Origin of the sequence: Bradyrhizobium sp. NAS80.1 (assembly GCF_001908205.1) — a bacterium.
In the GTDB taxonomy this organism is placed as follows: Bacteria; Pseudomonadota; Alphaproteobacteria; order Rhizobiales; family Xanthobacteraceae; genus Bradyrhizobium.
The window spans coordinates 1-56,003 of sequence record NZ_LGHL01000085.1; the positions used below are offsets into that span (position 1 = coordinate 1).

A 56,003-nucleotide genomic window follows, 5' to 3' on the forward strand; every position below is an offset into this window, starting at 1 on the left:
CCAACAGACCGGTGAGCGGATGGGGGTCAAGGCCGTCAGCCGCCGAAGGCGGGGGCGCGCCAGCGCCAGCCTTGAGCCCGGCCGGTCAGCGGTCTACTTCCGGCACAGTTGCTCTTGATTGAGAGGGGGAGCGACGGAGCAGAGCTCGGGCGAAATACGCCGCGGGGATGCGAAGGTGTGTCTGCAAAGCCGTAGGATGGGTAGAGCACTTGCGAAACCCTGCATCCGCGTCGAGGAAAGCGTTGATGGGTTTCGCTTCGCTCTACCCATCCTACGAGTGCTGCGCATTGGAGGATCGCGATATGCTGCCTCATACTCCGTCATTGCGAGCGCAGCGAGGCAACTCCAGATTCTCTCCGCGGAAAGACTCTGGATTGCTTCGCTTGGCTCGCAATGACGACGCGGTGACTGTGCGCGACAAACTCCCGCTCGTGCCCCGGACGCAGCGCAGCGCCATCCTGGCGATGCGAAGCATCGTCCAGCGGGCGGTGCGCTGCAGAGCCCGGGGCCCATGTCGCCGCACCTTCGCCGTGTCGTCATCTGGGTCCCGGCTCTGCGCAGCGTCACCATAGCGCGTCGAGACGCGCGTAAACGCGCTTTCGGTGCCGCAGCGCGTCCGGGACACGAGAGTTGATGGTGTTGCTATCTATCTGGCGAGCCTTAAGATCGGCTACGGCGTGGGGCTGCTGCTGATCGTGCCGCTCGGCGATCTCGTCGAGAACCGCAGCGGCCACTGAATAGCGGCACGATTGTGCGCCGCGGCCGTTTACCAAGCCTTTGATGCCAAGTCCTGGAAGCCAAGCCCCGGGCCGTGCAATTTCCGCCTCGCGATTTCCCGGCCCCTGTAGTACTTTGGTCGCAACCGGACCTGGCTAACAGGCGGCAGGGGAGGCCCTATGAGGCGTGCGGGACTGGATTGCGTACCGCGAGTACGGCCATGGTCGTGGCAGGCATTTCTGCTCGGATTTGTCGTCGTCGCAGCGTCGGCTGCGCTTCAAGGCGTCTGCGTCGCTCTCGGCGCAAAGCTCTATTTCGCGACGTTTGTGCCCAACATCTTCATCGTCGGCGTTCTCGCAGGCGCACCGGCGGCGGCGTTCGCTGCGCTGCTCACGATTCCGCTGGTGTGGTGGGCCTTCATGCCGCCCTTCTTCGAGGTGAGCCCGTTGACCAGCGCCGATGCGGATTCCATCAACCTGTTCTTCCTGCTCGCCGTGCTGCTGATCGGCCTTGCCGATCTCTGCCGCGAGACGATGACGATCAACCGCCGCGGCGGATTCGAGCCGTCGGGCGAGAGCGCGGCAACGAATTCGCAATAAACGAGCCTCGAGCGGGAGGGACGCGTTGCGCTCGCGCAACAGTCCGGCAACCATCCGCGCGTTTGCCGCGCGCCGCTAACTTTTCGAAAAAGATTTGGCCGCAGTTTCTCTCCCGGGAATGACGAGGGAGTTTTTGGACATGAACGGCCAGGCCATCTTGGAGAACGTGCGCCGCTACCGCGGAATCGCATCGCTCTATCGCCAGACCGCTGCATTCCGCCCGGGCCAGAGCTGGTCGCTCTTGGAGCAGGCGAGGGATTGGGAAGCGCGGGCTTTGTCGGAGCTGGAAACCTATTTTGCCGCGCGCGCGGCGGCGTAGACCCCGGCATCGAGCGCACGTGGCAACCACGGGGTTACCCCGGCGGCTGTCTATGCTAGCAACCCGACCGATCTAGATCCTTCACGTCGGCCGGGGCGAGCGATGACCACCTTGAACCGCATCTTCACGACGGAGCGTCTGCTCCAGATCATCGTCGTTCTGGCGGCGACCATCGCCATGAAGCTGATGAGCTGAGCGTCAGCCAGCTATCGCCCGCCGAGTTCCGGCACATCGGGCAGATAATTCGAGCCCTCCGAGCCGAGAAAATCGAACATCGCCTGCGCCGGCGGTAGCAGCACCTTGTCGCTGCGGCGGATCACGTACCATTGCCGGACGATCGGCAGGCCGGCGACATCGAGCACGACGAGGCGGCCTTCGGCGAGCTCGTGCGCGACCGTGTGGGCCGAGATGAAGGCGACGCCGAGCCCGGCGATGACAGCCTGCTTGATGGTCTCGTTGCTGCTCATCTCCATGCCGATGATCGGCTCGAGATCGGACCTCTGGAACATGCCTTCCATCAGCGTGCGCGTGCCTGATCCCGGCTCGCGGGTGAGGAAGGTCTCATGCACGAGGTCGGTCAGGCTGAGGCCGGAATCCTTCTCCAGCCAGTGTCCCTTGCGGGCAACGATGATGTGCGGATTGCGCCCGAGCTGACGCACGTCGACACTGACGTCGGCCGGTGGCCGACCCATCACCGCGAAATCGAGGTCGTAACCGTGCATGGCCTCGCGGATGTCCTCGCGGTTGCCGATGGTGAGCTTGATCTCGATCTTCGGATACCGCTTCGAGAACGCCGCGATCGCGTGCGGCACGAAGTATTTCGCGGTCGAGACCGCGCCGAGATGCACTGTGCCGCCGGTGCGCCCCGCAAGCAGGTCGATCGCGCCCTGGCAATCCATGATCGCGGCCTCGACGCGTTCGGCGAGTGTCAGCACTTCCTTGCCCGCCTCGGTCAGCAGCATGCCGTCACCGGTCCGCTGCACCAGCGGCAAGCCGGCGAGATCCTGAAGCTGCCGCAGCTGCTGCGTGACGGCCGGCTGGGTCAGGCCGAGATGGCCTGAGGCGGCCGTGACGCTGCCCTTGGCGGAAAGCGCCGCGAGTGAGCGGAGCTGCCGGATCGTCAGATGCCGGAGCTGGGTCGCCGCATGGCCGGAGCCATTATAAGGAAATTCTTTGGCACTCATTATGATTAGAAATTTTCCTTATTAAGCCGGCCCTGTCAATCTCATCGTGCTGGGACTGACCGCACCGACCTCCAACGGGGAGCGAACTGGATGCGGCTTCAGCAAAGGGATGGACGCAGATGACCGGGCAACTCAGACTGGAAGATCACCTTCAAAGGTATTCCGAGACCGCGCCCCATGCGCTGGCCGTGGCGGCCGCAGTGGATGCCATTGCCACGGCGGCGATCGAGATCGCCGACCTCATCGGCAGTGGAGATCTCGCGGACGCGTCGGGGCTGACCACCGGCCGCAACAGCGACGGCGATCTTCAGCGCGATCTCGACGTACAGGCGGATGCGATCCTGCGCCGCTGTCTCACCAGATCGCCGATCGCGGCGTTGGCATCGGAGGAGATGCGCGAGCCGCAGATCGGCGACCGCGAGGCGAAGATCTGCGTTGCGTTCGATCCGCTCGACGGCTCCTCCAATATCGACATCAACATGACTGTCGGCACGATCTTCTCGATCCTGCCCGCGCCGGACGATCTCGCTCTCGCCTTCTATCAGCGTGGCTCGGCGCAGCTTGCCGCGGGGTTCGTCACCTACGGTCCCCAGACCTCCCTGGTGCTGACGCTTGGCGATGGCGTCGACATCTTCACGCTTGACCGCAAGGCGGGTTGCTTCCGCCTCGCGCGCAGCACTGTGCAGATATCCGAGACGGGCGAGGAGTTCGCGATCAACGCCTCCAACCGCCGTCACTGGGATCCGCCGGTGCGCGCCTTCATCGACGAATGCCTCGCCGGCGTCGAAGGGCCCGCCAACCACAATTTCAACATGCGCTGGATCGGCTCGCTGGTTGCAGAAGCCTATCGCATCCTTACCCACGGCGGCGTGTTTCTCTATCCATCCGACGCACGCCCCGGCTATGGCGAGGGCCGCCTGCGCCTCACCTACGAAGCGCATCCGATGGCGATGCTCATCGAGCAGGCCGGCGGTTCGGCCTCGACCGGGCGCGAGCGAATCCTCGACCTCGCAGCCCAGAGCCTGCATCAGCGCGTGCCTCTGATCATGGGCTCGAGCAACGAAGTTCGCCGCGTCGATGAATTGCATTGCGATCCGCTGCTGGTGGCGAGCGTTTCCGCGCCGCTGTTCGCGCGACGCGGCTTCTTCCGGCTGTGAATGAGGTGTCCCATGTCCAGGAAGCATCCGATCATCTCCATCACCGGCTCCTCCGGCGCCGGCACCACCTCGGTCAAGAAGACCTTTGAGCAGATCTTCTTCCGTGAGCGCGTCAACGCCGTCTACATCGAGGGCGATGCGTTCCATCGCTATGACCGTGCCGAAATGCGCACGCAGATGGCGAAGGAGGCCGAGCGCGGCAACAAGCATTTCAGCCATTTCAGCCCCGAGACCAATCTGTTCGAGGAGCTGGAGCGGGCCTTCCGCGACTATGGCGAGACCGGCACGGCAGTGACGCGGCATTATGTCCATGATGCCGAAGAATCGACGCTGCACGGCGTGGCTCCAGGCACCTTCACCGAATGGGAGCGACTGCCGGAGAATTCCGACCTGTTGTTCTACGAAGGCTTGCACGGCGCGGTGGTCACCGACAAGGTCAACGTCGCGCGCTATGCCGACCTCAAGATCGGTGTCGTGCCCGTAATCAATCTTGAATGGATCCAGAAGCTGCACCGCGACCGCAGCGCGCGCGGCTATTCGACCGAGGCCGTCACCGATACCATTCTGCGGCGGATGCCGGACTACATCCACTACATCTGCCCGCAGTTCACCGAGACCGACATCAACTTCCAGCGCGTGCCGACGGTGGACACCTCCAATCCGTTCATCGCGCGCTGGATCCCGACGCCAGACGAATCGATGGTCGTGATCCGCTTCAAGAATCCGCGCGGCATCGACTTCCCCTATTTGCTCTCGATGCTGCCGCACAGCTTCATGTCGCGCGCAAATTCGATCGTTTGTCCGGGCTCGAAGCTCGATCTCGCGATGCAACTCATTCTGACGCCGCTGATCATGCAGCTCATCGAGCGCAAGCGGAGCCTGAAATGATCCGCAACTTCAACAACGGGAGGGTCTGATGAACATCTCAGTTCACGCTGAAGCCGACCTCACGGCGGTCACGCACAATGATCTCGCCAACGCCGTCCGCTTCCTTGCGGTCGATGCCATCGAGACCTCGCAGTCCGGCCATCCCGGACTGCCCATGGGCATGGCCGATGTTGCGACCGTGCTGTTCTCGCGTTTCCTGAAATTCGACTCGGCTCATCCCAATTGGCCGGACCGCGACCGCTTCGTGCTGTCGGCAGGCCATGGCTCGATGCTGCTCTATGCGCTGCTGCATCTGACCGGCGGCGATGTCAGCCTCGATGACATCAAGGCGTTCCGGCAATGGGGCTCGAAGACACCGGGCCATCCCGAATATGGCCACACGCCGGGCGTGGAGACGACGACGGGACCGCTGGGGCAGGGGATTGCGACCGCAGTCGGCATGGCGCTCGCCGAGCGTATGGCCAATGCCCGGCATGGCGATGGCCTTGTTGACCACTTCACCTATGTGATCGCCGGCGACGGCTGCTTGATGGAAGGCATCAGCCAGGAGGCGATCTCCCTCGCGGGCCATCTTCAGCTCGGCCGCCTGATCGTACTGTTCGACGACAATGGCATCTCTATCGATGGGCCGACGTCGCTGGCGACTTCCGATGACCAGCTCGCACGTTTCGCGGCTTCCGGCTGGTCGGTGCGTCGGGTCGACGGGCATGATCCCGAAGCAGTCGCGCAGGCGATTGCGGAGGAACGGGAGACCGCAAAGCCGTCGTTGATCGCTTGCCGCACCATCATCGGCTATGGCGCGCCCGACCGCCAGGGCACCGAGAAGGCGCATGGCGCGCCGCTCGGCACCGAGCAGACGGCAGCGGCTCGCCGAACGCTCGGCTGGGATTACCAGCCCTTCGTGGTGCCGATCCCGATCCTCAAGGCGTGGCGGATGATTGGGCAACGCGGACAGGTCGAGCGTCTCGCCTGGCTTGATCGTTACGAATGCGCGACGCCCGGGCAGCGCGACCTGTTCATCGAGGGCAAGGCCGTTGCCCTGCCGGACGCCTATGCCCAGGCCTCGGCGAAATTGCGCGAGCGCTTTGCCACCGAGCGTCCGAAACTCGCGACGCGGCAGGCTTCGCAGCAGGTGCTCGACGGCATTGCCGGAACGATCCCCGGATTTGTCGGCGGCTCCGCCGACCTCACGCATTCGAACCTGACGCAAGCCAAGGCACAGAGACCCGTCAGGCGCGACGCTTTCGCCGGCGACTACATTCATTACGGTATCCGCGAGCACGGCATGGCCGCAGCAATGAATGGCCTCGCGCTGCACGGCGGCTTCATTCCCTATGGCGGCACCTTCCTCGCCTTCTCCGACTACAGCCGGCCGGCGATCCGCCTCGCGGCCCTGATGCGGCTGCGGGTCATTCATTTGATGACCCACGACTCCATCGGCCTCGGCGAGGACGGTCCGACGCATCAGCCGGTTGAGCATCTCGCCGCGCTGCGCGTCATTCCGAACCTCCTCGTGTTCCGCCCCGCCGACGCGGTCGAGACATTGGAGGCCTGGGACTGTGCGCTCGAAGCCAAGGATCGTCCCTCCGTTCTGTGCTTGTCGCGCCAGGCCCTGCCGACCTTTCGCAGCGATGCGCGCGGCAAGAACCGCGTCGCGCGTGGAGCCTATCTCGTCGTCTCGCCGGACGGCGGCCGCGACGTGTCATTGATGGCAACCGGCTCGGAAGTATCGATTGCGCTGGAGGCCGCGCGCCTGCTCGCGACCGAACACGTTCGTGCGGCCGTGGTCTCCGCGCCCTGCTTCGCGCTGTTCGAGGAGCAGCCGGAAGACTACCGCGCCAGCGTACTCGGCACCGCGCCGCGCGTCGGCATCGAGGCGGCCGTGCTTGGCGATTGGCCGCGCTGGATCGGTGCCGACGGCGAATTCGTCGGCATGCGCGGCTTCGGCGCCTCGGCGCCTGCGCCCGTGCTCTACCGCGAATTCGGCATCACGCCACAAAGCACTGCGGAAGCCGCCCGGCGGGCGATCGCTCGCGCAGCCAAGCAATAACAGGAGGAATCTTCGTGGCCCGTATCACCCTTCGCCAACTGCTCGATCACGCAGCTCAACACGGCTACGCGGTGCCGGCGTTCAACATCAACAACATGGAGCAGGGGATCGCGATCATGCAGGCGGCGGCCGAGGTCGACGCGCCTGTAATCATCCAGGCCTCACGCGGCGCGCGCAGCTATGCCGGAGATCTCATGCTCTCGCATATGATCGACGCGCTGGAGCGGACCTATCCCGACATCCCGCTCTGCATGCACCAGGACCACGGAAATGACGAAGCGACCTGCGCCTCCGCCATTGCCCATGGCTTCACTTCGGTGATGATGGACGGCTCGCTCAAGGCCGACGCCAAGACGGCCGCCGATTACGACTACAACGTCGCGATCACCCGCCGCGTCGTCGACCTCGCCCATTGGGTCGGCGCCTCCGTCGAAGGCGAACTCGGCGTGCTCGGCTCGCTCGAGCACGGTGGCGGCGAACAGGAGGACGGCCACGGCGTCGAGGGCACGGTCAGCCACGACCAGTTGCTGACCAATCCCGACCAGGCGGTCGACTTCGTCCGCGCTACAAAGGTCGATGCGCTCGCGATCGCGATGGGCACCTCGCACGGCGCCTACAAGTTCAGCCGCAAGCCGGATGGTGACATCCTGGCGATGCGGGTGGTCGAGGAGATCCACCGCCGGCTGCCGAATACGCATCTTGTCATGCACGGCTCCTCCTCGGTGCCGCAGCCGCTCCAGGACATGTTCAACCAGTTCGGCGGCGAGATGCCGCAAACCTGGGGCGTGCCGGTCGAGGAGATTGTCCGTGGCATCCGAAGCGGCGTGCGCAAGGTCAACATCGATACCGACTGCCGCCTCGCGATGACCGCGGTGTTCCGCAAGGTCGCTGCCCAAAGTCGCAACGAGTTCGACCCGCGCAAATTCCTCAAACCCGCGATGGATGCGATGCGCGAACTCTGCCGCGACCGTTTCGAACAGTTCGCAACCGCGGGCCACGCCAGCAAGATCAAGGTCGTTCCATTGAGCGAGATGGCGCGGCGCTATCGCGCCGGCGAGCTCGACCCGCGCATCGGCGCCTGCGAGCCAGTCGCCGCCTAGTCATTCAGAGAGAGAAGAGCAGGAGAGAGCCATGAATGCACATGCAGGAACCGTCCGCGGCAAAGAGCGCTATCGATCCGGCGTGATGGAATACAAGCGCATGGGCTATTGGGAGCCCGACTATGTGCCGAAGGATACCGATGTCATAGCGCTGTTCCGCGTGACGCCGCAGGAGGGTGTCGACCCGATCGAAGCGTCGGCCGCAGTCGCCGGCGAATCCTCGACCGCGACCTGGACGGTGGTGTGGACCGATCGCCTGACCGCCGCGGAGAAATATCGCGCGAAATGCTATCGCGTCGATCCGGTGCCGGGCACGCCGGGCTCGTATTTCGCCTACATCGCCTATGATCTCGACCTGTTCGAGCCCGGCTCGATCGCGAACCTTTCGGCCTCGATCATCGGTAACGTGTTCGGCTTCAAGCCGCTGAAGGCGCTGCGCCTGGAAGACATGCGCTTCCCGGTCGCCTATGTGAAGACGTTTCAGGGACCTGCGACCGGCATCGTGGTCGAGCGCGAGCGGCTCGACAAGTTCGGCCGGCCGCTGCTGGGCGCAACCGTGAAGCCGAAGCTCGGGCTTTCGGGGCGGAACTACGGCCGCGTCGTTTACGAGGCGCTCAAGGGCGGGCTCGACTTCACCAAGGACGACGAGAACATCAACTCGCAGCCGTTCATGCATTGGCGCGATCGCTTTCTCTACTGCATGGAAGCCGTGAACCGCGCGCAGGCGGCTTCCGGCGAGGTGAAGGGCACCTACCTGAACATCACCGCCGCCACTATGGAGGACATGTACGAGCGCGCGGAGTTCGCCAAGGAGCTCGGCTCGGTCATCGTCATGATCGACCTCGTGATCGGGTACACCGCGATCCAGTCGATGGCCAAATGGGCGCGCCGCAACGACATGATCCTGCATCTGCATCGCGCCGGTCACTCAACCTACACGCGGCAGAAGAGCCACGGCGTCTCGTTCCGCGTCATCGCGAAGTGGATGCGGCTCGCCGGCGTCGATCATATCCATGCCGGGACCGTGGTCGGCAAGCTCGAAGGCGATCCCAATACCACGCGCGGCTATTACGATGTCTGCCGCGAGGACTTCAACCCGACCAAGCTCGAGCATGGCCTGTTCTTCGACCAGTCCTGGGCGAGCTTGAACAAGATGATGCCGGTCGCCTCCGGCGGCATCCATGCCGGCCAGATGCACCAGTTGCTCGATCTCCTGGGCGAAGACGTCGTGCTGCAATTCGGCGGCGGCACGATCGGTCATCCCATGGGCATCGCCGCCGGCGCGACCGCCAATCGCGTGGCGCTGGAAGCGATGATCCTCGCTCGCAACGAGGGCCGCGACTACGTGCACGAAGGGCCGGAGATCCTGGCCAGAGCGGCTCAGACCTGCACGCCGCTGAAGGCCGCGCTGGATGTCTGGAAGGACGTCACCTTCAACTATCAATCCACCGACACGCCGGACTTCGTGCCGACCGCGCTCGAAACCGTCTGAGGAGTTTCAACATGAAGATGACTCAAGGCTGCTTCTCATACCTGCCTGACCTTACCGACGACCAGATCAGCAAGCAGGTGCAATATTGCCTGACCAAGGGCTGGGCGGTGAACATTGAGTTCACCGATGATCCGCATCCCCGCAACACCTATTGGGAGATGTGGGGCCTGCCGATGTTCGATCTCCAGGATGCCGCCGGCGTGATGATGGAGCTCGCCGAATGCCGCAGGGTCTATGGTAACAGCTACATCCGCATCAGCGGCTTCGATTCCAGCCATGGCTGGGAATCGGTGCGGATCTCCTTCCTCGTCAACCGGCCACCGCAGGAGGCGGAATTCGAGCTGGTGCGACAGGAGGTCGGGGGACGCGCGATCCGCTACACCACCGTGCGCCGGCCGGCCGCGCACGCGTCAACCTAGGTCGTCCTCCTCCGCGCGGAGCGCTCCCTGCTCCGCATCCTTGGCGGACCACTGCTTCGCCGCTCCCCCCCGGCGGCGAAGCCTTTTTCTTCGAGGTGCCCATGCTGGATGTCCCCCACGCAACGACCACTGAGCCCGGCGAGACCGTTTTCGATCTCCGCAAGGAAGCCGAAGCGGCGGGGATCACGGATACGCTGCAACAGCTCGAACTGGAGCTGATCGGCCTCCGGCCAGTCAAGAACCGCGTGCGCCAGATCGCGTCGCTGCTGCTGATCGAACGCATCCGCCAGCGTGCGGGGCTGGCCTCCGCGCCACCAACGCTGCACATGTCGTTCACCGGCAATCCCGGCACCGGCAAGACCACGGTGGCGCTGCGCATGGCCAAAATCCTGCACGGGCTAGGCTTCGTCCGGCGCGGCCAGGTGATCTCGGTGACGCGCGACGATCTCGTCGGGCAATATATCGGCCACACCGCGCCAAAGACCAAAGAGATATTGAAGAAGGCGATGGGCGGTGTTCTCTTCATCGACGAGGCCTATTACCTGCACCGCCCCGACAACGAGCGCGACTACGGCCAGGAGGCGATCGAGATCCTGCTCCAGGTGATGGAGAACCAGCGCGAAGACCTCGTCGTGATCCTCGCCGGCTATGGCGAGCGAATGACGAGCTTCTTTGCCTCGAACCCCGGCTTCCGCTCGCGCATCGCCCACCACATCGAATTCCCCGACTATGCGGAAACCGAGCTGCTTGTCATCGCCGAACTGATGCTCAGGGAGCGTGGCTACCGTTTCTCGGCCGCGGCGCGCGAGGCGTTCGAAAGATACATCGCGCTGCGCCGGACCCAGCCGTTCTTCTCCAATGCGCGCTCGGTCCGCAACGCGGTCGATCGCATTCGCCTGCGGCAGGCCGATCGCCTGGTGTCCGATCTCGACCGCATGCTTGACGTCGCCGATCTCGAGACGATCGACCCGGCAGATGTCCTCGCAAGCCGCGTCTTCAGCGGCGGGGCCGACGTGCGGAGTGCAAAACCATGACCAGAGAAATCATTATCGCCCCCTCGATCCTGGCGGCGGATTTCGCGCGGCTCGGCGAGGAGATCGCGGCCATCGACGCAGCCGGAGCCGACTGGATTCATTGCGATGTCATGGATGGTCACTTCGTGCCGAACATCAGCTTTGGCGCTGATGTCATCAAGGCGGTCCGGCCGCTGACGGCGAAGATTTTTGACGTGCATCTCATGATCGCTCCGACCGATCCTTATCTCGAAGCTTTCGCAAAGGCTGGGGCCGACGGTCCACGCTGAAGCGGGCCCGCATCTCGACCGCTCGCTTCAGGCGATCCGTGCGCTCGGCAAGAAGGCCGGGGTGAGCTTGTGTCCGGCAACGCCTGAAAGCGCGATTGAATACGTGCGAGATCGTCTCGATCTCGTGCTGGTGATGACCGTCAATCCCGGCTTTGGCGGCCAGTCCTTCCTCGAATCCCAGGTCGAGAAGATCCGGCGCATTCGAAGTATGATCGGCGACCGGCCGATCCGGCTCGAGGTCGATGGCGGCATCACGCGCGACAATGCCACGGCCGTTGCCGCAGCGGGCGCAGACGCGCTGGTAGCGGGGTCGGCGGTATTCCGCGGCAAGAGCAGCGCCGATCATGCCGCCAATATCGCGGCCATTCGTGCTGCTGCGGAAGCCGGCCGTCGCCCAAAGCTGCAAGATAGTTCCGAGCAGCGGGTGCGGGCTGAACAGGGCGCGCTCATCCGGTAGACTACGGATGACATGCGGCGACGACGCTGTGGTGCCGGTGGCCGGCCCGAGCCGACCGAACGGTATCTCGATCTGATTGGCATCAACGTCGAGCGCCGCTACGCTTGGCAAGCTTTGCGAGTTCCGTGCTCGGGTTCATTGATAGGAACCAAATTCCGCCGCGCGTTTCCTGAAAATTAACCTGGGCAAGCGGGCCGGGCTCGCAGCAAATGTTTTGCATAACCGCCATCGGCTTGACGCAAATTCGGGCAATAGATCCTGCAGATGCGAGGGAGGGTCTCATGGAGAACGTACGTCGCTACCGCGCGCTGGCGTCCCTCTGTCGTCAGCAGGCGGCCTACCGGCCTCTCCAGACCTGGCAACTTCTCGGCCAGGCTGAACATTTCGAATATCTCGCCGAGATCGCGCTGAAGGCGCATTTCGAGGTCTGCAATGCGCAGCGCGACGAGGACGCCGTCGCGGCCGCGGCATGGGAAACCCCCGTCGCGGCGTGAGGACATCCGTTTCGCTAACGATCAGAGCAGGCCGCGGCTCTCGGCACGCTCAAGCTCGTCCATGAGCGCCTTGTTTTCATAGCGCGCGAGCGAGAGAACGTTTGCGAAGGAAGGCGAGGGCGAGCCGACCACGGCCCGCGCGCAAAGATCCCCAGCAGCGCATGCCGACATCGTTCCATACCCCGACAAGGCGGCTGTCAGGAACACGCCCGGCGTCCTGGCCGCGCCGATCAGCGGCCAGTTCTCCTTCGTCATCGGATAGAAGCCGCCGTAATGCACCCGGTCGCGCGGCAGGGCACCGAGATATTGCCTGAGCGCGGGCTGGAGCCGGCTGGCGGCGCGAAGCACGATTTCCGGGAAATAGGGATTGAGCGCGGGGTCGCGGGTCGGTTCGGACGGGTCCGAGTTGAAGGCCCAGCCGAGCTTGATCCATTGACCCTGATCGCCGCCGTCGGGGCGGCAGTGAATGCTGCCCGGCATTGGTTCCAGCAACCGGGCCAGTTCGGGGGCGGCCGCCAGCGCCTCGCGTTCCTCCGCCGACCAGGCGAGCGTCTGGCCGTCGAGATCGATCGTGAACGGCATCTTGCGGTCTACCGCGCGATTGCGATCGACGAAGGCGATCTTCTGCTGAAGGACATTCTGGATCGGCAGTTTTTCGCCATGCATCGCCGAAACATGCGAGGCAAAGGGGCCCGCTGCATTGACGATGATGTCGGCCTTGATGGTCTGGCGCTCGCCGTCGGCGATGACGTCAACCAGGAACCGGTCAGCCTTGGCGATGCCGACCACACGCGCCTGCTGAAATTGCGTACCCAGCGGGCGCATCGTCTCAAGCATGTACTGGCCGAGCTGCTGACCGCTGATGTCGCCGGCCCTGCGGATGTGAAGCGCGGTCGCGACCTCCTTGTCGAACGCAGGATAGTAGCGTTGGATGAGATCTCGGCCGAGCAGTACGTCGACGCCGTCGGGCGCAGTCTGCCAGTCTGCCGACAGCGGCGGCGTATAGTTCTGGTTCGGTCCCTCGTGGAGACGGATCAGCTTCGAGGCGGAGGCACCGTAGCCGGCATGCAGCTGCCGCAGCAGCTCTTCAGGTTTCTCCTCGCGTGTCACGAGAAGATATCCGCGCCGCGTCATGTGGATGCGATTGTCCGTGCGGCGCGCGATATCCTCCATCAGGTCGGTGCTGTGGTCGGTAAACGCAGCCATGGTCGGATGGGGCCACCAGTTGCGGTAGTTCTCGCCGGATTGCGCCGACGTCAGCGCCATCGGCTGGCCTTCATCGACGATCAGCAGGCGCGAGCGCTTGTGCTCGACGGCGAGGTAGTAGGCCGTGGCAAGGCCCGCCATACCTGCGCCAATGACCAGGATTTCGACGTCGTTCGTCTTCAAGCGTACTCTCCTCAACTCGGTAGGACGATCGGTCCTCGGATCAGTCGGTCTCGGCCCGTGTTGCATGACGCTGTGCCGATCGCAGCGTCTTTTGCGTCTGCACAATGTGCTCGCGCAGCAGGCGCACGGCCTTCTCGACTTCGCCGTCGCGGCAATATTCGAGCAGCTCGTAATGCTCGCGCTGCGGCCGATCCTTGCCGGTGGCGCGGGATACGAGGGCGCGCGTGAAGCGGCTCACGTGGCCGTAATTGGCCTCGATCATCGCAAGTAGGCGAGGGCGATTGCAGGGGGCGTAGAGCGCCTTGTGGAAGCGCCAGTTGAAGGCGCCCCATTTCTCTGGATCGGGCTCCTCGTCGTAGGAGCGGAGAATAGTCCTGGCATCATCGAGATCGATGTCGCCCATGGCCGGGATGGCCAAGCGCAGTGCGTGGCATTCGAGCGCAATGCGAATTTCGAGCAGCTCAACGACCTCGTCGATGGAGAGATCCGAGACGACCGCTCCCCGGTTGGGCAGGAACGTCACGAAACCCTCGGCCTCGAGCTGCCGCAGCGCTTCTCTGACGGGGATGCGGCTGGTCCCGAATTTCTCGGCGAGTTCGTCCTGACGGAGCTGAATGCCGGGCGCGAGCTCACCCGCGCTGATCGCGCGCCGCAGCGCCTCGCGAACGGCGTCAGGCGTGGAGCCGTGACCGGACCCACTCCGTTGCTTCGCCACTTCACCCGATTTCATGCGGCATCTCGTCGTGGTTGCCCAGCCAGATTGTATAAAATCGATTTGTGGATTATGCAATCGTGTGTATAAAATACTGAGAAATTGTATCCACCGCAGGAGCAAGGTCATGAAGGGGCTGTTGTATTCGCTGATGTTTCTGACCGCGGTTGCGGCCCCGGCTCAGGCCCAATCTCCCAGCGGGACGCTGGCCAAGATCCGGGATGCCGGCGAAATCCGCCTCGGCCACCGGGATGTCTCGGTCCCCTTTTCCTATCTCGACAGCAATCAAAAGCCGGTCGGCTTCGCGATGGATCTTTGCGCGTTGATCGTCGATTCGGTGAAGGTCGAGTTGAAGCTCCCTGCGCTTCAGACCAAGCTGCAGCCGATCCAGCTCAGCACGCAGATTCCGCTGATCGAGAACGGGACCATCGACATCGTCTGCGGTCCGGCCACCAACACCTTGGAGCGTCAGAAGGTGGTCGCCTTCAGCGACACCATTTTCGTTTCGAGCATTCGCGCCGTGGTCCGAAAGGATGCTCCGGTCAGGACGTTCGAGGATCTGAAGGACAGACCGGTCGCGCTGACCACTGGCTCGACGTCGATCATCCTGCTTCTGGCACGCGGCCAGGAGAAGAATTTTGCTGTCAAGCAGGTCCTGTCCCCGGACCACGCCGCATCCTTTCTCGCGCTCACCACCGGCCGCAGCGACGCCTTCGTCATGGACGACATCCTGCTCGCAGGCCTCATTGCCAACAGCCAGACGCCCGACAATTGGCGGATCATCGACGACAGCCTACGTACCGAGCCTTACGGGCTGATCATCCGCAAGGGCGATCCGGAGTTCAAAGCGCTGGTCGACAAGACGCTGGTTGCGATGATGAAGAACGGCCAGTTCGCGGAACTCTACGCGAAATGGTTCACGAAACCCATTCCGCCCAGAAATGTGAACCTGAACTTCCCGATGCCGGCACCCCTTAAGGAGGCGGTTGCAAATCCGAACGACAAGGGAGTCTGATCGGTACGCTGCGGATCATCCTTCGATCAGTGCGACATCATCGTCGGAACCGTCATGGCTTCCAGCATGGCCCGGGTGACGCCGCCGAGAAGGCGTTCTTGCAATCGGGAATGGCCGTAGCCGCCCATCACCAGCAGGTCGAGGTTCTCGTCGGCGGCCAGCGACAGGATGGTCGGCTGAATATCGGCGCGCGCGGCCGACAGGCTGACCGTGCGGGTGGAGAGTCCGCGCCTGCCGAGATGTCTTGCAAGATTGCTCGCTGAGATTTCGTCGGGAACGGCGTCGGCTTCGTTGATCGTGATGATCACGATCTCCTCGGCGCGGGCCAGGAACGGTGCGGCGTCGCGCATCGCGCGGGCGGCGAGGCGGCTGCCGTCCCAGCAGATGCCGATCCGCTTCGCCTTGAATACACCACGGAAGGTATAGGGGAGGAAAAGCACTGGGCCGCCCGCCTGGAACAGGATCTCGCCGGGCACGTCGTTGTCGAATGAACCTTGCGCCGGATCGGGCTGCAGCACGATGCTGAGATCGTGTAGCCGCGCCATCGCGCCGAGCGAGCCGGCTGCATCGACCGGGATCGCGCCAAGCGGGTGGCACGTGTAGGTAATGCCGGCCTTCGTGGCTTCGCTCTTGAACACCGCCAGCGCTGCCTCGGCCTTTTCCACTGCGCGCTCGCGTTCCATCTCGAATACGGCTGCCGCGGCGGCGCCCGCCTCCACCACGTAAGCTGCGCTGGTTGCGACATAGCCGACGGCGACCGCATCGACATGGGCGTTGAAGTGCGCTGCCAGCGAGATCGAGCCGTCAATCACGGGTCGCATCGGTCGCTCGGTCGGAATGTGAACGAGAATGTCTTTGTACATGGCGGCGCCTCCGATGGACATCATCCGATAGCTGCAGTTTTTCACCGCCCGTGGGACCTGTGTTGAGCTGCATCAAATGTGCTGCAGCGACTTTCACCCGCCGCCTCTGGCAGTGCCTTTACTTGCCAAGATTTAATCAGCCGGACGGGACGCCGTAAGGTGGCAGTGGCCATGTTGGGTGCAGGGCGACTTACCAACATGGACATTTCGACATGAACGATCACGTCAATTCCGACATCACTACCAGGATTCTGAAGCCGCGCCGGCTGGCGCTGCTCGGCACTGTGGCCGCGCTGGGCGTGGCCGTGCTGGCTGGCGCTCCCGGCTCTTCGCAGCTCGGGGTTACCTCGTTCATCGCGCCGGCCCAGGCTGCTGAAGCGGCTGGAACGCCGACCGGCTTTGGCGATCTCGTCGCGAAGGTCAAACCCGCCGTCATCTCGGTGCGGGTCAAGATCGACCAGGACAACGACAAGAACGCGATGATGCAGCAGAACCGGATGGATTCGGACGAGGACACGCCGTTCGACCAGTTCTCGCGGCAGTTCGGCTTCCGCCTTCCCAATGGCATGAATGGCATGCCGCGCCAACGTCACCAGATGGTCACGGGTGAGGGCTCCGGCTTCTTCATCTCCGCCGACGGCTATGCGGTGACCAACAACCACGTCGTCGATCACGCCCAATCCGTGCAGGTGACCATGGATGACGGCACGATCTACACCGCGAAGGTGGTCGGCACCGATCCGAAGACCGATCTCGCGCTGATCAAGGTCGATGGCAAGAAGGACTTCCCGTTCGTCAAATTCTCCGACCAGAAGCCCCGGATCGGCGACTGGGTCGTCGCGGTCGGCAATCCCTTCGGCCTCGGCGGCACCGTCACGGCCGGCATCGTCTCGGCCAGCGGCCGCGACATCGGCAATGGTCCCTATGACGACTACATCCAGATCGACGCGCCCATCAACAAGGGTAATTCCGGCGGTCCGGCCTTCGACATGAACGGCAACGTGATCGGCGTGAACACTGCGATCTTCTCGCCCTCGGGTGGTTCCGTCGGCATCGGCTTCGACATTCCGGCCTCGACCGCGAAGCTCGTCGTCGCGCAGCTGAAGGACAAGGGCGCGGTTACCCGCGGCTGGCTCGGCGTACAGGTGCAGCCGGTGACCGCCGAGATCGCCGACAGCCTCGGCCTCAAAGAGGCGCGCGGCGCAATCGTCGACAATCCGCAGGACGGTAGCCCGGCGGCGAAGGCCGGCATCGAGGCGGGCGACGTGATCACCGCCGTCAACGGCACCGCGATCAAGGACTCCCGCGATCTCGCCCGCACCATCGCCACCCTGGCACCGGGCACCTCGGTGAAGCTCGACGTCGTCCACAAGGGCGACAGCAAGACGGTGACGGTCGCGCTGGGCGAGTTGCCGAACGAGCGGCAGGCCAAGGCCGACCAGGGCAAGGCTCAGTCGAACACCGGCACGCCGCGCCTCGGCCTCAGCCTGGCGCCGGCCGGTGAGGTCCAGGGCGCGGGCCAGAAGGGTGTCGTCGTCACCGAAGTCGACCCGCAGGGGCCGGCCGCGCAGCGCGGCATCCAGACCGGCGACGTCATCCTCAACGTCGGCGGCAAGGCCGTCGCCAATGTCGGCGACGTCCGCTCCGAGCTGGCGCAGGCCAAGTCGTCCGGCAAGAACAGCGTGCTGTTGCGGGTGAAGAGCGCAGATGCGACACGGTTCGTCGCGGTGCCGCTCGCGTAAGTCGGGCTGATCTATGCAATCCAGAAGGCGGCCCGCGGGCCGCCTTTTTCATGCGCGTCTGAGGGATACCCACAGGCCGCCGATAACATTCTCGTTAACGGCAGCGATGATGACGCGGTTCGTCCGAAAAAGCCGCGTTCACCCGGCAAACTACGGAGTTGAGTGTTGCGCCTTGACGGCAGTGAAGACGCCGTGGCGAAATTGCAGGAGTGAAACTTCGGGCGTCCGGCCGCCTTGTGGAACCGGCCGGGGGTTCGCATTTGATCGGTGCCGACATGGATCGATTGAAGCTCTCGCTGAGATGTGCGCTGCTCGTGGCGCCATTGGTGCTGACGACCGGAAGCGCCCTGGGGCGCGACGATGGCCGCTACGCCGACTCCCCGCTTAAGCCGTGGTTCGACAGCCTGCGCAGCCATCTCGGACCGTGCTGCTCGGATGCAGATGGATTTGCCGTCTCGGATCCCGACTGGGAGTCGCACGACGGGCACTATCGCGTGCGTCTCGATGGGCAGTGGGTCGAGGTGCCGGATGAAGCCGTCATTACCGAGCCGAACCGGGCTGGCCGCACCATGGTTTGGCCGGTGAAGACCGCCTTCGGGATCTCCATCCGCTGCTTCATGCCGGGCAGCATGATCTGACGTCGGTCAGCGTCACCGTTGGCTGGATTTACGCTTCGACGATTTCTTGGTTGTCGTCTTCTTGGACGTCTTTTTCTTGGACGTCTTTCGCTTCGACGCCTTCTTCGGGACTTTCCTGCCCTTCTGGCGCGCCTCCGACAGGCCGATCGCGATCGCCTGCTTGCGGCTCTTCACGCGTCCGCCACGACCGCCGGGTCCGCTCTTCGCGGTACCCTTCTTGTAACGGCGCATCTCGCGCTCGACATCCTCACTGGCGCTGCGCGAGTAGCGGCGCTTCTTGGCCTTGCGTGCCATGCATATTCTCCCTTGGCCGAGGGAGAACCAACCGGCACAAGCATTGGTTCCGAAAGCGCGAACGCAACGTCGACGCGAAACCGCCTAGAAGGAATTTGCCAGCTCGATCTCGGCCTCCAGCACCTGGATGCGCCGCGAAGCCTCGGCGAAGGACAGGTCCCGCGCATATTGTGCGGGCTGATACGCCTCTTCGCTCAGCCGTTTCAGCCTGAGCCCCTGCGCCCGGGTCATCTGCTCGGCGAGGAAAACCCTGGCGTCGTATTTACCCTGAACCTGCATGTTGCTGCTCCATCCTGAAATCGTGACTTGACTATATGTTCTTATTTTGTTCTAACAAGCCATGGACAACAGAATTAATGAAATTCGACGTAAAATCAGCGCCTTGAGGCTGGAAATGGCCGATATCGAGGCGTTTGTCCGCGACCTCATCGACCGCGATCGCGACTGCACAGAAAAGGCCCTGGCGCAGATGGATCTGCGCCGGAAAATCAACATGCTGATCGGCGAATGGAAGGCTGCCGGTGGTGGCGATGTCCTGCCGGACGTCCGCGATCGGGTGCGCCTTCGCCCCGTAAAGACAGCCGGCAATCCCCTGCGCGCGATCGCGCGCCGCTGAGACCTTTGGGAGCGCGCGGTGGAGGAAGACCCGGACACGTACCGGATCTTGAGACTGCGCGCCGAGATTCTCGAACTCGGCTCCGCGATCCGGCAATTGCAGCGCGAGGGCCTCGACGATGCCGCGGCCCAGCTCCTGATCGGGCGCAAGCGTGCGCAGCTCGAGCATCTCGTCAAGGCGAATGTCGCGGGACGACCGCTTTAACATCACTGACATCCGGCGCAGATCAAGCGTGCGCGCAGGCGGCCTCTCGAGCGGTTCTCGAGGAAATCTGTGCCGACGTTCCTGCATCCGAAGCGGCGACGCGTGAGCGCGTTGCAGCGAATCTGCACGAAGTCGCGCAGATGGAGCATGCTCAGTCGAGGATCTGAAACGCACAGCCCATAATGAGCTGACGCGTGCGTCGACGATGGCGATAGAAGGATTTTCGATCGGGGCGCCAAAGCCAAAAGGCCCCGCGACCGCGGGGCCTTCCATCAGCTTAGGCGAACACTCACTTGGTGTTGCTCATGCCGCCCTTGTTCGTCATGGTGCCGCCCTGGTCGGACGGCTCGGCGCCCTTCGAGGATTTGGTGTTGGCGCCCGTGGTCTGGGACGATGACATCGAGGATCCATGCTTGGTCTTGTGCGACTTGGCCTGAGCAGCAAACGGGGCGGCGGCAAGACCGGTTGCCAACATTACGGCGAGAGTGAGCTTGATCATCTTCATGCGGGGGAACTCCCTGGGTTCAATTGACGCAGGCAGGCAACCGCCGTTCGAAGCAGGAGTTCCGAACAAGGCATCTCCCGCGCCTCACGCCCGCTTCAAGATTGCTTGTCCTCTGCGAGGATGAACACGACGCCCGTAAGCGTCGCGCCGATTGCGAACGTCGTCACCAGCGTGAGCGCGAAGACGACAACGGACTGGCTGCCGCCATCGTTCAGCAACTTGGCGACGGCCGGATTGGACAGAATGAGCGCGAGGCTGAATGCGAGGCCGAGGGCCGCGCCCATCATCGCATGCGTCATAAGCTTGATGACGCCCGTGGGAGAGATCAGGCCTGGCGACTTCTTTACGCGCATGGAACTGCGTCTCGATCTGGTATGCAAACGCTCGCGACGATCGCTGGTTCCATCGGGCACGAAGGAATTGTCATCTGCCGCTTCATCCGGCGTTCATGCCGGTCTTGCGAGGATGAGCGCCATCAACACGGGAACATTCGATATGGGTAAGGTTGTCTTTCTCTATCGCTCGCTAGCCTATCGCAACGCGGCCGCGGACATGCTGCGCAGAGCGCGGAAACTGCCGCGCGGCGAGGAACGCAGCGCGGCCCGGCGCTATGCTACGGCACTGCGCGATCTCTCGCAGACGGAAGCCTGGCTCGAAGGGCGCGTCGCCGATGAACCCCGGTCGGTGCAGCGAAGGAGGACCGCAGCGTCCGGCTAGCCGGATGCGCGTTGCAACTCGGCGGAGCTGGCGGCCTCAAATTTGCCGGCAGCGGCCGTCGCCGCAGTCTGGGGTGCCAAGGGCACTTCCAGGCGGCACAACAGGCCCTCGGCGCGCCAGTTGAATTTCGCCTGTCCACCAAGCTGGGACTCGACGCTCGCAAGCAGGCTCCTCGTGCCGAAGCCACGAGATTTCGGCTTCGTGACGCGCGGGCCGCCGGTTTCCTCCCAGGTCAAAATGAGGAGGTCATCCTCGACCTGCCAGCCGATCATGAGCCGTCCCGACCGCGTCGACAGCGCGCCATACTTTGCCGAGTTGGTGAAGAGCTCGTGCAACGCCAGTGCCAACGTCTGGGCGGTCTCCGGCTGCAACTGCACCTCGGGACCTGCCAACTTGATCTGGCCGTCATGCGAATGGGGCGCAACCTCCTCGTCTATCAGCTTCGATAGCTCGGCGCCCTGCCAGCTCGACAGCGACAGGATCGTGTGCACGCGCGCCAGTGCATTGATGCGTCCTTCGACGGCGTCGACGTAAGCCTTGACCTCGTCGGCACGGGTGAGGCGAACGATCGATTGCGCCAACGCCAGCGCATTCTTGGCGCGATGATCGACTTCCCGCGCGAGGAGATTCTGCCGCTCCTCAGCGCGCTTGCGCTCGGTAATGTCCACGGTGACGCCGCTCACGCGCACCACGCGACCGGCGTGGTCCACCGTCGCGGCCGCCGTGCCGACGCACCAGCGCACCTCGCCGTCGGGCCGGCAGACACGAAATTCCCCTTCATAGGCACGCGCCCCGGTATTGAACGCGGCAATGGCCTGGCTGAATTGGTCGGCGTCGCCGGGGTGCAGCAGGGCCTGGATGTTGGCCGTCGTGACGTTGAAGGTCTCCGGAGTCACCCCGAAGATGCGGTACTGGCCCTCGTCCCACATCCAGTCGCCATTGATCCAGTCCCAATCCCAGGATCCCATCTTGCCGGCGGCGATGGCCATGCCGCGCCGCTCTTCGCTCTCGCGCAGCTTCGCGGTGGAGTTTTCCAATTCCGCCGTGCGCGCGCGAACGCGGTCCTCGAGCTCCCGATTCAGCCGCTCGAGCTCTCGCGTCTTGCGATAAAGCTCGGCAAACACCTTGATCTTGGCGCGCAGTACCTCCGGAACCACCGGCACCGGCACGTAGTCGACCGCGCCCATCTCGTAGCCGCGCAACCGGTCGATGTCGCTGACCTGAATGGCCGAGATGAAGATCATCGCGGTCTTCTGGAAGCGCGGATGTTCGCGGATCATCGCGGCGAGCTCGAAACCGTCGAGCTCGGGCATGCAGACGTCGACCAGGATCACCGCGATTTCGGTCTTGAGCAGCACTTCCAGCGCCTCGCGGCCCGACGAGGCGATCACGAGGTTCTCGCCGAGATCCTTCAAGATCACCTCATAGGCGAGCAGCTTGGCCGGCTGGTCGTCGACGAGGAGGATGTTGACCTTTTCGTGGTCCATTCGCGGATCCAAACTCAGCGGTGCAGCCACATGCGGATCGCAAGCAGCAATTGATCGGTGTTAACGGGCTTGGCGAGGTAATCGGACGCGCCGGCTTCCAGGCATTTCTCCCGGTCGCCCTTCATCGCCTTGGCGGTCAGCGCGATGATGGGCAAGCGCGCAAAGGCCGGGTTCTCGCGGATCACGGCGATGGTCTGATAGCCATCCATCTGCGGCATCATGATGTCCATCAGCACGATGGCGATTTCCGGATTCGATTCGACCAGCGTCACGGCTTCGCTGCCGGTGGTTGCCGTCAACACCTTCATGCCGCGCCGTTCCAGCACGCTTGAAAGCGCGAAAATGTTGCGGGCGTCGTCGTCGACGAGCAGGGCGGTCTTGCCGATCAGGTCCTCGTCGGAACTGTTCAGCTTCTCGAGCATGCGCTGCATCTCGATCGGCAGTTCCGTGATCACGCGGTGCAGGAACAGAGCGGTCTCGTCGAGCAGGCGCTCCGGCGATTCCACGCCCTTGACCACGATGCTGCGCGCCATCGTGTGGAGCTCGGCGTCTTCCTCCGCCGAGAGCTCGCGGCCGGTGAAGACAACGACAGGGACGTTCGACAGCGTCTCGTCGTTGCGGATCTGGTCGAGCACCTCGAAGCCGCTCATGTCGGGCAGGCGCAGGTCGAGCACAACGCAATCGCAGGGCGCCTCGCGTAGCGTCGAGAGCGCACCGGCGCCGGTGTCGGTCGTCACGATCTCGATGTCGTCGTGATGCAGGAGCTCGCGGATCGAGAGCTGCTCGGCCTCGTTATCCTCGACGATCAGGAGCCGCTTCCGGCGAGGCTGTGCATATTCCTTGATCTGCGTCAGCGCGGCCGAAACGCCTTCGGTCGTGGTCGGCTTGTTGACGAAGGAGAAGGCGCCCCGCGCCAGCGCGTGCTGGCGGTCCTCGTCGAGCGTGATGATCTGTACGGGGATGTGGCGCGTGAGCGGATTGTGCTTGAGCTGGTTCAGCACCGTCCATCCCAGCATGTCCGGGAGGAACACGTCGAGCGAGACAGCCCGCGGCTGATATTGCTTGGCAAGCTCGAGCGCTTCCGCACCGCGCGCGGCGACCAGGACCTTGAAACCCTTGTCACGGGCGAGATCGACCAGCACCCGCGCATAATGCGGGTCGTCCTCGACGATCAGGAGGATGCTGTCGCCAGGCTCGATACCGAGCCGGTCGTCGGGCAATTGCTCGATGACGCGTTGCTGTTCCGGCGCGGCCGGCTGTAGCGCCGGCGGCTGGCTGTACTGCTGGAGCGCGGCGCGCGGCGCGAGCGTCGGGCCGGAATATTTCAGCGGCAGATAGAGCGTGAAGGATGAACCCTTGCCCGGCGCGCTGTGCAGATGGATCTCGCCGCCGAGCAGGCTCGCGAGCTCGCGGCTGATGGCAAGGCCGAGCCCGGTGCCGCCGTATTTACGGCTGGTGCCGGCGTCCGCCTGCTGGAACGCCTCGAAGATCAGCTTCTGCTTCTCCAGGGGAATGCCGATGCCGGTATCGGACACTTCGAACGCGATCACGGCGGGCGCGGAGTTCAACACCGGGTGATCCGTTCCCCAGCCGCCGACTGCGCCGGCGACCTTCAGGCGCACTTCGCCCTCGGCGGTGAACTTGAAGGCGTTGGAGAGCAGGTTCTTCAGCACCTGTTGCAGGCGCTTGGAGTCGGTGACGATGCTGCGCGCAAGGTTCGGGTCGACGTCGATCTTGAACGACAGGTTGCGGTTTTCCGCCTCGTGCCGGAACGGCCGGCCGACGGTCTCGAGCAGGTTCGCGGTCAGAATCTCCTCGGCATCGACCGTTACGGTGCCGGACTCGATCTTGGATAGATCGAGAATGTCGCTGATGAGGTTGAGAAGATCTGTGCCGGCGCCATGGATGGTGCGGGCAAACTCGACCTGCCTGGCGGTGAGGTTGCCGTCCGGATTGTCGGTGAGCTGTTGGCCGAGGATCAGGATCGAATTGAGCGGCGTGCGCAGCTCGTGGCTCATATTGGCGAGGAATTCGGACTTGTACTTCGAGGTCAGCGCGAGTTCCGTCGCCTTCTCCTCCAGCGCGCGGCGGGCCTGCTCGATTTCCTGGTTCTTGCGTTCGACCTCGACGTTGCGCTCGGCGAGCTGCTGGGCCTTCTGTTCGAGCTGTTCGTTGGTCTGCTGCAACTCACGCTGCTGCGTCTGGAGCTCGCCGGCGAGCTGCTGCGACTGTTTGAGCAGGCCTTCGGTCTGCATCGTCGCCTCGATCGAATTGAGCACGATGCCGATGGAGTCGGTGAGCTGTTCCAGGAACGTCATCTGCGACGTCGTGAAGGAAGCCAGCGAGGCGAGCTCGATCACCGCCTTGACCTGGCCTTCGAACAGCACCGGTAGCACCACGAGGTTCTTCGGCGCGACGCGGAACAGCGCCGAATTGATCGGCACGACGTCGGACGGAATGTCGCTGACGAGGCGCGGCCGCCGGTCGAGTGCGCACTGGCCGATCAGGCCGTCGCCGAATTGCAGCACGCGCTGATACGGATAGACACCATCGCTGGCGTAGGAAGCGAGCAGCAGGAGCTGCGGATTGTCCTCGCTCTCGACCTGGTAGATTACGCCGGTGTGAGCGTTCACCAGCGGCGACAATTCGGTGAGCAGCAGCCGGCCGACGGTGGCGAGATCGCGCTGGCCCTGCAGCATGTTGGTGAACTTGGCAAGGTTGGTCTTCAGCCAGTCCTGCTCGGTGTTCACGTCCGTCGTGAGGCGGAGGTTCGTGATCATCGTGTTGATGTTGTCTTTCAGCTCGGCCACTTCGCCGCGGGCATCGACCTGGATCGACCGTGTCAGGTCGCCCTTGGTCACGGCGGTTGCGACTTCCGCGATCGCGCGCACCTGCGAGGTGAGGTTGGCCGCGAGCAGGTTGACGTTGCCGGTGAGGTCCTTCCAGGTGCCGGCGGCGCCCGGCACGTCGGCCTGACCGCCGAGCCGTCCCTCGACGCCAACCTCGCGCGCGACCGACGTCACCTGGTCGGCGAAGGTCGCGAGCGTCGAGGTCATGTTGTTGATGGTGTCAGCGAGCGCCGCGACCTCGCCCTTTGATTTGACCGTGAGGTTCTGCTTAAGGTCGCCGTTGGCGACCGCCGTCACCACCTTGACGATGCCGCGGACCTGCTCGGTTAGGTTCGCCGCCATGAAGTTGACGGTGTCGGTGAGGTCCTTCCAGGTGCCAGCGACGCCTGGCACCTGGGCCTGGCCGCCGAGCTCGCCTTCGGTGCCGACCTCGCGCGCGACGCGGGTGACTTCGCCGGCGAAGGCGTTCAGCTGGTCCACCATGGTGTTGATGGTGTTCTTCAGCTCGAGGATTTCGCCCTTCACATCCACGGTGATCTTGCGCGAAAGGTCGCCGCGCGCCACGGCGGTGGTGACTTCGGCGATGTTGCGGACCTGCGTGGTGAGGTTCGCGGCCAAGAGGTTGACGTTGTCGGTGAGGTCCTTCCAGGTGCCGCCGACGCCGGGCACCACAGCCTGACCGCCGAGGCGGCCCTCGGTGCCCACCTCGCGCGCAACGCGCGTCACTTCGGCTGCGAAGGAGCGAAGCTGCTCCACCATCGTGTTCAGGGTGTCCTTGAGCAGCAGGATCTCGCCGCGGACGTCGACGGTGATCTTCTTGGAGAGGTCGCCGCCGGCGATCGCGGTCGCGACTTCCGCGATGTTGCGGACCTGCGCCGTCAGGTTCGACGCCATGAAGTTGACGTTGTCGGTGAGGTCCTTCCAGGTGCCGGCGACGCCGGGCACCTCGGCCTGGCCGCCGAGCTTGCCTTCGGTGCCAACCTCACGCGCCACGCGCGTGACTTCGCCGGCGAAGCCGTTGAGCTGGTCCACCATGGTGTTGATGGTGTTCTTCAGCTCGAGGATTTCACCCTTCACATCCACGGTGATCTTGCGAGACAAGTCGCCGCGCGCCACCGCGGTCGTCACCTCGGCGATGTTGCGAACCTGGGCCGTGAGGTTGCCCGCCATCGAGTTCACGCTGTCGGTGAGATCCTTCCAGGTGCCGGCGACGCCGGGCACGTTGGCCTGACCGCCGAGACGGCCTTCGGTACCGACCTCACGCGCCACGCGCGTGACCTCGCCCGCGAAGCGGTTGAGCTGGTCGACCATCGTGTTGAGGGTGTCCTTGAGCTGAAGGATCTCGCCGCGTACGTCCACCGTGATCTTGCGCGACAGGTCACCGCCGGCGATCGCGGTCGCGACCTCGGCGATGTTGCGGACCTGGGCGGTGAGGTTGCCCGCCATCGAGTTCACGGAGTCGGTCAGATCCTTCCAGGTGCCAGCGACGCCGGGCACGTCGGCCTGACCGCCGAGCTTGCCGTCAGTACCGACCTCGCGCGCCACGCGCGTCACTTCGCCGGCGAAGGCGTTGAGCTGGTCGACCATGGTGTTGAGCGTTTCCTTCAATTGAAGGATTTCGCCCGAGACGTTGACGGTGATCTTCTTGGACAGGTCGCCCTTGGCGACGGCTGTCGCGACTTCCGCGATGTTGCGGACCTGGCCGGTCAGGTTCGAGGCCATCGAGTTGACGGAGTCGGTGAGGTCCTTCCAGGTGCCGCCGACACCGCGCACGACGGCCTGGCCGCCGAGCTTGCCTTCGGTGCCGACCTCGCGGGCGACGCGCGTCACTTCGCCGGCAAAGGCGTTGAGCTGGTCCACCATGGTGTTGATGGTGTCCTTCAGCTCCAGGATCTCACCGCGGACGTCCACCGTGATCTTCTTTGACAAGTCGCCGCCGGCGACCGCCTTCGTCACTTCGGCGATGTTGCGGACCTGCGCAGTCAGGTTCGACGCCATCGAGTTGACGCTTTCGGTGAGGTCCTTCCACGTGCCGGCGACGCCGAGCACGTTGGCCTGACCACCGAGCCGCCCTTCGGTGCCGACCTCACGCGCCACGCGCGTCACTTCGCCGGCGAAAGCGTTGAGCTGGTCGACCATGGTGTTGAGCGTCTCCTTCAGCTGAAGGATCTCGCCCGAGACGTTCACGGTGATCTTCTTCGAGAGGTCGCCGCCCGCGATGGCGGTCGCGACGTCGGCGATGTTGCGGACCTGCGCAGTGAGGTTCGACGCCATGAAGTTGACGTTGTCGGTGAGGTCCTTCCAGGTGCCGGCGACGCCGGGCACCTGCGCCTGGCCGCCGAGCTTGCCTTCGGTGCCGACTTCGCGCGCCACGCGCGTCACTTCGGAAGCGAAGGAGTTGAGCTGGTCCACCATGGTGTTGATGGTGTCCTTCAGCTCCAGGATCTCGCCGCGCACGTCCACCGTGATCTTGCGGGACAAGTCGCCGCGCGCCACGGCGGTCGTCACGTTAGCGATGTTGCGGACCTGTGCGGTCAGGTTGCCGCACATCGCGTTCACGGAGTCGGTGAGATCCTTCCAGGTGCCGGCGACGCCGGGCACGATCGCCTGACCGCCGAGCTTGCCGTCTGTTCCGACCTCGCGCGCCACGCGCGTCACCTCGGAGGCGAAGGAGCGCAGCTGGTCCACCATCGTGTTGATGGCTTCCTTGAGCTGAAGGATCTCGCCGCGGACGTCGACGGTGATCTTCTTGGAGAGATCACCGTTGGCGACCGCGATCGTCACCTCGGCGAGGTTGCGAACCTGGTTGGTCAGGTTGTTCGCCATCGAGTTGACGCTCTCGGTCAGGTCCTTCCAGACGCCGGTCACTTCCGGCACCTGAGCCTGGCCGCCGAGCTTGCCTTCGGTCCCGACCTCGCGCGCGACGCGGGTCACCTCGGAGGTGAACACGCCGAGCTGCTTGATCATGGTGTTGACGATGTTCGCCGACTGCAGGAACTCGCCGCGCAAGGGGCGGCCATCGACGTCGAGTTTGACGGTCTGGAGCAGGTCGCCTTGCGCAACCGCGGCGACCGCGCGCGTCACTTCGCGCGTCGGCCACAAGAGATCGTCGATCAGCGTGTTGACGGAGCCTTCCATGTCGGCCCAGGAGCTGGAGGCGAGGCCGAACTTCACGCGCTGGCGGGTCTTGCCCTCGCGGCCCACCACTTGGCCGACCAGTTCGAGCTGCTGCGCCATGCGCTGGTTGGCGGCGATGATTTCATTGAAGGTGTCGGCGATCTTGCCGTCGATGCCGAGATAGTCGCCGCTCATCCGCACGGAGAAATCGCCGCTGCGCACCGCTTGCAAGGCGAGCAGCAATTCCGCACGGGCATCCGGCTCCGAGGTACCATTGATTTTTGGCTTTGGGCCGCGACGACCGGAGCGTGATGCTGTTCCGGGATCGAGGTCGCTCATACTAATCCCCCCGCAAGCGTCGGCCGAAGCCAAAGGCAAGACGCGACTGGTCAAAATGGAGCGTCAGCCAAATTCGAAATCAAGCGCCAAGGTTGCGGCGCAAGGAATTGGAACTTGCCAGCTCAGCCCGACCAAGTAACCGCTGAAATTGCCAATGGTTCCATCCGGATTGGCGAAACTCTCGCCCCTGGGAGGGCACTTGGCGTTCCCATTTCGAAACCCATGGTCGGTGGCTAGGAACGACCTCGAGCGGCAAGAATCCCAATGGCGATGCGGGACGGGACAAGATGCCTGAGAGTGATCGCGCCGTGCGGCCGCTGAGCAGCAGCAGCATCCAGAGGATAGGTAAGGGTGCTACTTGTTCGCCATGGTTCGCTCCGCATCCTTCACCTGCGAGTGGAGCGTCGGCAGTTGTTCGCGGGCAAACGCCGCAAGTGCGGCATTGTCGGGCGCTTTCAGGTAGTGCTCGAGCTGGTCGATTGCGGATTCGTATTCGGGAATCTGGGCGGCGTAGAAGCTTTTGACGTAAGTCGGGCCGTCCGAATTTTCGGGCCCGATGAGGCTCGCGCCTGAACGTTACGATCCGGTAACGGCGGTTGCGGCGTAGGGGTTCCGTCCCCACGTCCTCCCCATGAAACAGTCTGACATCTTCAGGGATAACGCCGACAACTGCCTGCAGCTTGCCGAGCGTGCGGAAGGGCAACCCGCCTACAATCGCTATACGCGCATGGCGGACGCCTGGACGGCATTGGCGAAAGAGCAGGACTGGCTTGATGGCGAAATCCCGCCCGTCACGGTCCGCATCCACCAAACGCGGGATGCATAGGCGTTCTCATTTTCGTGAATCTGGGTGTGAGACTACGCACGGAACGTAAGCGACCAATCAGGTATCATCGGGCAATAATCGATCGCGTTGATTTTTTGATTCCAGAAGGAGGTTTTGCGATGGCTCCACGCCTGGCTCTTCTTTCACTCATTCTCGCCTTCGGCGTTTCGGTCGCGCTCGCGACGGTGACGACGGTGCGGCAGGTGCATCAGGAAAACGCAGCGGCGGCAATCCACGCAACGCATAGCTAGCGCCGCGGGTCCTCCCGCGCGCTGGAACATTCGCTGTACCAGCGCGTAACCGCTTCAAGACCTCAGGAGAGGCGAGAGCATATCGTGGCGCACTCCGATCACGGCATCAAACAAGCGGGCGGAGGATCAGCCGCGCCACAGGCAGCGTGCACAGACCGTCCACAAGGCCGACCCCAAGGGCTCGCCGTCGCGATCCTAGGCTGAGCGACAAAAGCAAAACGCCGGGCTCCGGCGTGATGCCGGACGATTCCGGCGACGCGCCGACTAACTGCGCGAGGAACGAATCCCCGCGCGAAGAGTCGATGGATTGCTTCCGGTCGTCATGCCCCCGGTGCGCCGGAAGCAATCTCCAAGGACGACTCTGGCACCCACGGTGCCGGGGTCGTTTTGGCTTTCAAGAGGGCCCACGGATTGGTCCTTGGGCTCATTCCTCGCTATTGCCTTCGGAATCTCCTAAGTGTTCCTAATCCGCCGGATTGCGGCCGGTGCGCGGATTGATCGGATCGGTCGGCTTTCGCCGCAGCCTCTCCGGCAGGAATGGTTCAGTCGGCGAGGCCGATGGATCAGCCCGCACGTCAGCATGATGCTGCGCGCACTCATGCGGCGTCTGGTTGGAATTGATCTGGTGTTTCACGTCGACGCCATCGACGGGATCGTTGACGCCATGCTGGGTGTCGCGGAAATCGCTCATGGTTCACCTCGTTCCTTCGCGAGCAGCTCTCGGTTTCCTGACGCGAAACATGGAGAACAGCCTGTTTCAGGCGATGTTCCTGTGTAGTCACCTGATGCCGCATCGCACGCCCAGACCGATAAGCCCTGGAAGGGCAATCCGGAGAAGGAGCAGCGGTCGGACGATGACAAGCCCGGTCTGGAGAAGTGGCACAATACGAAGACGCACTGATGAACGCGCGCCGAAGTTCAGCGAAGCGCTAGCCGCTCACCCGACCGCCTGCCTCCGCCCCGGCCCCGCATGCACATGGACCTGCTTCGCATGCAGCCTCTCGCCGCACTCCGAGCACACCATCACGGGATCGAACAGCTTGCCGCAAGTCTTGTGCTCGTGCAGCAGCGGGCGGCCGCGTTCGTCGCCCATGTGGGTGTCACCCCAATGCACCATCGCCATGATGATCGGATAGAGGTCGAGGCCTTTCTGCGTGAGGATGTATTCGTAGCGCTTCGGCGCCTCGGAGTAGGGGGCACGGCGCAGGATGCCGAAGCGGACCAGCTTCTTTAGCCGTTCCGAAAGCAGATGCCTTGTGATCTGGAGCGAGGACTGGAATCCTTCGAACCGCCGCACGCGCAGAAAACATTCGCGCAGGATCAGAAGCGTCCAGCGATCTCCGACCACGGCAATGGTGCGCGAGAGCGAGCAGGGCTCTTCGTCCAGCGTATCCCATTTCATCATGGTTCTCCGGCGTCAGTAAGTCTGAAAAAGGAATTGACTTGATATCTATGAGCTAGGCTAGCACTCAGTTCTACAGTTTGACAGTTCTATTTTAGAACTATAGCCTCCGGTTAATCACCAGCCGCCGTGCGTAGAGCAGCGCGGCCAGTCGAAGGAGGCGATCTTGTCCAAGCGAAACGCCACAGCAGCCATCATCGGAGCCGGCGATTTCATCGGCTCGGAGATTGCCAAGAAATTCGCCGCCGAGGGATTTTCGATCTTCGCCGGCCGCCGCAACGGCGACAAGCTCGGGCCGCTGGTGACGGACGTCGAGGCGGCCGGCGGCGAGATCCACGCGCGCTCGCTCGATGCGCGGAAGGAGGAAGAAGTCATCTCCTTCCTCAACGATGCCGACAAGCACGCGCCACTTGAAGTCTGCATCTTCAACGTTGGTGCCAACGTCAATTTCCCGATCCTCGACACCACCGAGCGCGTGTTCCGCAAGGTCTGGGAGATGGCCTGCTATTCCGGCTTCCTGGCGGGCCGTGAAGCCGCGCGGCTGATGCTGCCCCGCGGGGGCGGAAACATCTTCTTCACCGGTGCAACTGCAAGCTTGCGCGGCGGTAGTGGCTTTGCCGCCTTCGCCAGCGCCAAATTCGGCCTGCGCGCGGTGGCGCGGGCGATGGCGCGTGAGCTCGGACCGAAGAACATCCATGTCGCCCATCTCATCATCGATTCCGGCGTGGACACCGAATGGGTGCGGCAACGCCGGCTCGAGGCGCTCGGGCCGAACGCGCTGGACAATCCCGACCTCCTGATGCCGCCGTCGTCGGTCGCGGACGCCTATTGGCAGCTCTATCAGCAGCCGAAGAGCGCCTGGACTTTCGAAATGGAGATCAGGCCATTCGGAGAGAAATGGTGACCGCCGCGCAAAAGTCCGGCTAGACTGATCCAAGCATCAAGCAGAACTCCGGGAGGAAGCTTACGTGAAGACCGCGATCACCGAACTGTTCGGCATCGAGCACCCCATCATCCAGGGCGGCATGCATTTCGTCGGCTTTGCCGAGCTGGCGGCTGCCGTCTCCAATGCCGGCGGGCTCGGCATCATCACCGGTCTCACACAGAAGACACCGGAATTGCTTGCGAAGGAGATCGCGCGCTGCCGCGAGATGACCGACAAGCCGTTCGGTGTGAACCTCACCTTCCTGCCGACGTTCTCGGCACCGCCTTATCTTGAGTACATCGCCGCGATCGTTGAAGGTGGCATCAAGGCGGTAGAGACGGCGGGGCGCAGCCCGGAACAATACATGTCCGCGCTGAAGGCCGCCGGCATCAAGGTCATCCACAAATGCACGTCAGTTCGCCATTCGCTGAAGGCCGAGCGCATCGGCTGCGATGCGGTGAGCGTCGACGGCTTTGAGTGTGGTGGTCACCCCGGTGAGGACGACATTCCCAACATGATCCTGCTGCCGCGCGCGGCGGAGGAATTGAAGATCCCGTTCGTCGCCTCCGGCGGCATGGCCGACGGACGCAGCCTCGTCGCGGCGCTGTCGCTGGGCGCGGCCGGCATGAACATGGGCACGCGCTTCATTGCCACCAAGGAAGCGCCGGTCCACCAGAACGTGAAGAATGCACTGGTCGCGGCGACCGAGCTCGACACCCGCCTGATCATGCGAGCTTTGCGCAACACCGAGCGCGTGCTGAAGAACGCCAATGTCGATCGCCTGCTCGAGATCGAACGCGAGAAGGGCGCCAAGCTCACCATCGACGACATCCACGATCAGGTTGCGGGCGTCTATCCCAAGATCATGCTGGACGGGCAGATGGATGCAGGCGCCTGGAGTTGCGGCATGGTGGCAGGCCTCATCCGCGACATCCCCTCCTGCAAGGAACTCATTGATCGCATCATGGGCGAGGCGGAAACCATCATCCGCAGCCGCCTGATGGGGTTCCTGGATGGGATAGCGGCGACGCGAAAGGTCGCCTGACATCGTCAAACTTAACCACAGCGGCAATTGGCCGCTGGAATTGCACGCGACGCCTCCTAAATAGGGGTAAATTACCCCTTTCAAAATCAATTTCAGGAGGCGTCCGTGGTCCTGAAAAGCGTTCCTTTTGCAGTTGCCGTTGCGCTCGTGCTCGCATGGGGCGGCACCGCGCGCGCTGACGACTACAAGCCTGACGAATATCTCGGTCTCGATCTGTCCAAGGCCGTGCTGTCGCCGAAGCGGCTCGGGCCAGAAACGCAATTCGCGCCGGTCGCGTTAGAAGCGAAGGGCAGCAGCGAGGCGCAGGCCCGCGCCGAGACCATCGACGTGCCGAAGAAGGTCGCGGCCGAACGCGTGCACGTGTCCGAGCCGAAGGTCGCACATGTGCGGAAGGCCCAGCCACGCGGCGCGGCGCGCACGAAGCTCGCGCATCGCCGCGGCAATCCGATGGACGCGCAGGCGATGGACACCCGTATCCAGACCTGGCCATGCCGCACCGGTGGCATCTGCAACTGGAAGCGCTAGCTCACAGGCGTCATCTACGCGTCGCAAAACCGTAGGCGCGGAGTCAAGAAACCGTAAGGGTAGGAGTCAAGGAGCGCAGGCACCTTTCGTCACGATTCGACGAAGGTTTCCTGAATGGCATCGCTCCGCGCCTCGCGCGCATGGACCCGGCGGCAATTCCTGCTCCGCTCGACTTCCGGCCTCGCCGTCGCCTCGCTCGGCACACTCGCAAAGCCGCATCTCAGCCGCGCCGCCGATCGCACGCGGATCGTGGGCGGCATTCAGTCGGGCGATGTCTCGGATGGCTCGGCTGTGATCTGGGCGCGCGCCGACCGACCTGCGCGCATGCAGGTCGAATGTTCGAGCGTCGAAAGCTTCAAGACCATCATTGCGTCAGCTTCGTGCGATGCGCTGCCCGATGCTGATTTCACCTCGAAATTGCTTCTGAACGATCTGCCCCCCGGGCAGGACATCTTCTATCGCGTGCGCTTCGACGACATCGCGACCGGCATTGCCGGCGAAAGCCGCGTCGGTCATTTCCGCACCGTGCCGGCGGCGGGTCAGTCGATCTCGTTTCTGTGGTCCGGCGACACCGCAGGGCAGGGCTGGGGCATCGATATCTCGCGCGGCGGCTATCGCAGCTATCGCACCATGCTCGACAACCGCCCTGACTTCTTCATCCATTCCGGCGACCACATCTATGCCGACTGCACGATCCCTGCGGAGCAGAAGCTGCCGAACGGCGAGATCTGGCGCAATCTGGTGACCGAGGAAAAAGCCGGGGTCGCGCACACGCTGGCGCAGTTCCGCGGCAACTACAAATACAACCACCTCGACGACAACTTCCGCGCCTTCCATGCGGAGGTGCCAATGTTCGCGCAATGGGACGACCATGAGGTGACCAACGACTGGTCCCCTGCCGGCAGCTACGACGAGGCTGGCTTTGAGGACGACGGCACGCCGCGCCTCGTCGCGCGTGCCCGTCGCGCCTTCTTCGACTTCATGCCGATCCGTGACATCGGTGCACGGCAGGCCCGGGTTTATCGCAAGATTGCCTACGGTCCGATGCTCGACGTCTTCATGATCGACATGCGCAGCTATCGCGACGAGACCTGGAACACGGGCGACGATCACCGTGGCTGGATTCTCGGCGCCGAGCAGCTCGCCTGGCTGAAGCGCGAGCTCGCCGCCTCGCGCGCAACCTGGAAGGTGATCGCCTCCGACCTGCCGATCGGCCTGGTCAGCCTGGATGCGGTCGCGCTTGGCAATGGCCCGCCCGACCGGCGCGAGCACGAGATCGCCGACCTCCTCAGCTCCATCAAGCGCGCCGGAATCCGCAACATCGTCTGGCTCACCGCCGACATGCACTACACCGCGGCGCATTACTACGATCCGGACAAGGCCCAATTCCAGGATTTCGAGCCGTTCTGGGAGTTCGTCTCGGGACCTCTGCATGCCGGCACCTGGGGGCCGGGCGAGCTCGACAACACCTTCGGCCCCGTCGCGAAGTACCAGAATGGTTGCAGCGAAGCGCAGGGTGGGAATCTGGCGCCGTGCTTCGGCATGCAATTCTTCGGCCGCGTCGACATCGACGGCCGCAGCGGCGTGATGACCGTGACGTTGAAAGACGTCGATAATCGTGACCTCTGGTCGGTCGACATCGTGCCGCAGCCGCAGGCTCATCCGGCTGTGGTGGCGCAACATTCCTGAGGCCCGCCTTGTTATGGCCGTGGCTTGCCCCGGGGCATCCACGTTCTTCGTGTGGCTGGGCGAGGCGTGGTTGGCCGGGACAAGCACCGGCCATGACGTCGTTGAGGCATCGTGTAATACAGTTCTAACCCGATCTTGATTGGCCGCCCCACGCCTCCCGCGCTATAGTGGTTTTTCCCGCCACCTCTTTTCCATCATCGAAAAGTCTGCTCACGCGGTAGCGCCGCGCGCATCCGGCGGGCTGAATTACGTCAGGAGCCTGTTCATGGACAATCTTAAAACACAGGGCATCAGCATGCCCAAGCTCGGTCTCGGCACCTTCCGCATGCAGGGCGATGCCTGCCGCGCGGCGGTCGAGACCGCGCTGTCGATCGGCTATCGCCACATCGACACCGCCGAGATGTACGCCAATGAAGAATCCATCGGCGCCGCGCTCGCTGCGGCCCGACTGCCGCGCGGCGAGTTGCACGTCACCACGAAAGTCTGGCACGAGAACCTGGCGCCGGATGCGATCCGCCGCGCCTTTGACGCCAGCCTGAAGAAGCTGAGGCTCGACCATGTCGACCTTTATCTGGTGCACTGGCCGTCGCAGGCCGCGAACTGGGGGGCGGTGTTCGAGACCCTGATGAAGCTGAAGGAGGAGGGGCGCACGCGGGCGATTGGCGTTGCCAATTTCACCACCGCGCTGCTCAAGATCGTGGTCGAGGACATCAAGGCGCCGATCGCCTGCAACCAGATCGAATATCACGCGATGCTCGATCAATCGAAGGTGCTGGCCTATCTCGACGCCAAGTCAATCCCGCTCGTCGCCTATTGCCCGCTCGCGCAGGGGCGCATTGCCTCGGATCCGGCGCTGACAGAAATCGGCGCCAAGCATAATGCGACCGCCGCGCAAGTCGCGCTGAAATGGTTGCTCGACCAGGATGGCGTCGCCGCGATCCCGAAGGCCTCGCGGCGCGAGAGCCAGCAGGCCAATCTCGACGCGCTGAAGATCACGCTCGATGATGCCGACCGCAAGAAGATCGCGGCGCTGCCGAAGGACAGGCGCTGCGTGAATCCGGGTTTTGCGCCGGCGTGGGACTAGCCTCGCCGAACGCTTCCAAGACGCAACGAAATGGCCCCGCGAGGCGCCATTTCCCTGTTGCTTTCTGAACGGCTGTTAATCGCAGCGTTGCTGTGCAGGCGTGGGCACGCCAGTGGCGATGTATTTGCCGTCTCTGATCGTGTATTCGCCGCGTTCGCCGCGATTGTAGATTGCGCGCAGGCTGCCGTCCTTTGCGAGAAGCAGCCCGAACTCGCGAGTCTGATGCAGCGAGGGGAAGTACACCATCATGTTGAGCAGGCCCTCGGCGTTGACCGTGGCGGACACCACCTCGTTCTCGTCCTTGGCCTCTCCGAAATTGCGCCGGTACATCACGCGGCCGTCCCTTCGGATTTCGTAAGTCAAGAGCGCGCCCTGGTCGCGGTCAGGCCGAGCTGCGCAATCGACCGCCCACGAGCCGAGCAGGCCCCATTGCTCGACCGTCGCTGCAAGCGGCTCGGCACCGGCCATGGACGTCAATGCAACCCACAGCAGCGCAGCCGTGATCCAGCGGCTCAAACGATGCGTCATGTCCTGGAAAGCCCCACCTCGAAGAATTCCAAACTGTAGCATCCCGCTCGCGGCCGTCCACGGCAGCCGCCGATCGCGCGCGAATTTGATCCGCGTCAATGAGGCCGCACGTTTCGGGGGTAGGATGGCGCTCCCGAAGGCGAACGTGGATAGACCGATGCTGAATCAAGTCATGGATTTCGCGGGCGAGGTGCTGCCGGGGAGTTGTGCCGTGCCGCCTTATTCCGAGACCGCGTTTCTGGCCGAACTGGGTGAGCGCTTGAGGACCTCGCGCATGCGCTGCGCGCTGTCGCGCCGGGAGCTGGCCCGTAGGTCCGGGATTTCCGAGCGCTACATCGCCCAGATCGAGGCCGGCAAGGGCAACGTCTCGATCGTTCTTCTGTTGCGGCTGGCCTCCGCGATCCACGGCAGTCAGCCACAGGCGGCCTGATAAACCGCTAGGCACGTTTCTCGACATTGGCGCTGCGGGCTGGTACGCCGAATTCCTTGCGGCAGACTTCAGCCAGCACGGCGACACCCTCGCGGATCTGCTGATGCGAAGGGCTCGCAAAGCACAGCCGCAGCCGCGAACTGGAATGGCTCTTGTTGGTCGACCATTCCGGCCCTGGGTTGATCGACACGCCCGCGGCGAGCGCCGCCTGATACAGCTTCAGCGTATCGACCTGATCGGGCAGCTTCACCCATAGGAAGATGCCGCCCTTCGGTTCCTCGAACTCGGCTGCCGTCCCGAACTGCTCGTTCAGGGCTTCCATCAGCGTATCGAGCTTGGTGCGCAGCGCCTTCGTCAGTGCCGGCACGTGGCTAGCGAAATGCGGCTTGCAATAGGCGGCGAGCACCATCTGCTCCAACGCGCCGGAGCCGGCATCTGTTTTCAGCGACAGCATCCGTGACATCACATCCCAGGGCGCGACGACGAAGCCGACGCGCAGCGCCGGCGCGATCGACTTCGAGAACGAGCCGATATGGATCACGCCTCCGTTCGGGCTCATCGCGTAGATCGCCGGCGGCCGCTGTCCCGACCAGACAAGGTCGGCATAGCAATCGTCCTCGAAGATCGGCACGCCGTATTCCGCCGACAGCCGCAACAGCTCGGCGCGCCGGCTCTCCGGCATGATGCTGCCGGTCGGGTTCTGCACCGTCGGGATGGTGTAGATGTATTTCGGCCGGATGCCGCGGCTCTTGAGGTCGGCCAGCGTCGTGGCGAGCACGTCCATGCGCATGCCGTCCTTGTCGAGGGGAATCCCAACCACGTTGACCCCGAGCCGTGTCAGGCGGTTCAGCGAACCCTGATAGCTCTCCTGCTCGAAAATCACAGTATCGCCGCGCGTGAGCAGCGTGTTGTTGACGAGGTCGAGCGCCTGGAGCGAGCCCGAGACGATCAGGAGGTCGTCGACGGTGCAGTTGATGCCGGCATCGCGCTTGAGTTTGGTGACGAGGAATTCGCGCAACGGCAAATGGCCCTGTGGGCCATGTGCCAGCCCGTAGGTCGCCAGCGACCGGCCTTCGCTTTGCAGGGCTGAATTGGCCGCCTCGATGAGCTCTTCGAGCGGCATCTGCTCGGAGTCGTTGTTGCCGCCGACAAAGCTGTACCTGGCGAGGCCCGTCCAGCGCGCAGTCGGGGCCGGCAGCCCTGCCGGAAACAGGGGCGCGAAATCGAAGCTGGACGTCATGGGAATGTTCCTCGTTTCTGTTCTTGTTGAGCAGCCGGCATTGCGCCGGCCAGCCTTACTTCTTGCCGGCCGTCCGGGTCGGACGTCCCTGGCTGATGAAAGCGTAATGCGCATTGGCGACGCCGCCAACCATCAAGGCCTCGACCACCGGCTCGGCGATCTCGCCCGTTGCGGCCCAGTCGACGATGAAATTGGCCCCGGTCCCGCCGCGCACGTCGTCGTTCGGAATGAAGATCGAGACGGTGGCGAGAGGCCTCACGGCCACCGGAGCTTTCAGATAGCTCTCGACCTGCTTGCCTGTGGTGTCGAAATAGGCGATGCGTTTGACGACCAGCGGCTGGGTCTCGGAGGCGTTGTGCACGCTCAGCGTCACCGAGAAGTCGACCCGCAGCTTGCCCTGGCTCATCGCGACGCTGGAATAGGCGGGCACGTAGAACCCGCCGGAGACAGCGAGTTCCTCCTTCGGCATCGCGGTGAGCGAATCGGCAAAGTTTTGTTCGATATTGACCTTGGATTGAGCGGCTGCGGGCAGGCCGCAGGCGAGGGGGCATAGTAGCATTGCTGCGAAAAGCCCCTTTCGCATGTGACGAATTGCTCGCTTGCCGCGCCGCAACCCGTCTCTAGGGTGCGGCAAAACGGACCAATTTGGTATGCACGAGCTCATTCGCGACATTACTCTCTGTATCCTGTTTGCCTGGATGCTGGGCCTCTTGGCCCACTTCTCCCGGCAACCGCTGATCCTGGCCTACCTTATCGCCGGCTTCTGCATAGGTCCATTCGGCGCCGGCTGGGTCAAGTCGCAGGAATCGATCAGCGTCATCTCCGAGCTCGGCCTGATCTTCATGCTGTTCATGATCGGGCTGGAGATCGACCTGAAGAAGATCGTGCGGGCGGGAAAGGTGATTCTGTTCGCGGCAGGCGGCCAGCTCCTCGGCGGCTGCCTGCTCGGGATCCTGTTCTTCGTCGGCATCGGCCTGTCGCTCGGCGGTGGCCATTTCGATGCGCTCTATCTCTGTGTCGCCTGCGCGCTGTCGAGCACCGTCATCATCGTCAAGGTGCTTTACGAGAAGCGCGAGCTCGACACGCTGCCCGGCCGCATCACCCTCGGCGTGCTGGTGCTCCAGGATATCTTCGCCATCCTGTTCCTGGCGGTGCAGCCCAGCCTTGCCAATCTGCAGGTCAGCGTCATCCTGCTCTCGATCGGCCGCGTCGCGGTGCTGGTCGCCGCCGCGCTGCTGGTCAGCCGCTACGTGCTGCCGCGCCTGTTCCACCAGATCGCCCGGCGGCCTGAGCTGATCCTGCTTGGCGCGCTGGCCTGGTGTTTTCTCGTTGCCGAGACCGCCGAGCGGCTGTCGCTGTCGCGCGAGATGGGGGCCCTGATCGCCGGTGTTTCGCTCTCGACCTTTCCCTATGCGCTCGACGTCACGGCCAAGGTCACCACGCTCCGCGACTTCTTCATCACGCTGTTCTTTGTCGCGCTCGGCATGACCATTCCCGTGCCCGGCCTCTCCGTGATCGGGCTAGCCTTGATGATCGCGGCCTTCACGGTGGCAAGCCGCCTCGTCACCACCTTCACCCCGCTCTATCTGATGAAGCAGGGCCTGCGTGCGAGCCTGTTGCCGGCGCTCAACCTCGCGCAGATCTCCGAGTTCTCGCTGGTGGTGATCCAGACCGGCGTCGCCGACCATCACATCGCGCCAGAAACGGCGAACGCGGCCTCCTTCGCCTTCGTGGTGCTTGCCGTGCTCTCGACGTTCGTGATGACCCGCAGCGACGAGATCTCCCGCTGGGCAATCGGCCCCCTGAAGAGGATCGGCCTGCGCGACCTCGACCATGGCAACGGCCACGCCGAGGAGGGGCACGAGGGCGGTCATGGCGAGGCTCGCCGCATCGTCATCCTCGGCTTTTTCCGTGCGGCGAGCGCGCTGCTGGCCGAGATCGAGCGGCAGACACCGGTGCTGCTGGAGCAGATCACCGTGGTCGACTTCAACCCCAATGTGTACAAGACGCTGCTTTCGCGCGGCCTGCACGTGATCTATGGCGACATCAGCAACGTCGATACGCTGCTCCACGCAGGAATTGGGAAATCAGAGATCATCATCCTCAGCGTGCCGGATTCGCTGCTCAAGGGCGCAACCAACGAGAAGCTGGTCCGCCACGTCCGTGCGCTCAATCCGACTGCCCTGATCGTGGCCACGGCCGACCTCCTGGCCGACGTCGGCGAACTCTACGAGGCCGGCGCCAGCTACGTCACCGTGACCCGGCTCAGCGACGCCCATGAGCTGTTCACGGCGATCGAGGCAGCCCAGGCTGGCCTTCTGGCCGACAAGCGCTCCGAGCTGGATCTACGCCTCGGTGAGCGGCGCGAAGTGCTGCCCTGACGGCGCCCGGCCGCCTTCTTGCCGAGCCCGTCCCTGCCTATATCCCTGGTATGCCCGGTGCAAGCCTGCCCCCTTAACAGGCCTGCCGTCCGGCATAAGTGGTTGCGCTGGGGAGACTAGCGCCCCGGCCCAAGTCCGGCTAAGCCTCCGGCTCATAACCGATAGAGATTGGGAAATGCCCGATAGCGTTCAGGAAGTCTTGCAGGCCTTCGCCCGGGGTGAGCTCGTGGTCGTCACCGACGACGAGGACCGCGAGGGAGAGGGCGATCTGATCGTCGCCGCCTCGCTCTGCACCGCGGAGAAAATGGCCTTCATCATCCGCCACACCTCCGGCATCGTCTGCGCGCCGGTGACGACAGAGGACGCGCGCCGCCTGCGGCTCGATCCGATGGTCGCGCACAACGATTCCGCGCACACCACCGCGTTCACGGTCTCGATTGATTACAAGCCCGATGGCGGCACCGGCATTTCCGCGGAGGAGCGCGCCTCGTGCTGCCGCGCGCTGTCCAACCCCAATGTCGGCGCCAACGACTTCGCCCGGCCCGGTCACATCTTCCCGCTGATCGCCAAGGATGGCGGCGTGCTTCTGCGCTCCGGCCATACCGAGGCCGCCGTCGACCTCTGCAAGCTCTCAGGCCTGCCGCCAGTCGGCGTCATCAGCGAATTGATGAACGACGACGGCAGCGTGATGAAGGGCGAGCAGGTCGCCCGCTTCGCTGCCCAGCACAAGCTGAAGCATGTCACTATCGCGGACATGATCGCCTATCGCCAGGCGCGCGAAAAACTGATCGAGCGGGTCTCGACCTTCACGACCGAAAGCCCGATCGGGCCGCTTCAGGGCTATGCCTACCGCTCGCCGTTCGATTCCATCGCCCACGTCGCCTTCGTCTATAACGGCGTCGGCGATGGCAAGAACGTGCTGACGCGCTTCCACAAGCCGAACATCGTCAAGGACACCTTTACCGGCCACAAGCGCATGGCGGTCGTGCTCGAGCACTTCAAGAAGTCCGGCCGCGGTGTGCTGGTTTATCTGCGTGACGGCGCGGCCGGCGTTCCCGTGTCGCCGCTGCCGGATGAGACAGCGACCGAGGCCGACCGCAACCGTCAGTGGCGCGAGGTCGGCGTCGGTGCGCAGATTTTGCGCGATCTCGGCGTCACCTCGATCCGCCATCTCACCTCGTCGGTGCACGACTACAAGGGCCTGTCGGGCTTCGGCATCGAGATCGTCGCCAACGAGCAGCTTGAGAGCTAGCGCTGTCATCTCGGGGGCGCGATGCGCATCCCCGGGATTCACGCAGACCCGTACATCTGCAACGCAATTGCACTTGTTGCCCCGGCGCTTTAATTTGTCGGGCAATTTTTAGACGGAACCAGACGCGAAAGGACGTTTCATGAGCGTGCGCCCTCAGGCCAAGGACAAGCCGACTGCGGCTTCTTTCCAATGGGACGATCCGTTCCTGCTCGACGAGCAGCTCACCGAAGACGAGCGCATGGTGCGCGACACCGCCCGGGCCTACGCCCAGGACAAGCTGCTGCCGCGCGTCTCCAAGGCCTATCTTGAAGAGAAGACCGATCGCGAGATCTTCAACGAGATGGGCGAGCTCGGCCTGATCGGCATCACGCTGCCCGAGGAGTATGGCTGCGCCAATGCGAGCTACGTCGCCTATGGCCTCGTCGCGCGCGAGATCGAGCGGGTCGATTCCGGCTACCGCTCGATGAACTCGGTGCAGTCCTCGCTGGTGATGTACCCGATCTACGCCTATGGCGACGAGAACCAGCGCAAGAAGTACCTGCCCAAGCTCGCCAGCGGCGAGTGGGTCGGCTGCTTCGGCCTGACCGAGCCCGACGCCGGCTCCGATCCGGCCGGCATGAAAACCCGCGCCGAGAAAGTCTCCGACGGCTATCGCCTGACCGGCAGCAAGATGTGGATCTCGAACGCGCCGATCGCCGACGTCTTCGTGGTCTGGGCAAAGTCGGCCGCGCACGACAACCAGATCCGCGGCTTCGTGCTGGAGAAGGGCATGAAGGGCCTGTCCGCGCCGAAGATCGGCGGCAAGCTGTCGCTTCGCGCCTCAATCACCGGCGAGGTCGTGATGGACGGCGTCGTGGTTCCGGAAGACGCCCTGCTGCCCAACGTCTCCGGCCTCAAGGGCCCGTTCGGCTGCCTCAACCGCGCCCGCTACGGCATTTCCTGGGGCGCCCTTGGCGCGGCCGAAGACTGCATGCACCGCGCCCGCCAGTACGCGCTCGACCGCAAGCAGTTCGGCAAGCCGCTTGCCGCGACCCAGCTCGTGCAAAAGAAGCTCGCCGACATGGAGACCGAGATCGCGCTGGGTCTGCAGGGTTCATTGCGCGTCGGCCGCCTGATGGACGAGGGCAAGTTCGCCCCCGAGATGATCTCGATCGTCAAGCGCAACAATTGCGGCAAGGCGCTCGACATCGCCCGCCAGGCGCGCGACATGCACGGCGGCAACGGCATCTCGATCGAATACCACGTGATGCGCCACGTCCATAACCTCGAGACGGTCAACACCTACGAGGGCACCCACGACGTCCACGCGCTGATCCTCGGCCGCGCGATCACGGGTATCCAGGCGTTCTTCTGATCAAGCGCCTGTCGACGTGAAGCACCGTCGGCTCTCCAATTGCGTCATGGCCGGGCTTGTCCCGGCCATCCACGTCTTGGCCCGTAACTGGAACGTGGATGCCCGGCACAAGGCCGGGCATGACGAAGTCAGGAAGGTATGAGCAAGCCATGTCCGACAACGACGACGTCCCGTTCAACCGCACCTTTCCGCTGCAGCCCGGCGTCGTCGAGGAAGTGCGCCCCGGCGTGCGGCGTGTGCTCTGTAACAATCCAAGCCCGTTCACTTTCACCGGCACGGTCAGCTACATCGTCGGCAAGGGCAACGTCGCGATTATAGATCCCGGCCCGGACGACGAAGCGCATGCGGCGGCGCTGCTCGACGCGGTGCGCGGCGAGACGGTGAGCCATATCTTCGTGACCCACACCCACCGCGATCATTCGCCGAACACCGCGCGGATCAAGCAGGCGACCGGCGCGCCGGTCTATGCCGAAGGCCCGCACCGCGCTTCGCGCCCGCGCTTCGAGAGCGAGAAGCACAATCCGGAATCCGGCGCCGACCGCGATTTCGCGCCCGATGTCAGGATCGCCCACGGCGACGTCGTCGAAGGAGCGGGCTGGCGGCTCGAGGCCGTGGCGACGCCGGGGCACACCGCCAACCATCTCGCGTTTGCCTGGCGGGAGCGAAAATTCAATTTCGTCGGGGACCACGTGATGGGTTGGTCGACGTCGATCGTGGCGCCGCCCGACGGCTCGATGATCGACTACATGGAGTCGCTGGATCGCCTCGCCGCGCGCGAGGAGGATCTCTATTTCTCCGGCCACGGCCCTGAAATCCCGGACGGCCAGCGCTTCGTGCGCTTCCTGATCCGCCACCGCAAGGCGCGCGAGGCCTCGATTCTGCATCGTCTGGCCAAGGGCGAGGCCGACATCCCGACCATGGTGCGTGCGATCTATATCGGCATCGATCCACGCCTGACGACGGCCGCCGGCTATTCCGTGCTGGCGCATCTGGAGGATCTGGTCGCCCGCGGCGTCGTGGCGACAGAGGGCGATCCCGTGGTCACGGGGACGTACCGAATGGCGAACGGCTAGCCTCTCGTCATTCCGGGGCGATGCGGAGCATCGAGCCCGGAATCCATCGGGCCGCAGCGTTCGTTGATGAATGAATTCTCAGAGGCGCAATTGCGCATCATAGCGCGCGCTGTTGTGCACCCCGGAAGGACAGCGGGACTATTTCTTCACCGTCTTCGCCGGTGCCTTCGGTGGTGTCACCGGCGTTTTCTTCACCGGCTTCAGCGCGTCGGCATCGGCAGCGGTATTGAGATCGTCGATGAACTTGGTGACGCGCGCGGCGTTGCTGCCGAGGTCGCTCTCGAAATAGCGCGAGGCGGAGCGGATATCGACGCGGGAATCGTCGCCGTCGGGAACGACTCGTATCGAGACGTCCTCGCGGAAGCCCATGATCGGCGTGCGCGCCACCGCCTCGATGCGGCCGATGCGGCGCGGCGGCTGCGGTGCGCGCTCGTCGATGACGAGCCATTTCCGCTTGTTGACGAGCTGGAGCGCGACCGCATAGGCGCGCTCCGCGGGGATCTCGAGCTCGATCGGCTCGATCTCAGGATAAAACTGACGCTGCTGCTCGGCCGAATAGAGGCCGGCATAAACAGCTGTATTGGTACCCTCGCCGGTGCGCAGACGCGCCAGCGCATCGAACCGCGGCGGATCGATCGGATCGGTCGTGACGTCGTGGATCGCCGGCAGCTTGCGGTATTGCAGGGCGAGATAGGCGGGGTAGGCGAGGATCGCTGCGTTGATCAGGAAGGCGAGCAGGATGCGCCCCATCCCGCGCGAGCCGTTCTGCCAGATCGCGGCAAAGCCGGCGAGCCCGAACAGGAACGAGAGCCCGGCGATCGCGAGCCCGCCGAAGAAGGTCGCGAGCGCCGGCTTCATCTCGAGGAAGCCGAAGCGGACGATGAGGATCGACACCAGCACCGCCACCACCGCGAACACAGCCAGATTGCGCGCCCAGCTCGCGAGGCTGGACACGGGCTCCGACTGATAGGGAGCAGAAAACCTGCGGGCCATCGGGTGAGCTCTGCCGGGGTCTTGGGGCGGTGCCGGCCGATTTGGCGCGACGATGGGTCGTTGAGACCACGCCCCGGCGGCAAATTCAAGGGAGACCGGACCGTTCCTGTCCGTCATTCCGGGGCGCCCGAAGGGCGAACCCGGAATCCTGGGATTCCGGGTCTGTCCGTGCGGACCGTCCCGGAATGACAGTGTGGGCTTGGCCCGCTACGCCGCAGCGTTCGGGAAGCGGTAATCCTTGAACTGGTCGCGCAGCGCCGTCTTCAGGATCTTGCCGGTCGCCGTATGCGGGATGCCCTCGACGAAAGCGACGTCGTCAGGCATCCACCATTTGGCGATCTTGCCGTCCATGTATTGCAGGATGTCCTCGCGGCTCGCCTGCTGGCCCTGCTTGAGCTGCACGATCAAAAGCGGCCGCTCGTCCCATTTGGGGTGGAACACGCCAATCACGGCGGCTTCCGCCACGGCTGGATGGCCGACCGCGAGGTTTTCGAGGTCGATCGAGGAGATCCACTCGCCGCCGGACTTGATCACGTCCTTGGAGCGGTCCGTGATCCGCATGTAGCCGTCCTCGTCGATGGTCGAGACGTCGCCGGTGTCGAAGAAGCCGTCCTCGTCGAGGATGTTGGTGTCGATACGGTAATAGGCCCTGGCGACGGCGGGGCCGGAGACCTTGAGGCGGCCGAAGGTCTTGCCGTCCCAGGGCAGCTCCTTGCCGGCATCGTCGGTGATCTTCATCTGCACGGCGAAGGGCGCATAACCCTGCATCTGCAGCACGTCGAGCCGCGCATCGCCGGTCGCATTCTGGAACGGCGGCTTCAGCGCCGCGACACTGCCGATCGGGCTCATCTCGGTCATGCCCCAGGCGTGGCGGACGTTCGAGCCCATATCGAGGAAGGCCTGGATCATCGAGCGCGGCATCGCCGAGCCGCCGCAGATCACCATCTTCAGGTCCGGCAGTTTCAGATTATTGGCGGCCATGTGCTGGAGCAGCATCAGCCACACCGTGGGCACGCCCGCGGTGTGGGTCACCTTCTCGGTCGAGAGCAGTTCGTAGACCGAGGCGCCGTCGAGCTTGGCGCCGGGCATGACCAGCTTGGTGCCCTGCGATGGCGCGGAGAAGGCAATGCCCCAGCTATTGGCATGGAACAGCGGAACCACCGGCAGCATCGTCTCGGACGCGCTGGTGCCGAGCGCGTCGACATTGTTCGCCATCAGCGCGTGCAGCACGTTGGAGCGATGCGAATACAGCACGCCCTTCGGATCGCCCGTGGTGCCGGAGGTGTAGCACATCGCGGCAGCCGTGTTCTCGTCAAAGTCCTTCCATTTGAATTTGCCGTCGGCCTCCGCGATCCAGTTCTCGTAGGCGACCGCATTCTTCAGCGTGGTCTGCGGCATGTGCGCCTTGTCAGTGAGCACGACGTAGCGTTCCACGCTTCCCAGCTTGTCGGCGATCTTCTCCAAGACCGGAACGAAGGTGATGTCGGTCATCACGATGCGGTCCTGCGCATGGTTGATGATCCAGGCGATCTGCTCGGGGAAAAGCCGGGGATTGACGGTATGGCAGATGGCGCCGATCCCCATGATGCCGTACCAGACTTCGAGGTGGCGCCAGGTGTTCCAGGCGATTGTGGCGACGCGGTCGCCGAACTTGATGCCGTCGCGCTCCAGCACCTGCGAGACCTTGAGCGCGCGCTTGTGGATTTCGGCGTAAGTGGTGCGATGGATCGGTCCCTCGACCGATCGCGTGACAACCTCCTGCTTGCCATGAATCTTCGCGGCGTGTTCGATGATCCGGTGGCAGAGCAGGGGCCAGTCTTGCATCAAACCAAGCATTCAGACGTTCCTCCAAGAAGCCGCTGTGGGCGTTGTTGCTCTCGGCGCAAGGCCAAAGAATTATCATGAGTTTTAGCCTGCCGGACTTTCGCCGCAAATGGTCTTATCGCGGCAATATGTCCGCCGGTGCGGCAATGGTTACCGTTGCGCTCGGGCTCTCACTTGTGCTCGCCGAGCGGGCGGAGGCGAGAAAATATGCTCCGCCGCTGGATATTTTCGGGATTGGTACGCCACGGCCGCGCGCGGCGGTTTATTCGGTCAAGGCCGCCTTACCCAAGACCCCCTTACCCAAAGTCCCCATACCGAAACCACGCCCCGAGGAGGCCCCCAAAGCATCTGTCGAGCTCGCGCCGGAGGCCGGCGGCAAGCCATCCCCCGACAAGCCTTCGCCGGACAAGCCTGGCGCCGGAAAGCCGGCTGAGGCTGCACCGCCGCCCGAGAAACAGGCCTCGGCCTGCCGGCTCGCGTTGACCGACGATATCGCAATCGCGCCCTCGATCCCCGATATCCGCGGCTCCGGTGGCTGCGGTGGCGAGGATCTGGTGCGGCTCGAAGCCATCGTGTTGCCGGACAAGCGCAAGGTGGCGGTCAAGCCGGCGGCGATCCTTCGCTGCACCATGGCGTCCGCCATCGCGGACTGGGTGCGCAAGGACATGGTGCCGCTGGCCGCGCGCCTCGGCTCGACCATCAGCGATCTCGACAATTTCGATTCCTTCGAGTGCCGCGGTCGCAACCGCATTGTTGGCGCCTTGCTGTCCGAGCACGGCAAGGCCAACGCCATCGACATCCGGGCCATCAAGCTCGCCAACGGGCAGTCGATCGGCCTGACCGACCGCACCATGTCCCGCGACGTGCGCGAGCGGGTGCTGCATTCGGTCTGCTCGCGCTTCTCCACCGTGCTCGGTCCCGGCTCGGACTGGAATCACGAGGACCATATCCATCTCGATCTGGCGCAGCGGCGCAACGACTACCGGATCTGCCAGTGGAACGTCTGGGATCCTCTGCCGCAAGTCGCCCCGCTTCTGCCCGTGGAACGGCCCGAGGAGGCGCCACCTCGCGAGGTCGCGGCCAAGCCTGAAGCAAAGGATGGAGTCGATGACGAGGCGGCGGAGAAATCCTCTGCGCCCGCGGACAAGTCGGCGGTCGACGGCAACAAAGCACAGCCACGCAAGCCGGCAACAAAAAAAGCGCCGGTGAAACCGGCGCTTTTCCAAAGCCGCAGGCAAGATCGCTTAGTAAGAAGTACCGGAACCGCCGCCCTGGAGCGCGAGGCGCGAATTGTAGGGCGAGTCGCCATGCTTCGGCTCGAGCACCACGACGATGGTACCGACCTTGACGCGGTTATAGAGGTCGATTGCGTCCTCGTTGGTCAGGCGGATGCAGCCCGACGAGATCGAGGCGCCGATATATTCCGGCTGGTTGGTGCCGTGGATGCGGAACAGCGTGTCCTTGCCACCGGAGTAGAGATACATCGCGCGGGAGCCCATCGGATTGTCCGGACCGGGCGCGACATAGGTCGGCACACCCAGGCGCGAGATCTCGCCCGGGGTCGGATGCCAGGCCGGCCATTCGGTCATGCTGCCGACCTTGGCGATGCCGGACCATGCCATGGCTTCTTCGCCGACGGTGATGCCGTAGCGGATCGCCTTGCCGCCATCCAGCACGTAGTAGAGATAGTGGTTGTCGGAATCGACCACGATCGAGCCCGGCGATTCCTTGCGGTGGTACTCGACGATGGCGCGGCGGAACGGTTCCGCAACCGGGGTATTCTCATACCGTACCTTGGCGAGGAGTTCCTTGTCCTTCTGCTTGAAGGCCTTGGTGTCGGTCGCCTCAAAATGTGTGGCCTGCATGCAGCCCGACAGCATCAGGCCAGCGGCCAAAATACCCAGCGTAACTTTCAGCGACGACATGATTTGGTTCCAATCGACAACAACAAGCGTTCGTAGGGCCGAGCCAGGCCCAAAAACCACGACTCCGTGGAGGTTATTATCGTGGAAATCTGCCACAATTCCAGCGTTTCGGACCTTTTCCCGCGCTGCGAGACCCAAGCTGTGGCTTTTTTGCCGCAAGTTTTGCGGCCTTGGGCTGATTCTGGGGCAAAGGATGCCGAACTGTCGATTCCATGCCACGGTACCGCCACAAATGCACGCGCGCCGTTAATGAGCTTGTCATCGTGAACTTGTCAGAATCGCGCTAAGGGCTGTCATTCTGCCGCAGGCCCCCTCCTGGAGTTGTGCATGTTTTCTGTCTTCCTTCCCTCCGAGGGCTCCCTCAAGAAGGCGGTTATCGACGATCTCGGGGCCGTGCCGGAGCATGCGGTCTGGATCGACCTGGTCAACCCGACCGCGGCCGAGGATAAGGCGGTGGAGCGGCTGGCGAGCATCGCCATCCCGACCCGGGAAGACATGCAGGAGATCGAGATCTCCAGCCGCCTCTATATCGAGAACAGCGCGCGCTACATGACCGCGACGCTGATGTGCCACTCCGATACCGACATGCCCCGGACCACGGCGGTAACCTTCATCCTCGGCGACCACCGCCTGGTGACGGTGCGCTACGACCTGCCGAAGCCGTTCGCCCTGGTCGAGGCCAAGCTCGCCCGCTCCTGCACGCCGTCCATTACCGGCGAGATGGTGCTGATGGAGCTGTTGGACGCCGTGATCGACCGCTGCGCCGACATTCTGGAGCGCTGCGGTGCCGAGATCGACCAGGTCTCGCACGACATCTTCGAGCCCGAGAGCGAGCGCCATGGCCACGCCAAGCAGTATTCGCAGATCCTGATCTCAATTGGTCGCAAGGGCGATTTGACCTCGAAGGTTCGCGAGAGCTTGGTCTCGATCGGCCGCGTCGTCACCTTCCTCTCCGCTGTGGTAGAGGGCGTGAAGTGGTCGAAGGACATGCGCGAGCAGCTCAAGACCATGCAGCGCGACGTCGCCTCGCTGACCGACCATGCCTCTTATCTCTCCAACAAGATCACCTTCGTGCTCGACGCCATGCTCGGTGTCGTGAACCTCGAGCAGAACAACATCATCAAGCTGTTTTCGGTCATGGCTGTTGTCCTGATGCCGCCGACGCTGATCGCCTCGATCTACGGCATGAACTTCAGGGCGATGCCGGAACTCGAATGGGCCCACGGCTATCCGATGGCGCTGGTGATGATGCTGATCGCCGCCGTCGTCCCGTACTGGATCTTCAAGTGGAAGAAGTGGCTGTAGAGCATGATCCGGCCTCGGAGGGCCGCGTTGGCGCAAAGTGCGAAGCGGTTTTCCCTTGCGACAAACGCGGAATGCGTTTGCGTGGAGATCATGCTCAAAACGACAGCCTGACGCTCGTAACGATCCATGGCACTCTAGCAAGATACCTACCGAGACCTTACGCCGGTCGCAGAGACACGGTGGTTGGTGTCGCAGAATAGAGCGGGATTGAGGCCGCGCGGTGATGCGGACGCTTCGCCCCAATTGCTCCGGTAAAATTTGAGCGGTGGGCTGAACGTTTGCGCGAAACTTGTCTGCGATAAGCAGCGGGTTAGCCGCGAGGAACAACCATGGTTGAAAAACACATAACGACGCTCCGCAACGTCATCGATCTGACGAGCTATCGTCAGGTCCTGGCGAGCGGCAAGGCGCCGTCGTTGTCGGCACGGATGTGCCGGCACTGTGGTGCTCCGCTGCTCGAGGGCGAGAACGACGACGACTGCTCGACTGCAATCAACGTGGCCGCTCCACGGCTGCGCGAACGGTCGCGTCGAATTCGAGTCGATTGAGGGACGGAGGGAAGGGCGGGCGATCCAGGTCTTGCGGCGGCGTTGTCTGGATCGCCTTGCTTCCACTCCTCTGCAAATCAACTAGCGTTTTACGATCTGCGCCGTCGAGACAATGGTCTCGGCGATGACGCCATCGTGGCTGAACGAAGCGAGGTGCGCTTCGACATCACGCAGCATCGCCTCGACGCTGTCGCCCAATGCATCCGGCGAGGACGACGAGTAGGTGAGCGTGCGCTGCGCCAGGTCCTGCACGCTGACCAGATGGCTGGTCTCGGTTGTGACGAGTTCCGTGGGCTGAAACGAGCTGCCGCGAAAGAACGCGGGAAGGTCGCGATGGGTCCGCGTGCCCTTGCCGGCCTCCTCCCAGAGCCTGGTCGGCGACCAGCGGCGGCGGACTTCATTGTAACCATCGAGCCACGGGTTGCGGCCGTCGGTGGCGGAAAACGAGGCGCAGATCACGATCGCGCCGTCGCGTGCGACCAGCCGGTCGAACAGGGCGATCGTCAGGTCGCGATCCATCCAGTGCAGGGCGCGCCCGACCGTCACAACGTCGAAGGTCCCGATGTCAGGGGCGAGCGTCTCTGCCTTGCCCTCGATCAGCGTGAGCGCATGGCCTGCAGATGCAGCCGCGCGGCGCGCGGCCTCGAGCATTGCGGGTTCAGGGTCGACGCCTACGATGCGGCCGACATAGCCGGCGAAGCCCAGCGCCAGCAGTCCGGGTCCGGTGCCGAGGTCGATCAAGGCGTTTCGTTCGCAGAGGCTGAGCCTTTGCGCGACGCTACGGAAGAATTCTGGCGGATAAGGCGGCCGCAAGTGCTCGTAAAGTGATGCTATGCTCGCGAACCGGCCCATCCTTCGCCTTACGTCTTCTGCTTACACGTGCTGGCCGCCGTTGATGTGGATTTCGGCGCCATTGACGTAGGACGAGGTGTCCGTGCACAGCACGTAGATGATCTTGGCAACTTCGTCGGGCGTGCCGAGCCGGTGCATCGGGATCTGCTGGTCGACGATCTTCTCGGTGCCCGGCGACAGGATCGAGGTGTCGATCTCGCCCGGCGCGATCGCGTTGACGCGCACGCCGACGCGGCCGAAGTCGGAGGCCATCTCGCGTGTCAGCGCGGCGAGCGCGGCTTTCGAGGTGGCGTAGGCGGCGCCCGCGAAGGGATGCACGCGCGAGCCCGCGATCGAGGTGACGTTCACGACTGATCCCTTCGCCGCTTTCAACTCTTCGATCAGCCCGCGCGCCATCATGATCGGCGCGAAGAAGTTGACGTGGAAGACGTGTGTCCAGGTGTCGAGGTCGGTGTCGACCGAGCCGAGCCGCGCGCCGCCCGGCCCCTTCGGCGAGATCGCGGCGTTGTTGACCAGCGCATGCAGCGTGCCGCCTTCGAGCCTGCGGCGGATCTCGGTGATCGCGCGTGCAGTGTCCTGGGGATCGCCGAGGTCGACCTGGATGTGGTCCTCAGGGCCAGCGTCCCACGGGCAGTCCTCCGGAAAGGGATGCCGCGAGCAGGTGATGACGCGCCAGCCCGCCGAGGAAAAGCGGATCACGGTGGCGTGGCCGATGCCGCGGCTGGCTCCGGTCAGAAGGAGCGTGCGACGCGGCACGTTGGACGAATGCGGCATGGACATCTTTCAGGTCGCCCCAAGGTTCAAGAATGGCTCAAGGGTACATCCGCGTCTTGGACCACGGCTGGCCGGCCGCGTCACGACGAAATTCGATGCGATCGTGCAGGCGGAATGCGCGGTCGTGCCAGAACTCGATGCGCACCGGCGTAATACGCCAGCCACTCCAGCCCGGCGGCCGCGGCACCTCGCCGATGACGTATCTGGCGGCGACCTTGGCGATCGCCTGCTCGAAGGCGAAGCGGCTTTCCAGCGCTTCGGACTGCTTGCTCGCCCAGGCGCCGATCTGCGCCTGCTTGGGGCGGGTAGCGAAATAGGCATCGGCTTCGGCATCGGTCACCGGCGTCACGTTGCCGCGGATGCGAACCTGACGGCGCAGCGACTTCCAGTGAAAAAGTAACGCCGCCTTAGGATTTGCGGCGAGTTCGCGGCCCTTCTGGCTGGCGATGTGGCTGTAGAAGACGAAACCCTCGGTATCGAAGCCTTTCATCAGCACCATGCGCACATCCGGCAGCCCGTCCGGATCGACGGTTGCGAGCGCCATGGCGTTCGGATCGTTCGGCTCGCTCTTGATCGCTTCGTTCAGCCAGGCCTCGAACAGCGCAAATGGTTCGTCGGCGGCGGTGAAATCACCGGATGTTAAGGGTGTCTGGTGTTTCATCGAGGTCGTGTCGCTCATGTCTGGAGTCCGAGTTGCGTCCCGCGGCCCAAAACGCGTTGTTGTCCGCTACCGCCCTATATAGGGCATGGGGACGCGTTGGCCTATCGGCGATCCGGCCGTCCGGCTTTGTCATGACGATGATTCTGATTGGGCTCGGCACCGGCGGTTGCAGCGTTTCCCGCAACGACGCCAGTGCCTATGCCAAGGCCGATGACGGTGACCTCACCGGCTCGATCACGCGGCCGGCGAAGAGCGCCCCGCCGACGGAGACCGATCTCGCCTTCGCCCGCAACGCCGCCTCCGACGTCCTCAGCAAGGGCGACAAGGATTCCAGCCAGCACTGGGAGAATCCGGAAACCGGGGCGCGCGGCTCGGTCACGCCGATCGCGCAATCCTATGCCGCCGAGGACGGCCGCAAGTGCCGCGACTTCCTGGCGAGCTATGTCAACGGTAGTACCGAAAGCTGGCTCCAGGGCGCCGGTTGCCAAAGCAGCCGTGGCCGTTGGGAGATTCATACGCTAAAGCCGTGGCGGAGTTAGGAATCAAGCCGGCCGACGAGTTGCAAAAATACCACTCGCCCCCCCACATGAGACGCAGGTGGGGCGGGGAGCCCTTTAAATATACCGATTTCCCAAGAGGAGACGTGACGGATGCGCGACCCCTATGAGGTCTTGGGGGTGCCGCGGAGCGCCAACGCTGCCGCGATCAAGAGCGCCTATCGCAAGCTTGCCAAGAAGCATCATCCCGACAGCAATAAAGGTGACCCGAAGGCCGCCGAGCGCTTCGCCGAGATCAATTCGGCCAACGAAATCCTCGGCGACGAGGACAAGCGCAAGCAGTTCGACCGGGGCGAGATCGACGCCGAAGGCAAGCCGCGCTTCCAGGGCTTTCCGGGTGGCGGCGGGCCGCGTGGGCGCGCAGGTCCCGGCGGGTTCGAGAGCTACACGTTCCGCAGTGGGGGCGCAGGCGCCGGCCAGGGCGCCGGCGCGTTCGAGGACATCCTCAACAGCATGTTCGGCGGCGGGATGCGCGGCGCGCGGCCCGGGACCGGCGGCGGTGCCCAGTTCGAATTCGATACCGGCGGGATCGGGCTCGATCTCGACGTCAATGTCGCCATGTCCGTCTCCCTGGAGGAGTCGGTCAAGGGTGGCGAGAAGCGGGTCCGGCTGCCGAACGGCAAGGAGCTCAACGTCAAGATCCCGGCCGGCGTCACCGAGGGTCAGCAGATTCGGCTGCGCGGGCAGGGCGAGAGCGCGCAGGGCCACCCGCCCGGCGATCTCCTGATCACCATCAGCATCGCGCCGCACCCGTTCTTCAAGATCGAGGGCGCCGACCTGCGGATCGACCTGCCGGTCACGCTCTATGAGGCTGTGCTCGGCGGCAAGGTTCGCGTGCCCACCCTCGGCAATGCTGTGGAACTGTCGGTCCCGAAAAATACCTCCAGCGGCCGGACATTCCGCCTCAAGGGCAAAGGCCTGCCGAAGGCTGGCGGAACCGGCGATCTCTTCGTCACCATCAGGATCATGCTACCGGACGGGAACGACACCGAGCTTGAGGCGTTGATGGAAAAGTGGCGGGACCAACACCCCTACAATCCACGTAGCGGGCGTGGTTAGGGCGAGATCGCAATCCGAAGGGGTTATCCGAAGGTCTAGGTCCGGAGCATTCTCCCAGCAGATGATGCTCATCATCCGCCTAAGGCGTGTGCTCGACGTGTCGGCTGTCCGGCGGGGCAACCGATAATAAGGTGCGGCCTCGAGAGGGGGACCAGCGCGGTACCAAAAACCCCAATCGAGGCCGCCCGCGTGTCGATCGGCGGATCGAACGCTGCTCATCTTCGCGTGATCATCCGGTGCGATAATGAGACGCACGCATGTCTTGATTCCAAATTTTCGATGTCGGAATCGAGGCGCCGCGCTCACGTGGTTGTCTAGCCGCCATTCTTCTCCGTTTGGTCGTAGACGGCCTGTGCGACCTTGGTCAGCCGGTCACGGTCATTGCCACCGGTGACGACATAGCCGACGCCGCGCTCGGCCCAGAACAGCGATCCGTCCTTGTCCGCCTTGGCATAGCGCATTTGGGTCGCTCCGCTCTCGGTCTTGGCGGTGTAGATCGTGAAACGCTCGCCCGAGGGCCCCTCATACATCAGGAACGACGCCGGGCCGCTTGGCCCCGGCAGCAGCCGGCCGCCGACGAGCTTCAGCCCGCTCGCTTCCAGGTTCGGCGCGAACACGGTCCAGCCGCAGCGCTTGGTCAGCCAGGCCTGGAGATGGTCGCGCTCATTGCCGGGCACCTCGACGGGGTGGCGGACCTCGACGACATAGAGGCGGTGAGCGTCGAGTGCATCCTCCGTGAAGCTCTGGAAGGTCGATGGCACGGCCTTCGCGCCATGCGCGACCCAGCCGACCGTGCCGCCGGCGAGGAAGGCAACCAGCACAGCTGCGGCGGCG

54 protein-coding genes and 4 pseudogenes (1 of these 58 running past the window's edge) are annotated in these 56,003 nt (G+C 63.9%); 35 read left to right on the top strand and 23 right to left on the bottom strand.

Annotated features, from left to right (window positions below; genetic code table 11):
* Positions 1–602: 602 nt before the first annotated feature.
* The 3 genes from AC629_RS49875 (at position 603) to AC629_RS19975 (ending at position 1,635) form a co-directional block, all read left to right on the top strand.
* On the top strand, positions 603–737 hold the full coding sequence (locus tag AC629_RS49875) for a hypothetical protein (protein WP_283847132.1): 135 nt from the start codon (positions 603–605) through the stop codon (positions 735–737).
* Between the two features lie 159 nt (positions 738–896).
* A complete protein-coding gene (locus AC629_RS19970; RefSeq protein ID WP_084806734.1) occupies positions 897–1,316 on the top strand; it encodes a DUF4118 domain-containing protein in 420 nt (139 codons plus the stop codon).
* A gap of 139 nt (positions 1,317–1,455) precedes the next feature.
* Positions 1,456–1,635: a hypothetical protein gene (locus AC629_RS19975; protein WP_074123789.1), complete on the top strand. Its 180-nt coding sequence runs from the start codon at positions 1,456–1,458 to the stop codon at positions 1,633–1,635.
* A 206-nt stretch (positions 1,636–1,841) separates the two neighbouring features.
* On the opposite strand, the gene AC629_RS19980 is transcribed toward AC629_RS19975, so the two are convergent.
* Positions 1,842–2,819, bottom strand: a complete 978-nt coding sequence (locus AC629_RS19980; RefSeq protein ID WP_084806735.1) for a LysR family transcriptional regulator — start codon at positions 2,817–2,819, stop codon at positions 1,842–1,844.
* Positions 2,820–2,938: 119 nt separating this feature from the next.
* On the opposite strand from AC629_RS19980, the gene AC629_RS19985 reads away from it, so the two are divergent.
* The 9 genes and pseudogenes from AC629_RS19985 to AC629_RS20025 all read left to right on the top strand — a co-directional run bounded on the left by AC629_RS19985 (position 2,939) and on the right by AC629_RS20025 (position 12,179).
* A complete protein-coding gene (locus AC629_RS19985; RefSeq protein ID WP_084806736.1) occupies positions 2,939–3,976 on the top strand; it encodes a class 1 fructose-bisphosphatase in 1,038 nt (345 codons plus the stop codon).
* A gap of 12 nt (positions 3,977–3,988) precedes the next feature.
* The gene (locus AC629_RS19990; RefSeq protein WP_084806737.1) at positions 3,989–4,864 is read left to right on the top strand and encodes a phosphoribulokinase; all 876 of its coding nucleotides are present in this window, start codon (positions 3,989–3,991) and stop codon (positions 4,862–4,864) included.
* A gap of 28 nt (positions 4,865–4,892) precedes the next feature.
* Positions 4,893–6,914: a transketolase gene (gene tkt / locus AC629_RS19995; RefSeq protein WP_084806738.1), complete on the top strand. Its 2,022-nt coding sequence runs from the start codon at positions 4,893–4,895 to the stop codon at positions 6,912–6,914.
* A gap of 14 nt (positions 6,915–6,928) precedes the next feature.
* On the top strand, positions 6,929–8,014 hold the full coding sequence (fba, locus tag AC629_RS20000; RefSeq protein ID WP_084806739.1) for a class II fructose-bisphosphate aldolase: 1,086 nt from the start codon (positions 6,929–6,931) through the stop codon (positions 8,012–8,014).
* Positions 8,015–8,045: 31 nt separating this feature from the next.
* On the top strand, positions 8,046–9,506 hold the full coding sequence (locus tag AC629_RS20005; protein ID WP_084806740.1) for a form I ribulose bisphosphate carboxylase large subunit: 1,461 nt from the start codon (positions 8,046–8,048) through the stop codon (positions 9,504–9,506).
* 11 nt (positions 9,507–9,517) lie between these two features.
* Entirely contained in the window at positions 9,518–9,925 is a 408-nt protein-coding gene (locus AC629_RS20010) for a ribulose bisphosphate carboxylase small subunit (RefSeq protein WP_084806741.1), read from the top strand.
* A 101-nt stretch (positions 9,926–10,026) separates the two neighbouring features.
* Positions 10,027–10,959 carry a CbbX protein gene (gene cbbX, locus AC629_RS20015; RefSeq protein WP_084806742.1) on the top strand — a complete coding sequence of 311 codons (933 nt, stop codon included), beginning with the start codon at positions 10,027–10,029 and terminating at the stop codon, positions 10,957–10,959.
* Positions 10,956–11,685: pseudogene (gene rpe, locus AC629_RS20020) on the top strand (ribulose-phosphate 3-epimerase). Before cbbX ends, rpe begins: the two are co-directional and overlap by 4 nt.
* Before the next feature lie 281 nt (positions 11,686–11,966).
* The gene (locus tag AC629_RS20025) at positions 11,967–12,179 is read left to right on the top strand and encodes a hypothetical protein (RefSeq protein ID WP_084806743.1); all 213 of its coding nucleotides are present in this window, start codon (positions 11,967–11,969) and stop codon (positions 12,177–12,179) included.
* 21 nt (positions 12,180–12,200) lie between these two features.
* Here the strand turns inward: AC629_RS20025 and AC629_RS20030 are convergent, their stop codons facing one another.
* Both AC629_RS20030 and AC629_RS20035 read right to left on the bottom strand, forming a co-directional pair.
* On the bottom strand, positions 12,201–13,568 hold the full coding sequence (locus AC629_RS20030; protein ID WP_084806744.1) for an NAD(P)/FAD-dependent oxidoreductase: 1,368 nt from the start codon (positions 13,566–13,568) through the stop codon (positions 12,201–12,203).
* Positions 13,569–13,608: 40 nt separating this feature from the next.
* On the bottom strand, positions 13,609–14,298 hold the full coding sequence (locus tag AC629_RS20035) for a GntR family transcriptional regulator (protein WP_084806745.1): 690 nt from the start codon (positions 14,296–14,298) through the stop codon (positions 13,609–13,611).
* 109 nt (positions 14,299–14,407) lie between these two features.
* On the opposite strand from AC629_RS20035, the gene AC629_RS20040 reads away from it, so the two are divergent.
* Entirely contained in the window at positions 14,408–15,295 is an 888-nt protein-coding gene (locus AC629_RS20040) for a transporter substrate-binding domain-containing protein (RefSeq protein ID WP_084806746.1), read from the top strand.
* Positions 15,296–15,321: 26 nt separating this feature from the next.
* On the opposite strand, the gene AC629_RS20045 is transcribed toward AC629_RS20040, so the two are convergent.
* On the bottom strand, positions 15,322–16,158 hold the full coding sequence (locus AC629_RS20045) for a universal stress protein (protein ID WP_084806798.1): 837 nt from the start codon (positions 16,156–16,158) through the stop codon (positions 15,322–15,324).
* Positions 16,159–16,370: 212 nt separating this feature from the next.
* Between AC629_RS20045 and AC629_RS20050 the strand changes: the two genes are divergently transcribed.
* Both AC629_RS20050 and AC629_RS20055 read left to right on the top strand, forming a co-directional pair.
* The gene (locus tag AC629_RS20050; protein ID WP_084806747.1) at positions 16,371–17,900 is read left to right on the top strand and encodes a Do family serine endopeptidase; all 1,530 of its coding nucleotides are present in this window, start codon (positions 16,371–16,373) and stop codon (positions 17,898–17,900) included.
* Positions 17,901–18,175: 275 nt separating this feature from the next.
* On the top strand, positions 18,176–18,538 hold the full coding sequence (locus tag AC629_RS20055; protein WP_074122929.1) for a hypothetical protein: 363 nt from the start codon (positions 18,176–18,178) through the stop codon (positions 18,536–18,538).
* A gap of 12 nt (positions 18,539–18,550) precedes the next feature.
* Here the strand turns inward: AC629_RS20055 and AC629_RS20060 are convergent, their stop codons facing one another.
* Entirely contained in the window at positions 18,551–18,832 is a 282-nt protein-coding gene (locus AC629_RS20060; protein ID WP_084806748.1) for a DUF6496 domain-containing protein, read from the bottom strand.
* Positions 18,833–18,916: 84 nt separating this feature from the next.
* The gene (locus AC629_RS20065; RefSeq protein ID WP_084806749.1) at positions 18,917–19,111 is read right to left on the bottom strand and encodes a DUF3072 domain-containing protein; all 195 of its coding nucleotides are present in this window, start codon (positions 19,109–19,111) and stop codon (positions 18,917–18,919) included.
* Positions 19,112–19,226: 115 nt separating this feature from the next.
* Here AC629_RS20065 and AC629_RS20070 point away from each other — a divergent pair, with 115 nt between their 5' ends.
* Complete coding sequence (locus tag AC629_RS20070; RefSeq protein WP_084806750.1) at positions 19,227–19,448, top strand: hypothetical protein; 222 nt, start codon at positions 19,227–19,229, stop codon at positions 19,446–19,448.
* An 18-nt stretch (positions 19,449–19,466) separates the two neighbouring features.
* Positions 19,467–19,652, top strand: coding sequence for a hypothetical protein (locus AC629_RS20075; protein ID WP_084806751.1), 186 nt, complete (start codon positions 19,467–19,469; stop codon positions 19,650–19,652).
* A gap of 289 nt (positions 19,653–19,941) precedes the next feature.
* Here the strand turns inward: AC629_RS20075 and AC629_RS20080 are convergent, their stop codons facing one another.
* On the bottom strand, positions 19,942–20,157 hold the full coding sequence (locus AC629_RS20080) for a hypothetical protein (protein WP_084806752.1): 216 nt from the start codon (positions 20,155–20,157) through the stop codon (positions 19,942–19,944).
* 95 nt (positions 20,158–20,252) lie between these two features.
* Entirely contained in the window at positions 20,253–20,510 is a 258-nt protein-coding gene (locus tag AC629_RS20085) for a hypothetical protein (protein ID WP_084806753.1), read from the bottom strand.
* Between AC629_RS20085 and AC629_RS48820 the strand changes: the two genes are divergently transcribed.
* Entirely contained in the window at positions 20,509–20,874 is a 366-nt protein-coding gene (locus AC629_RS48820; protein WP_245331928.1) for a hypothetical protein, read from the top strand. The genes AC629_RS20085 and AC629_RS48820 overlap by 2 nt on opposite strands.
* Here AC629_RS48820 and AC629_RS20095 read toward each other — a convergent pair.
* The 3 genes and pseudogenes from AC629_RS20095 to AC629_RS48825 form a co-directional block, all read right to left on the bottom strand.
* Positions 20,871–22,361, bottom strand: coding sequence for an HWE histidine kinase domain-containing protein (locus AC629_RS20095; RefSeq protein WP_084806800.1), 1,491 nt, complete (start codon positions 22,359–22,361; stop codon positions 20,871–20,873). The two genes, AC629_RS48820 and AC629_RS20095, sit on opposite strands and share 4 nt — an antisense overlap.
* Before the next feature lie 14 nt (positions 22,362–22,375).
* Positions 22,376–28,666 carry a HAMP domain-containing protein gene (locus AC629_RS20100; protein WP_084806754.1) on the bottom strand — a complete coding sequence of 2,097 codons (6,291 nt, stop codon included), beginning with the start codon at positions 28,664–28,666 and terminating at the stop codon, positions 22,376–22,378.
* Positions 28,667–29,020: 354 nt separating this feature from the next.
* Positions 29,021–29,239 (bottom strand): annotated as a pseudogene (locus AC629_RS48825) (DUF305 domain-containing protein); the annotation flags it as partial.
* Between the two features lie 58 nt (positions 29,240–29,297).
* On the opposite strand from AC629_RS48825, the gene AC629_RS20110 reads away from it, so the two are divergent.
* Together AC629_RS20110 and AC629_RS49880 are read left to right on the top strand one after the other, a co-directional pair.
* Positions 29,298–29,492 carry a hypothetical protein gene (locus AC629_RS20110; RefSeq protein WP_084806755.1) on the top strand — a complete coding sequence of 65 codons (195 nt, stop codon included), beginning with the start codon at positions 29,298–29,300 and terminating at the stop codon, positions 29,490–29,492.
* 119 nt (positions 29,493–29,611) lie between these two features.
* The gene (locus AC629_RS49880) at positions 29,612–29,743 is read left to right on the top strand and encodes a hypothetical protein (protein WP_283847143.1); all 132 of its coding nucleotides are present in this window, start codon (positions 29,612–29,614) and stop codon (positions 29,741–29,743) included.
* A 463-nt stretch (positions 29,744–30,206) separates the two neighbouring features.
* Here AC629_RS49880 and AC629_RS20120 read toward each other — a convergent pair whose 3' ends face one another.
* Positions 30,207–30,434 (bottom strand): hypothetical protein, encoded by a 228-nt coding sequence (locus tag AC629_RS20120; protein WP_084806756.1) that lies wholly within the window; start codon positions 30,432–30,434, stop codon positions 30,207–30,209.
* Between the two features lie 246 nt (positions 30,435–30,680).
* On the bottom strand, positions 30,681–31,145 hold the full coding sequence (locus AC629_RS20125) for a winged helix-turn-helix transcriptional regulator (RefSeq protein WP_084806801.1): 465 nt from the start codon (positions 31,143–31,145) through the stop codon (positions 30,681–30,683).
* A gap of 166 nt (positions 31,146–31,311) precedes the next feature.
* On the opposite strand from AC629_RS20125, the gene AC629_RS20130 reads away from it, so the two are divergent.
* From AC629_RS20130 to AC629_RS20150, 5 genes are all read left to right on the top strand, one after another.
* The gene (locus AC629_RS20130) at positions 31,312–32,049 is read left to right on the top strand and encodes an SDR family oxidoreductase (RefSeq protein WP_084806757.1); all 738 of its coding nucleotides are present in this window, start codon (positions 31,312–31,314) and stop codon (positions 32,047–32,049) included.
* A gap of 64 nt (positions 32,050–32,113) precedes the next feature.
* Entirely contained in the window at positions 32,114–33,115 is a 1,002-nt protein-coding gene (locus AC629_RS20135; RefSeq protein WP_084806758.1) for an NAD(P)H-dependent flavin oxidoreductase, read from the top strand.
* A 105-nt stretch (positions 33,116–33,220) separates the two neighbouring features.
* Positions 33,221–33,640: a hypothetical protein gene (locus AC629_RS20140; protein WP_084806759.1), complete on the top strand. Its 420-nt coding sequence runs from the start codon at positions 33,221–33,223 to the stop codon at positions 33,638–33,640.
* A gap of 114 nt (positions 33,641–33,754) precedes the next feature.
* Positions 33,755–35,329, top strand: a complete 1,575-nt coding sequence (locus tag AC629_RS20145) for an alkaline phosphatase D family protein (protein WP_084806760.1) — start codon at positions 33,755–33,757, stop codon at positions 35,327–35,329.
* A gap of 265 nt (positions 35,330–35,594) precedes the next feature.
* Positions 35,595–36,413, top strand: a complete 819-nt coding sequence (locus AC629_RS20150) for an aldo/keto reductase (protein ID WP_084806761.1) — start codon at positions 35,595–35,597, stop codon at positions 36,411–36,413.
* A gap of 75 nt (positions 36,414–36,488) precedes the next feature.
* Here AC629_RS20150 and AC629_RS20155 read toward each other — a convergent pair whose 3' ends face one another.
* Positions 36,489–36,941 carry a hypothetical protein gene (locus AC629_RS20155; RefSeq protein WP_084806762.1) on the bottom strand — a complete coding sequence of 151 codons (453 nt, stop codon included), beginning with the start codon at positions 36,939–36,941 and terminating at the stop codon, positions 36,489–36,491.
* A gap of 157 nt (positions 36,942–37,098) precedes the next feature.
* Between AC629_RS20155 and AC629_RS20160 the strand changes: the two genes are divergently transcribed.
* Positions 37,099–37,371 (top strand): helix-turn-helix domain-containing protein, encoded by a 273-nt coding sequence (locus tag AC629_RS20160; protein WP_084806802.1) that lies wholly within the window; start codon positions 37,099–37,101, stop codon positions 37,369–37,371.
* 7 nt (positions 37,372–37,378) lie between these two features.
* Here AC629_RS20160 and AC629_RS20165 read toward each other — a convergent pair whose 3' ends face one another.
* Complete coding sequence (locus AC629_RS20165; protein WP_084806763.1) at positions 37,379–38,611, bottom strand: aminotransferase-like domain-containing protein; 1,233 nt, start codon at positions 38,609–38,611, stop codon at positions 37,379–37,381.
* A gap of 55 nt (positions 38,612–38,666) precedes the next feature.
* Positions 38,667–39,194: a DUF3124 domain-containing protein gene (locus AC629_RS20170; protein WP_084806764.1), complete on the bottom strand. Its 528-nt coding sequence runs from the start codon at positions 39,192–39,194 to the stop codon at positions 38,667–38,669.
* A 67-nt stretch (positions 39,195–39,261) separates the two neighbouring features.
* Here AC629_RS20170 and AC629_RS20175 point away from each other — a divergent pair, with 67 nt between their 5' ends.
* The 4 genes from AC629_RS20175 (at position 39,262) to AC629_RS20190 (ending at position 44,671) form a co-directional block, all read left to right on the top strand.
* Entirely contained in the window at positions 39,262–40,992 is a 1,731-nt protein-coding gene (locus AC629_RS20175) for a cation:proton antiporter domain-containing protein (protein WP_084806765.1), read from the top strand.
* A 175-nt stretch (positions 40,993–41,167) separates the two neighbouring features.
* Entirely contained in the window at positions 41,168–42,244 is a 1,077-nt protein-coding gene (gene ribB / locus AC629_RS20180; protein ID WP_084806766.1) for a 3,4-dihydroxy-2-butanone-4-phosphate synthase, read from the top strand.
* 139 nt (positions 42,245–42,383) lie between these two features.
* Positions 42,384–43,598, top strand: coding sequence for an acyl-CoA dehydrogenase (locus AC629_RS20185; RefSeq protein ID WP_084806767.1), 1,215 nt, complete (start codon positions 42,384–42,386; stop codon positions 43,596–43,598).
* 149 nt (positions 43,599–43,747) lie between these two features.
* On the top strand, positions 43,748–44,671 hold the full coding sequence (locus AC629_RS20190; RefSeq protein ID WP_084806768.1) for an MBL fold metallo-hydrolase: 924 nt from the start codon (positions 43,748–43,750) through the stop codon (positions 44,669–44,671).
* Between the two features lie 138 nt (positions 44,672–44,809).
* Here the strand turns inward: AC629_RS20190 and AC629_RS20195 are convergent, their stop codons facing one another.
* Positions 44,810–45,664, bottom strand: a complete 855-nt coding sequence (locus AC629_RS20195) for a DUF1499 domain-containing protein (RefSeq protein ID WP_084806769.1) — start codon at positions 45,662–45,664, stop codon at positions 44,810–44,812.
* Between the two features lie 207 nt (positions 45,665–45,871).
* Positions 45,872–47,500 (bottom strand): fatty-acid--CoA ligase, encoded by a 1,629-nt coding sequence (locus AC629_RS20200; RefSeq protein WP_084806770.1) that lies wholly within the window; start codon positions 47,498–47,500, stop codon positions 45,872–45,874.
* Between the two features lie 65 nt (positions 47,501–47,565).
* Here AC629_RS20200 and AC629_RS20205 point away from each other — a divergent pair.
* A pseudogene (locus AC629_RS20205) lies at positions 47,566–48,687 on the top strand (extensin family protein); the annotation flags it as partial.
* 45 nt (positions 48,688–48,732) lie between these two features.
* Here AC629_RS20205 and AC629_RS20210 read toward each other — a convergent pair.
* On the bottom strand, positions 48,733–49,413 hold the full coding sequence (locus AC629_RS20210; RefSeq protein ID WP_074117708.1) for a L,D-transpeptidase: 681 nt from the start codon (positions 49,411–49,413) through the stop codon (positions 48,733–48,735).
* A gap of 327 nt (positions 49,414–49,740) precedes the next feature.
* On the opposite strand from AC629_RS20210, the gene AC629_RS20215 reads away from it, so the two are divergent.
* Positions 49,741–50,718: a magnesium transporter CorA family protein gene (locus tag AC629_RS20215; RefSeq protein ID WP_084806771.1), complete on the top strand. Its 978-nt coding sequence runs from the start codon at positions 49,741–49,743 to the stop codon at positions 50,716–50,718.
* A 329-nt stretch (positions 50,719–51,047) separates the two neighbouring features.
* Complete coding sequence (locus AC629_RS20220; RefSeq protein WP_084806772.1) at positions 51,048–51,266, top strand: hypothetical protein; 219 nt, start codon at positions 51,048–51,050, stop codon at positions 51,264–51,266.
* A gap of 81 nt (positions 51,267–51,347) precedes the next feature.
* Here AC629_RS20220 and AC629_RS20225 read toward each other — a convergent pair whose 3' ends face one another.
* The 3 genes from AC629_RS20225 to pdxH all read right to left on the bottom strand — a co-directional run bounded on the left by AC629_RS20225 (position 51,348) and on the right by pdxH (position 53,571).
* Entirely contained in the window at positions 51,348–52,007 is a 660-nt protein-coding gene (locus tag AC629_RS20225) for a class I SAM-dependent methyltransferase (protein WP_245331929.1), read from the bottom strand.
* A 132-nt stretch (positions 52,008–52,139) separates the two neighbouring features.
* On the bottom strand, positions 52,140–52,892 hold the full coding sequence (locus AC629_RS20230) for an SDR family NAD(P)-dependent oxidoreductase (protein ID WP_084806803.1): 753 nt from the start codon (positions 52,890–52,892) through the stop codon (positions 52,140–52,142).
* 37 nt (positions 52,893–52,929) lie between these two features.
* A complete protein-coding gene (pdxH, locus tag AC629_RS20235) occupies positions 52,930–53,571 on the bottom strand; it encodes a pyridoxamine 5'-phosphate oxidase (RefSeq protein ID WP_074117712.1) in 642 nt (213 codons plus the stop codon).
* Positions 53,572–53,684: 113 nt separating this feature from the next.
* Here pdxH and AC629_RS20240 point away from each other — a divergent pair, with 113 nt between their 5' ends.
* A complete protein-coding gene (locus tag AC629_RS20240; RefSeq protein WP_084806774.1) occupies positions 53,685–54,092 on the top strand; it encodes an RT0821/Lpp0805 family surface protein in 408 nt (135 codons plus the stop codon).
* Between the two features lie 111 nt (positions 54,093–54,203).
* A complete protein-coding gene (locus tag AC629_RS20245) occupies positions 54,204–55,169 on the top strand; it encodes a DnaJ C-terminal domain-containing protein (RefSeq protein WP_084806775.1) in 966 nt (321 codons plus the stop codon).
* Between the two features lie 314 nt (positions 55,170–55,483).
* On the opposite strand, the pseudogene AC629_RS20250 reads toward AC629_RS20245, so the two are convergent.
* A pseudogene (locus AC629_RS20250) lies at positions 55,484–56,003 on the bottom strand (anti-sigma factor family protein); it runs 252 nt beyond the window's last position.

Bases quoted from the DNA above. Each gene is read 5' to 3' on its own strand.
- AC629_RS20045 (WP_084806798.1), bottom strand. From the start codon at position 16,158: ATGTACAAAGACATTCTCGTTCACATTCCGACCGAGCGACCGATGCGA.
- AC629_RS19990 (WP_084806737.1), top strand. From the start codon at position 3,989: ATGTCCAGGAAGCATCCGATCATCTCCATCACCGGCTCCTCCGGCGCC.
- AC629_RS20110 (WP_084806755.1), top strand. From the start codon at position 29,298: ATGAAACAGTCTGACATCTTCAGGGATAACGCCGACAACTGCCTGCAG.
- AC629_RS20165 (WP_084806763.1), bottom strand. From the start codon at position 38,611: ATGACGTCCAGCTTCGATTTCGCGCCCCTGTTTCCGGCAGGGCTGCCG.
- AC629_RS20240 (WP_084806774.1), top strand. From the start codon at position 53,685: ATGACGATGATTCTGATTGGGCTCGGCACCGGCGGTTGCAGCGTTTCC.
- AC629_RS20185 (WP_084806767.1), top strand. From the start codon at position 42,384: ATGAGCGTGCGCCCTCAGGCCAAGGACAAGCCGACTGCGGCTTCTTTC.
- AC629_RS19975 (WP_074123789.1), top strand. From the start codon at position 1,456: ATGAACGGCCAGGCCATCTTGGAGAACGTGCGCCGCTACCGCGGAATC.
- AC629_RS20005 (WP_084806740.1), top strand. From the start codon at position 8,046: ATGAATGCACATGCAGGAACCGTCCGCGGCAAAGAGCGCTATCGATCC.
- AC629_RS20230 (WP_084806803.1), bottom strand. From the start codon at position 52,892: ATGCCGCATTCGTCCAACGTGCCGCGTCGCACGCTCCTTCTGACCGGA.
- AC629_RS20170 (WP_084806764.1), bottom strand. From the start codon at position 39,194: ATGCGAAAGGGGCTTTTCGCAGCAATGCTACTATGCCCCCTCGCCTGC.
- AC629_RS19980 (WP_084806735.1), bottom strand. From the start codon at position 2,819: ATGAGTGCCAAAGAATTTCCTTATAATGGCTCCGGCCATGCGGCGACC.
- AC629_RS20085 (WP_084806753.1), bottom strand. From the start codon at position 20,510: ATGCGCGTAAAGAAGTCGCCAGGCCTGATCTCTCCCACGGGCGTCATC.
- AC629_RS20120 (WP_084806756.1), bottom strand. From the start codon at position 30,434: ATGAGCGATTTCCGCGACACCCAGCATGGCGTCAACGATCCCGTCGAT.
- AC629_RS20050 (WP_084806747.1), top strand. From the start codon at position 16,371: ATGAACGATCACGTCAATTCCGACATCACTACCAGGATTCTGAAGCCG.
- AC629_RS20215 (WP_084806771.1), top strand. From the start codon at position 49,741: ATGTTTTCTGTCTTCCTTCCCTCCGAGGGCTCCCTCAAGAAGGCGGTT.
- AC629_RS20155 (WP_084806762.1), bottom strand. From the start codon at position 36,941: ATGACGCATCGTTTGAGCCGCTGGATCACGGCTGCGCTGCTGTGGGTT.
- AC629_RS20040 (WP_084806746.1), top strand. From the start codon at position 14,408: ATGAAGGGGCTGTTGTATTCGCTGATGTTTCTGACCGCGGTTGCGGCC.
- AC629_RS48820 (WP_245331928.1), top strand. From the start codon at position 20,509: ATGGAACTGCGTCTCGATCTGGTATGCAAACGCTCGCGACGATCGCTG.
- AC629_RS20145 (WP_084806760.1), top strand. From the start codon at position 33,755: ATGGCATCGCTCCGCGCCTCGCGCGCATGGACCCGGCGGCAATTCCTG.
- AC629_RS20125 (WP_084806801.1), bottom strand. From the start codon at position 31,145: ATGAAATGGGATACGCTGGACGAAGAGCCCTGCTCGCTCTCGCGCACC.
- AC629_RS19985 (WP_084806736.1), top strand. From the start codon at position 2,939: ATGACCGGGCAACTCAGACTGGAAGATCACCTTCAAAGGTATTCCGAG.
- AC629_RS49880 (WP_283847143.1), top strand. From the start codon at position 29,612: ATGGCTCCACGCCTGGCTCTTCTTTCACTCATTCTCGCCTTCGGCGTT.
- AC629_RS20080 (WP_084806752.1), bottom strand. From the start codon at position 20,157: ATGAAGATGATCAAGCTCACTCTCGCCGTAATGTTGGCAACCGGTCTT.
- AC629_RS20010 (WP_084806741.1), top strand. From the start codon at position 9,518: ATGAAGATGACTCAAGGCTGCTTCTCATACCTGCCTGACCTTACCGAC.
- AC629_RS20150 (WP_084806761.1), top strand. From the start codon at position 35,595: ATGGACAATCTTAAAACACAGGGCATCAGCATGCCCAAGCTCGGTCTC.
- AC629_RS20200 (WP_084806770.1), bottom strand. From the start codon at position 47,500: ATGCTTGGTTTGATGCAAGACTGGCCCCTGCTCTGCCACCGGATCATC.
- AC629_RS20220 (WP_084806772.1), top strand. From the start codon at position 51,048: ATGGTTGAAAAACACATAACGACGCTCCGCAACGTCATCGATCTGACG.
- AC629_RS20065 (WP_084806749.1), bottom strand. From the start codon at position 19,111: ATGCAGGTTCAGGGTAAATACGACGCCAGGGTTTTCCTCGCCGAGCAG.
- AC629_RS20100 (WP_084806754.1), bottom strand. From the start codon at position 28,666: ATGAGCGACCTCGATCCCGGAACAGCATCACGCTCCGGTCGTCGCGGC.
- cbbX (WP_084806742.1), top strand. From the start codon at position 10,027: ATGCTGGATGTCCCCCACGCAACGACCACTGAGCCCGGCGAGACCGTT.
- AC629_RS20210 (WP_074117708.1), bottom strand. From the start codon at position 49,413: ATGTCGTCGCTGAAAGTTACGCTGGGTATTTTGGCCGCTGGCCTGATG.
- AC629_RS20160 (WP_084806802.1), top strand. From the start codon at position 37,099: ATGCTGAATCAAGTCATGGATTTCGCGGGCGAGGTGCTGCCGGGGAGT.
- AC629_RS19970 (WP_084806734.1), top strand. From the start codon at position 897: ATGAGGCGTGCGGGACTGGATTGCGTACCGCGAGTACGGCCATGGTCG.
- AC629_RS20035 (WP_084806745.1), bottom strand. From the start codon at position 14,298: ATGAAATCGGGTGAAGTGGCGAAGCAACGGAGTGGGTCCGGTCACGGC.
- AC629_RS20055 (WP_074122929.1), top strand. From the start codon at position 18,176: ATGGATCGATTGAAGCTCTCGCTGAGATGTGCGCTGCTCGTGGCGCCA.
- tkt (WP_084806738.1), top strand. From the start codon at position 4,893: ATGAACATCTCAGTTCACGCTGAAGCCGACCTCACGGCGGTCACGCAC.
- AC629_RS20025 (WP_084806743.1), top strand. From the start codon at position 11,967: ATGGAGAACGTACGTCGCTACCGCGCGCTGGCGTCCCTCTGTCGTCAG.
- ribB (WP_084806766.1), top strand. From the start codon at position 41,168: ATGCCCGATAGCGTTCAGGAAGTCTTGCAGGCCTTCGCCCGGGGTGAG.
- AC629_RS20245 (WP_084806775.1), top strand. From the start codon at position 54,204: ATGCGCGACCCCTATGAGGTCTTGGGGGTGCCGCGGAGCGCCAACGCT.
- AC629_RS20060 (WP_084806748.1), bottom strand. From the start codon at position 18,832: ATGGCACGCAAGGCCAAGAAGCGCCGCTACTCGCGCAGCGCCAGTGAG.
- AC629_RS20175 (WP_084806765.1), top strand. From the start codon at position 39,262: ATGCACGAGCTCATTCGCGACATTACTCTCTGTATCCTGTTTGCCTGG.
- AC629_RS20095 (WP_084806800.1), bottom strand. From the start codon at position 22,361: ATGGACCACGAAAAGGTCAACATCCTCCTCGTCGACGACCAGCCGGCC.
- AC629_RS20195 (WP_084806769.1), bottom strand. From the start codon at position 45,664: ATGGCCCGCAGGTTTTCTGCTCCCTATCAGTCGGAGCCCGTGTCCAGC.
- AC629_RS20070 (WP_084806750.1), top strand. From the start codon at position 19,227: ATGGCCGATATCGAGGCGTTTGTCCGCGACCTCATCGACCGCGATCGC.
- AC629_RS20190 (WP_084806768.1), top strand. From the start codon at position 43,748: ATGTCCGACAACGACGACGTCCCGTTCAACCGCACCTTTCCGCTGCAG.
- pdxH (WP_074117712.1), bottom strand. From the start codon at position 53,571: ATGAGCGACACGACCTCGATGAAACACCAGACACCCTTAACATCCGGT.